Here is a 56,541-nt window from a genome sequence, read left to right as displayed (position 1 = left end):
GGCGCTCATTCGAACACCACCAGGCAGCGGGCCTCGATGCTCTCGCGCAGCGGCGCGTCGGCGGGCGTGTCGGGGTGGTCGAAGGCCGCGTGCGGCGTGTAGCGCGAGACGCCGCCGAGCTGCGAGTCGTACTGCTTGAACACCAGCGCCTCGTGCCGGTCCATCGCGGAAAAGTACGACCAGCGGTGCGAGGGCGAATGCGTCGCGAGGTAGATCTCGCCGGTGCGGCGCGGATAGCGCACCTCGGCGCTGACCAGGTCCTTCGCCATCACCGAACGTGCGTCGCACACGGCCAGCGGCGTGTCGAGCACCGGCCCTTTGATGGAACGCCAGACGTTGACGATGCAGTAGCGCCGTACGGCCGCGGCCTCGTCGGGGTCCGTCAGCACCATGGACAGCCTGCGGCGGCCGGATTCCTCGGTGTAGTCGTTGTGGATGCGGCCGTTGGCGGCGGCCCGGCCGTCGGTCGCGCGGCGGCCGAAGCTCAGGGCGACGCGGTCGGCCTCGCGCCGGCGCACCAGGTGGTCGAACACGTAGGCGCGTGCGCCGCCGGTGACGGCCAGCGCCAGTTCGGCCACCTCGCGGTGGTAGATGGCGGTGACTTCCGCGTCGTCGAGGAAGTCGCGCACGGCCGTGGGCGCGTCGCGCAGCACGAAGCCTTCGCGCTCGATGTCGGGCGGTGTGGCGGCGGCGCGCGCGTCGGCGATCGGCATGGGGCGCAGCTCGTAGCTGCCGCTTTCCCATGGCGTGTCGGGCGGCGGCTGGAAGGTGTAGCTGAAGGGGCGCAGGGCGGAGGGCTGGAGGTAGTTCAGGCCTGCGGTGACGGTGCTCTGGGTGGTCATGCGATGGCTCCTTTGGACGGGTCCATTGGAGCGAAGCGGCGCCTCGGGCTCAAACGACTTGTTGGCGCCTTCACATGAGCATGAGGAATGTGAAAGACGGCGGTAAAGAAGAAAAACAGGGAAACCGGTTTTCCTGTTGTAGGCTGCGAAATACTGTATGAAAATACAGTTAACAGTCATCGCCATGGGCCTTCCTTTCCTCGATTCCTTTTCCGCTGCCGCAGGCCGCGGCGTCTGGCATGCCGACGAACTCGGCCTGGCCGACGCGCAGGTGCTCGCCACCGGCCACGCCGCGCTCGACGCCGAGCTGCCGGGCGGCGGCTGGCCGGTCGGCGCGATGACGGAACTGCTGTTGCCTGCGCCCGAGGCCCATGTCTGGCGGCTGCTGCTGCCGGCGCTGGCGCAGGCGGTGGCCACGCGGGGCGGACCGGTGGTGCTGATCGGCGCGCCCTACGAGCCCTGCGGCGCGTCGCTGGCCGCGCAGGGGCTGCCGGTGGAGGCGCTGATGTGCGTCAGGAGCGAGGCCCCAGCCGCGCGGCTGTGGGCCTGCGAGCAGGCGCTGCGCTGCGCGGACATCGCCGCCGTCGTGGCCTGGCTGCCGCAGGCGCGGGTGGGCGAGTTGCGGCGGCTGCAGCTGGCGGCCGCGCAGCACGAGGTGCTGCTCTTCGTGTGCAGGCCCGAGTCGGTGGCGTTGTCTGCATCGCCCGCGCGGCTGCGCATCCGTGCTGATCGGAGCGGGGCCGACGCGTCGCAGATCGAGCTGGACATCCTCAAGCGCCGCGGCCCGCCGCTGGCTGCGCCGGTGATGCTGCCGGCGCGCAACGAGCGCATGACCGCGCTGCTGGCCGCTGCCCGGCTGCGGCGAAAGCTGCGCCTGCAGCAGCAGGGTTCGGTGCCAGCCGGTGTGACAGCGACATCGGCAACGTCTGCCACGGTGGTGCGCATCGACGCATGGAAAGGAGGCCCGGATGCACTGGATCGCCTTGCGGTGGTTGCCTGAAGCCGGCACGCCCGACGCCCCCCACGCTCCCGATGCCCCGGCGATGCCCACGCCCGAAGCCCTGGGCTGGTGGGCGCTGAAGTACACGCCCCACGTCGCCTGGCTCGATGAAGCGCTGATGCTCGAAGTCTCCGCCTGCGAGCGCCTGTGGGGCGGGCGCATGCAGCTCATGCGCCTGCTGCTGGCCGACAACCCCGTGCCCGACGCGCGCATGCTGGGCACGCAGGGCGCCACCAGCCTGATCGCGCTGGCGCGGCTGCGCCTGTTCGCGCGCGAAGAGAAGCGGCCGCAGGACGTGCCCGCCGGCCTGCCGCTCGACACGCTGAGCGCCGCGCATGAGCATCTCGACCTGCTCGCGCGCCTGGGTTGCCGTACCTGGGGCGAGGTTGCGGCGCTGCCGCGCGGCGGCCTCACGCGGCGCTTCGGCACTGGCCTGCGCGAGGCGCTCGACATCGCATGGGGCCTGCGCCCCGAAAGCCATTCATGGCTCACGCTGCCCGACGTGTTCGAGCAGAAGCTGGAGCTGCCCGCATTGGCCGAGACTGCGCCCGAACTCATGTGGTCGGCCAACCGGCTGCTGACCTCGCTGCAGTTCTGGCTGCGCGCCCGTCAGCGCGGTGCGCGCGCGCTGGAGCTGCAATGGACGCTCGACCTCAGGCGCCTCAACGGCGTGAATCTGCCACCGCATGAACAGCTCACCGTGCGCACGGCCGAGCCCACGCAGGACATGGCGCACCTGCGCCGTCTGCTCTCCGAGAAGCTGGCCCTCGCCACGCTGGCCGCGCCGGCGAGCTGGCTCAGCCTGCGCACGCTCGAAACCGATCCGTGGGCCGGCGCCAGCACCAGCTTCCTGCCGGAGGACAACCGCAAGGGCGACAGGCTGCACGAGATGGTCGAGCGGCTCAGCGTGCGCCTCGGGCCGCAGCAGGTGGTGGTGCCGTCGGCGCAGGCCGATCACCGGCCCGAGCGCAAGCAGGCATGGCGGCCTGCGCTGCAGAAGGAGAAGCCGGTCGCGGACAAGAGCCGGAAGGATGCTGCAGCGGCTTCGCAGCCCGACGCCGTCTATCCGCCATGGCTGCTGCCCGAGCCGCTGCTGCTCGAAATGGACGGCGAACGCCCCTGCTACCGCGGCCCGCTGAGCAGGCTGATCGGCCCGCAGCGTGTGGAGACCGGCTGGTGGGGCGACAAGGAAGAGGGCGGCCAGCCCGCGATGCGCGACTACTACGTCGCGGAAAGCCCCGAGGCCGGGCTGGTGTGGATCTTCCGCGAGCGGCCCGCCGCGCGCTTTTCTTCCGGTGAGGTGCGCTGGTACCTGCAGGGGTTCTATGCCTGAGCTGAGCGGCAAGCAGGAAAGCAGGCGACAGCCCGCCAAGGTGCATGCGCTGCCGGTGCCGCTGCGGGCGCGGCCGGCTTCGGTGCTGCCGGACTACGCCGAGCTGCACTGCCTCACGAACTTCAGCTTCCAGCGTGGTGCCTCGACGCCCGAGGACATCGTGGACCGGGCCTACCAGCTCGGCTACAAGGCGCTGGCCATCACCGACGAGTGCTCGGTGGCCGGCATCGTGCGGGCACATGTGTGCCTGCGCGGCATGGAACACAAGCTCGACGAGTACGAGCGAGAACACCCCGACGAACCGAAGATCCCGCGCAACCCCGCCTTCCGCCTGCTGTTCGGCAGCGAGTTCCAGTTCGAGCGCTTCAGGCTCGTGGTGATCGCGAACGACACCGAGGGCTGGGGCAACCTCTGCGAGTTCATCACCGCCGCGCGCAACACCGAGCTGCCCAAGGGCGAATATCGCGTGAGCTGGGAAGAGAGCGACGTGGCCTCGCTGCAGCGTTGCCAGATTCTCTTCGTGCCGGACCGCGACCCCGGCGGCGCGATGGACACGGCAACGCTGCACGAAGACCTGATGGCCGCCAAGGCGCTGTACGGCGAGAACCTCTGGCTGGCGGTGGAGCTGTTCAACGAACTCGACGACGATCTCTGGCTCGTTACGCTGATGCAGGCGGGCGAGGATGCGGGCGTGCCGCTGGTGGCGGCCGGCGACGTGCACATGCATGCGCGTTCGTGCAAGCCGCTGCACGACGTGCTGACGGCCGTGCGCGAGGGCCGGACCGTGGCCGAGTGCGGCTTTGCATTGCAGTCGAACGCCGAACGGCACCTGCGCCCGCGCATGCGGCTGGCCGAGCTCTATCTGCCGCGGATGCTGAAGAACACGCTGGTGGTGATGGGGCGGTGCCGCTTCGATCCGGAGGTGATCCGGGAGAACTACAAGTACCCGCTGGAGACCGTGGGCAGCCTCGAGACACCGGCGCAGACGCTTGTGCGAAAGACATGGGAAGGGGCACTCAAGAGGTATCCGCTCGAAAGATATGCCTCGGGTATTCCGGAAAGCGTTTGTCGGCAGGTCCAGAAAGAGCTCAACCTGATCCTGGAACTCGAATACGAGATGTTCTTTCTGACGGTCGAGAACGTTGTGAGCTTTGCCAAGTCTCGGGACATCCTTTGCCAAGGACGGGGCTCTTCGGCCAATTCGGCGGTTTGCTACTGCCTGGGCATCACGGCGATCAACCCTGAAAAGGGCCACCTGCTGTTCGAGCGCTTCCTCAGCCGTCATCGCCGCGAGCCACCCGACATCGACGTCGACTTCGAGCACCAGCGGCGCGAAGAAGTCATCCAGTACATCTACAAAAAATACGGTCGCGAGCGCGCCGCCATCGCCGCCGTCGTCATCTGCTATCGCGCGCGCAGCGCATTGCGCGACGTTGGCAAGGCCATCGGCATCGACGAGCGGCTGATCGACGAGTTCGCGAAAGACCACTACTGGTTCGACGACACCGTGCTCGGCGAGCAATTGCGACAGGCTGCCGCGCGTGTCGGTGTCGAGGAGGACGAGCTCAAGCTGACGCACTGGATAGAGATGACGCAGAGGCTCAAGGGCTTTCCGCGCCACCTGAGCCAGCACGTGGGCGGCTTCGTGCTCACGCATACCAAGCTCACGCGGCTGGTGCCGGTGGAGAAGGCTTCGATGAAGGATCGTTCCGTCATCCAGTGGGAGAAGGACGACCTCGAGGCGATGGGCATGCTCAAGGTCGACGTGCTGGCGCTCGGCATGCTCAGTGCGATCCGCCGGGGGCTGGAGCACATGAACCGCTGGCGCGGTTCGACGCTGGCGATGCACCAGATACCGAGCGACGACCCGAATGTGTTCGACATGATCTGCGACGCCGACACCATCGGCGTGTTCCAGATCGAGAGCCGGGCGCAGATGTCGATGCTGCCGCGGCTGAAGCCGCGCACCTACGAAGACCTGGTGATCGAGGTCGCCATCGTGCGGCCGGGGCCCATTCAGGGCGGCATGGTGCATCCGTACCTCAAGCAGCGGGAGCGGGTGCGCAGGAACCTGCCCATCCGCTACGAGAAAGACGAGCTGCGCGTAGCGCTGGAGCGCACGCTGGGCATCCCTATCTTCCAGGAGCAGGTGATGCAGATCGCGATGATCGCGGCCAAGTTCACCGCCGACGAAGCCGACCAGCTGCGCCGCGCCATGGCCGCATGGAAGCGCAAGGGCGGCCTCGGCAAGTTCCACGACAAGCTCGTCAACGGCATGGTCGACAACGGCTACAAGGCCAGCTTCGCCGAAGCCATCTTCAAGCAGGTCATGGGCTTCGGCGACTACGGCTTTCCCGAAAGCCACGCCGCCAGCTTCGCGCTGCTGGTGACGGTGAGCAGCTGGCTCAAGAACTACGAGCCGGCATGTTTTCTCGCCGCGCTGCTCGATTCGCAGCCGATGGGCTTCTACAGCCCATCGCAACTGGTGCAGGACGCCCGCCGCCATGGCGTGGAGGTGCGCCCGGTCGACATCACGCGCAGCGATTTCGACACCACGCTCGAAGCCCGCGAGCCCGATGCGCCGCGCATGCCGCCCGGCACCGACGAGCGCTATGCCGATCGCCTCGGCAACGAGAACCAGCCCGCGGTGCGGCTGGGCCTGAACCGCATCGCGAGCCTCAGTAAGGACGGCGCAGAGCGCTTGCTCGAGGCGCGCGCGCAGGCACCGTTCACGAGCACCGAGGACCTCGCCCTGCGCGCCGAACTCGACGGCAAGGACATGGCGGCGCTGGCCGCGGCCGATGCGCTGATGTCGTTGTCGGGTCATCGGCGCCAGCAGGTGTGGGATGCCACCGCGCAGCGACGGGCACCGGCCCTGCTGCGGGGCGTGCCGATCAACGAGCAGGCGCTGCTGCTGCCGGCCGCGTCAGAGGGCGAGGAGATCGTGGGCGACTATGCGGCGCTGCGACTCACGCTGCGGCGCCATCCGCTCGCGCTGCTGCGCCCGCGCCTGGCGCGCATGAAGCTCATGAGCGCGGCCGAGCTGCGTTCGCTGCCCAGCGGGCAGACCGCGCGCGCCTGCGGCATCGTCAAGGGGCGGCAGCGGCCGCAGACGGCCAACGGCACCATCTTCGTCACGCTGGAGGACGAGACCGGCAACGTCAACGTGATTGTCTGGAACCACGTCATCGAGGCCTGGCGCGAGCCGCTGCTCAAGTCGCACCTGCTCGCGGTGCAGGGCACCTGGCAGCGAGACGACGACAGCGGCGGCAAGGTGCAGCACCTGGTTGCCACCGGCTTCAGGGACCTGACGCCGCTCATGGGCCGGCTCGCGCAGAGCAACACGAGCCGGGACTTTCACTGAAACGGGAAGGGAGAGACCGGATGCAACCGAACGTTCCATGCCTCGCGCCTTCCGCCGCTTTTCGCTAACCTGCTTTCGCCATGTCCGAACCAGCCGTTCTCGACCCCGTCGTCGCCGTGCCCATCGGCCCGCCGCCACCCGCGCCCGACGTGCCGGTGCCCCTGCCTCCGCCACTGCAGCCGCCCATGCCGCCGCCGGAAGGCGATCCGCCACCGGTCGAGCCGCCGGTGACCGACCCCGGATTTCCCCCGCCCGTGCTGGATCCTCCGCCGCCGATGCAGACGGCCGTGCCCTTCGGCAAGCTGCATGCGCGGCGCCTGCGCGAGATCTACCGCTCGGCCGGCTGGCCGTGCTGCGACACCATCGAGGTCGAACTGCTCGCGGGCGGCTACCTGGAGCGCGTGCGCACCGTGCATGGTCACGAGACGCTGCGCGTGACCGACGCCGGCATCGCGCGCATCGCCACCACGCTCACCGTCAACCGCGCCGCGCTGTCGCCGCACGAAGCGCTGGTGGAGCGCGTGGCACGCGAGATGACGCGCGGCGGCCGCATCGCATGGCGCGGCCTGGGCCTGCGGGCCCGCCTGCCGCCGCTGGAAGAGGGCGGAAAGCCGCGCTGGTGTGTGGCGCGGCCCGATGTGTTCTCGATCCGCAATACCAGCGTGGAGGCCTATGCGCACCCCATCGTGCACGAGGTGAAGGTGAGCCGCGCCGACCTGCTGGGCGACCTGCGCAAGCCCGACAAGCGCGCGGCGTATCTGGACCTGGGCGGTGAGTGCTGGTACGTGCTGGGCAACGACGCCAAGGGGCGCTGCATCGCCAAACCCGAGGAGGTGCCGGCCGAATGCGGCGTGATGGTGCTCGAGGGCGAGCGTCTCGTGGTGGCGCGAGCGGCAGTGCATCGCGCCTTCGAGCGCATTCCGTTCGCCGTGTGGCTCGCGCTGGCCAAGGCGCGGCCGGTCGAGGGCTTCGAGGACGAGGCGCAGGACATGCTGATCTGACGAGGCCCTGCCTCGTCGACTGCGCTGTTTCGCGCTGCTTCGATCAGGTGATGTCGTCGTAGCCCCGGTGCGCGATGGCGACGACGTCGCCGGGCAGGAACTGGCTCTGCATCTGCCGCAGGCCTTCCTCGCGGTCTTCCGTGCTGGCTGCAGCATCGAACATCTGGTCGCAATACTCGAGCAGGTCCTTCACGATGCGCTCGTAGCGGTAGTAGGCGAGGGCGACCAGATCGAGATCTCCCGGGCCGTAGCCCTCGTAGAACAGCGCTTCCTCCCGGGGCTGGTTCCAGACGTGGCCCACGCCGCCGCCGATGAACATCAGGTCGCGTTCCTTTGGTGCAAGGATGAGCGTGTCCCAGTCGACGATCGAGAGGCGATCGTCGTCGCCCACGAGCACGTTGCCCGCGTGCAGGTCGGAGTGGCACGGCACCAGCCGCGGCGGTCGTTCGAGCAGGATGGAAGCCAGTTGCTCGCTGCGGTAGACGATGGTGTCGATCTCTTCCGCGTGCTCTTCCCAGAAGGCGAGAAAGCGTTCGACGATGCCGTCGCCCTTCACGCCGTTGATGAAGCGCCGCTGGTAGCGGCGCACGCCTTCGCGCCAGTGATGGTCGTAGCGCTCCTTCGGAAGGCTTGCCGACAGCGCCTCGGGCAGTTCGGCCTCGTGGATCGCGCTCAGGGCCGTGCCGAGCGCGGTCCATTGCGGGTCCGTCAAGGTGCGTTCGAAGCCGTTGCTGCCGTCGAAGAAGGGATAGAGCGCCCAGTCGAAGCCGTGGGCCTGTACGCTCAGCTGCAGGTTCGTCGTGGGCAGCGGTGCCATCACGGCCTCGATGCCTTTGTCGCGATGAAGGAAAGCGGGGACAGTGACGACCGGTTTGTCGAAGTCGCCGCGGCGCAGCTTGAGGAAGTACGCTGTGCCGTCGCTCGCGTCGACGCGGAAGACGGCGGAGTTCACGTCCGCGCCGAGCGGCAGGAATTCGATGCGGATGTCGCGCAGGCCATAGGCATCGGCGAGGCATTGCGCGATGGCTTCGCGCGGCAGGTCGGGGGGCGTCAGCATCCGGGGACTGTAGCGCCGGACGGATGGCCCGCTTCAGTGCAGCGGATAGGAGCCCAGCAGTTCGTGGCGAAACGGCGACGTGAAGTGCGAGCGGACGAGGCGGAATTCGGTTGCGGTCCAGCGGATGGGATTCAGGCGCGTAGGTCTCGCGGCGTGCTCGGCGTTTCGCGCGATGGTGATGTGCGGCGTCCACCCGCGAATGGGTACACGGAGCGAGAGGCCGGCCCTCAGCAACGCGCGGCTGATGTCGCGCTGGAGGTGTCGCAACTTTTCATGCTCCGAAGGCTGAACGACCGAGACGTCGTTGGTCCACGTGCAGGAGCTGTCGAGCGTGAGCTCCAGGGCTCGCACCGACACTTCGGCCAGCGCGTGGCGCAGACGTTGCTCGGCATCGCCGTGCTGATCGTCGAGGTACTGAAGGGTCAGGTGCAGGCGCTCTTCGGGTGGAAAGGAGCAGCCTCTTGGCCACCACCAGTTCTTGCGGTGCGCTGCGATTTCGGCCTGCACTTCGCTGGCCGGGAAAAGTCCGATGAGAAGCTTCCTGCGGGCAGCCATGAAGCACTCCTTCAGGGCCCGTCCGGCCACCAGCTTTCGGCAGTGGTCCGGATGACGCGCGCCGCCTGGGCGCGGATATCGTCCCTGTGCTGCCCGTCGTCGTGGTCCTTGTCGCGGGCCACCTTGAAGGGCCAGGTCGAGATGCGGCCTGTGCGGGTGCGGGGGGGCTGCAACCTGTGCAGCCTGGAGAAGAAAAGAACCTGCGCGGTGGGCGCAGGCGGACTGGCGGTGGTCATTGGCGTCGCCTCGATGTTGTTCTTGGAGACGACGAATTTTAGAGAAATGCTGTATGTATGTACAGTATTTTGAGGAGTCTCGAACCCTTGAGAAAAAGGTTCGTCAGGGCTGCGCGGGCGTGCCGAGCAGGGCGTCCAGATCGATGGACGAGGCCATCGCCCTGTAACCGGCGTCGCCCGGGTGCAGGTGGTCGCCGGAGTCCATCGAAGCCTTCAGCCGCGAGGGTTGCGCCGGGTCGCGCAGCAGGGCGTCGAAGTCGGCCACCGCGTCGAAGGCGCCGCCTTCGCGGATCCAGCGGTTCACTGCCTGGCGCACCTTGTCCTTGGCGGGCGAGTGGTGGCCCTCGAGTGGCGTGCCTTCCAGTGCGCGCTCGTTCGGCGGGATGGTGCCGGCCACGATGCGCACGTTGTGGGCATGGGCCATCTCCGCGAGCTGCCGCAGGCCCTGGATGACAGTCTCGGCACGCATGGCGGGCTCATCGGGCGCGAAGGGGCCGCCGGGCCAGCCGATGTCGTTGGTGCCCAGCAGCACGATCATGGCGCGCACGCCCGGCTGGGTGAACACGTCGCGGCCCGCGCGCTCCAGGCCCGCGCGGCCCATGCCGTCCTTCAGCAGGCGGCCGCCGGAGATGCCGGCGTTCAGCACGGCCACGTTGCGCTTCGCGAGCCGCTCGGCCAGCGCATCGGGCCAGCGGGTGTTGGCGCCGGGCGTGGAGCCGTTGCCGTCGGTGATCGAGTCGCCGAGGGCGACGACGGTGGTTGGCGGCTTCGGTGTTTCGACGATCAGGCCGCTGAAGAAGACGCGGGTGCTCCATTGCGAGGCAGTCGCGGGCAGGCGGGCAGCGCCGGTCAGGTCGCCGTCGGCGACGTAGGCGAGCTGGCGCGCATCGAAGTGGAAGCCCGCGGGCTGGCTGGGCCGCGGCAGGTAGATCGACACCGCAATCTCGCCGAGCGCAGGTACGGCAAGGTCGACCGGATCGCTGACCAGCCGCGCGCCCGGCGGGATGGTGGCATCGGCCTGCCCGCCGAAACGCAGCGCCCGGTCGCTGCCCTCGACCACGGCCGAGCCCTCGCCATGCCGGCCGACGCGCGCTGCGCCGATGTACAGCGGCGCAGTGCCGCCTTCATTGCTGATCACCACGCGCAGCCGCGAGCCGCCGATGCTCAGGCGCGCGACCTGCCGCACGGTCTGGCGGTTGAACTGGAAGGGCAGGCCCACGGGCAACACGAAATCGCCGCCCCAGACGGGCTGCGTGCTGGCCATCCAGCTGGGGCTCCAGTAGGTGGCGGCAGGGCCGGCCGTCGAGCCTGCGGCCGTGGCGGCCAGGGTGAGTGCGAGGGCGCCGTGGCGCAGGATCGAGGCGAATGTGGATGCAGTCATTGGGATGAGTCCTGATGAGAGTTGAAGCAACGGCTCAACTTTCATTCATGCCGCAGAAGATTGGTAGAAGGCAGAATGGCATCCAGACCATTCCATATTTGAATACTCTATGGACACCCTGCGCGCCCTCGAAGCCTTCGTGAACAGCGTGGAACTGGGCAGCCTCTCGGGCGCGGCCCGCGCGCTCGGCACCACGCAGCCGACCGTCAGCAAGCTGGTCGCCGGACTGGAGCGCTCCCTCGGCGTGCGCCTGCTGCGCCGCACCGCCGCCGGCCTGAGCCTGACCGAGGAAGGCCAGCGCTTCCACGAGCGTGCCCGTCGCGTGCTGGAGGAGTACGGCGATGCGGTATCCGACGCGCGCGAAGGCGTACAGCAGCCACGCGGCCTTCTGCGCCTGAGCGCGCCGGTGACGCTGGGCCAGCGGCACCTCAACGCCATGGCGCTGGAGTTCCTGGGCCTTTACCCCGACATCGAACTCGAGCTCGTGCTGGACGACCGCTTCATCGATCCGCTGGAAGGCCGCATCGACGTGTCGCTGCGCGTGGGCGGAACCCTGCCGCCCGATCTGGTCGCCCGTCACCTGGGCTCATGGCCGCGCGTGCTGATCACCTCGCCGGACTACGTCGCGGCACGCGGCAAGCCGCGCAAGCCGCAGGACCTGCTCGGGCACGACTACCTGCGCTATGCGGCCGGTGACGACGGCGTGCTGCTGCAGGGCCCCGAAGGCCCCGTCGCGGTGCCTGTGCGCAGCCGCTACAGGGTGAACAACGCGGTGGCGATGCTCGATGCCGTGCTCGGCGGCGCCGGCATCTCGCTGCAGCCGACCTGGATGGTGGCCGACCTGCTCGCGCAGGGCAGGCTGGTGCGCGTGCTCGGCCGCCACACCGGTCCTGCGCAGGAGATGCACCTGCTGTATGCGCCGCGCCGCCACCAGCCGCAGCGCGTGCGCGTGCTGGTGGACTTCCTGGCCGGGCGGGTGGCGAAGCTGCCGGGCAGCGAAGGGGAGCGGGCGCGGCGCCCGGCGTCAGGCGCTGCGTAGCTGGCGCGTGCCGACCGGCGTCTCGGGGCCGGTGCGCACGTTGCGCTCGATGAACTCGCGCGCGATCGCATCCATGTTCGCCGGCGAGGGCGTGTTGAAGGAAATGCGGTACTTCAGCAGCTTGCCGTTGCGCACCGCAAGGTAGGTGAACGAGTCGTAGGGCGTGCCGTCGCGCGGGCGCACGAGGCGGAACGAGACCGTGCGGAAAGTCAGCCCTTCGATGCGCACGTCCCGCGTGGGACCGACCTTGCCGCTTGCGTACATGCCCTGCGCGATGGCGCGCTGCACCTCAGAAATGGTGCTCCTGAAGTGCTCGTCGAACTGCGGATCGCCGACGCCCGGCTGCCAGTTGCGCTTCATGTCGTAGATGTAGACGTCGACCCAGCCGACGTTGCTTTCGAAGCGATGGCTGATGCCCAGGCCAGGGTTTGTCGCCTCGTAAGACTTGGAATTGATGTAGCGCCACTGGACGCCGGTTGGCGGGGCAGGTGCCGGCTCGGTCGCGGATTCGACGCCTGACGGTGCTCCAGTGGAGCCCGGCGCAGTGCCGGGTGCACTTGCGCAGGCGCAGAGCAGCGCGGAGAGAAACAGGGCGAACAGCAGCTTCATGGACCGGCTCCGGGGAAAGGACGAGAGGTCAGGCGACCCATCTCGCGATGCAACCTGGGCCGGATGCTACGTGATGACGAAGGCCGGATGAACTACAGCCTGCACCGCAATGAGCCGTTGGGTCGCCAGCTATCCGGCGCTGGCGGGAGGCGATCCGTGCAGCACGACGCCTGGCGTGTCGAGCGTGTACGTCAGCACGTTGCCGTGCGTGGAGTCTGTGACGAACAACGTGCGCCGCTCCGGGCCACCGAAAGCGATGTTGGTGGTCGAGGCACCGGCCGGACCGCGCAGCACCATGACAGGTTCCGCGCGCGGGTTGAGCACCCACACGTAGCCGAGGCCCGGATTGGCGACCAGCACCCGTCCCTGGACGTCGACCGCGAGCCCGTCGGGGCCGCTGGGTCCGTAGGACGTGAAGAACTGGCTCACCTTCGCGACGCTCCCATCGGCCAGCAGCGGCACGCGCCAGACGCAATTGCCCCGCGTCACTGCAAGGTAGAGCACCTTGCCATCCGGAGAGAGGGCCACGCCGTTCGGGCTGGGCACGTTGGACAGCAGCAGATCGAGCTGGCCGCTCGGCCGCAGGCGATATAGCCGGCCCGATGGATCGTGAAGGCCGCTCTGCCCCTGGTCGGTGAAGTAGATGTTGCCCTGTGCGTCGAGCACGAGGTCGTTCACGCCCTTGAAGCTCTCGGTGTTGCGCCGCTGCAGGTGCGGCGTGACCTGGCCGGTCTGCACGTCCACCCGCATCAGGCCGTTCCGGTAGTCGGTGACTAGCAGGGTCCGTGAGTCGGTGAACTTCATGCCGTTCGGTTCGCCGTCGTACTCGGCCACCTGCGTCCATGCGCCCGCCGGATCGATGCGGAATATGCGGCCGAAGGGTATGTCGCAGACGTAGAGGTTGCCGGTGTCGTCGAACACGGGCCCTTCGAGGAACGAGTCGGTCGGCTGTCCGCCGCGATTGGCGTCCGCCCAGGTGCTGCGCCGCGGCCGCCGGAACGACTCGGGCATCGTCGTGAAGGTCTGCAGTTCCAGCACCTGGGGCGCTTGCAGAAGGTACATGTCAGTCTCCTGGGCGGACGATGCCGCCGCGGTGGATGTTCACGGCCTCAAGTGGGCGACGAGCTCGCGAACCCGTAGAGCTTCGCGGGGTTGTCGACCAGGATGCGGTCGCGCACGGCGGTGCTGTCGCACCAGGTGGCGAGGACGTCGGCCAGATCGGCATCGTTGACGGTTCCGGGCGCCTCGGTGGTGTGGGGCCAGTCGCTGCCCCATACCAGACGCTGCGGCGCCGCGTTCACCAATGCACGCCCGAGGTCGAAGGCATCGGCGTAGGCGGGCGCTCCGTCGCGCGATCGCATGTAGACGCCCGAGAGTTTCATCCACGCGTTGCCGCTATCGATCAACCGGCGCGCGACCGCATAGGCCTCGCCCCTGACCCCCTCGGCGGGGTCGATGCGGGCCATGTGGTCGATGACCAGCGGTACCGGGAGTCGCGCGAGGATGGGTTCGAGCTCCACCAGCTGCTCCGGATGCACGAAGACCTGGATGTGCCAGCCCAGCCTGGCCACCTTGCGTGCCAGGGTCGTCAGCATCCCGGGCGTGGTGGCGCCCCATGACTGTGGCGTCACGAAGTTCACGCGCAGGCCGCAGACGCGCTGTGCCGCCAGGCGGTCGAGTTCGCCGTCGGCCACGTCGTGGCCGACCACCGCGACGCCGCGCGCGCTTTCGCCAAGCTGCGCGAGCGCGTCGAGCGTGCAGGCGTTGTCCGTGCCGTAGGTCGAAGGATTGACGACCACCGTGCGCGACGTGCCGAGCCGCCGCTGCAAGAGGCGGTACGCCGCCACCTCGGCCCGCGGCGGCTGGCGCTTCCAGTGCGGCGACGCGGCGAAGCGCGGGTCGAAGATGTGCATGTGGCTGTCGCAGGCATCGCGCGGCAGGCCGGTCGCGGGCCGGTTCGTTCCCACCGAATGGGGAACCTGCTGCGTGTCCGAAGGGTGGTTCATGTGCGCGGTGCCTTCAGTCGAGCTTGATGTTGCCCTTGCGGATCACTTCCGCCCACTTCGCATCTTCCTTCTTCAGGAAGTCGGCGAATTCGGATGGCGTCGAGCCGACCGGCTGCACGCCCACGTCCACGAAGCGCCGTTTCACTTCCTCGTTCTTCAGCACCTCGACCACCGCCTTGTGGAGCTTCTCGGCGATGGGGGCCGGCGTGCCGGCCGGCAGGAACAGGCCGTTCCACTCGTAGGCCTCGTAGCCGGGCGCCACGGCTTCGCCGATGGTCGGCACATCGGGCAGGCGCGCCGAGCGCTGCGGCGAAGACACCGCCAGCGCGCGCAGCTTGCCCGAGGACACGAGCGGATACGACGCGGCAATGGTGCTGAACATGAAGTCGACCTGCCCGCCCATGACGTCGGAGATGGCGGGGCCGCCGCTCTTGTAGCCCACATGCACCATGTCGAGTCCGAGCCGCTGGCGCAGCAGCTCCGCCGCGAGCCGCTGCACGGTGCCGCCTCCGCCCGAGGCGAAGTTGAGCTTTCCGGGCTCGGCCTTCGCCCTGTCCACGAGATCCCTGATGCTCTTCACGGGCGACTCGGCGCGGACGATCACGATGTTGGGTGCCAGCGCGACGAGCGCCAGCGGCTGCAGGGCATTGCCGGCGTACGGCATGCGCGCAAAGAGATGCGGATTGATCGAGTAGGGCGTTGCGTCGTAGAGCACGGTGTAGCCATCGGGCGCCGCCTTGGCGGCAAAGCTGGCGCCGATGGTTCCGCTGGCGCCCGGCCTGTTGTCGACGATCACGCTGGTGCCCAGCTTCTCGCCCACGCGCACCGCGAGCACGCGTGCCAGGGCGTCGGCTGATCCACCCGGCGCGTAAGGCACGACGAGGGTGATGGGGCGCTCGGGATAAGCGGAAGGCGCGGCCTGTGCGGCGCGGGTGCCGTATGCGAACACGGTGGCGCACGCGCAAACGGCGAGCATGCCTCGGACGAATTTGTTCATGATGTCTCGATGTGTGGTGACTGCTGCGGGAATGCGCAGCGTGTTCATTCAGTCTTGAGGTCGAGCGAGCGGGCCAGTTCGCCGTACAGCTTGACCTCGCGCGCCAGTTGCGCGCCGAAGGCATCGCCGCATGTGTTCTGCGTCTCCATGCCGAGCGAGCGCAACTTCTCTCGCGTGGCCGGTGCCCGTGCGAACTCGGTGGCGACACGGCGCAGGGCGGTCAACACCTCCGGTGGCGTCTTCGCGGGCGCCAGCAGGCCGTACCACGCGTCGGCCGCGTAGCCCTTGACGCCAACCTCCTCGAAGGTCGGCACGCTCGGCAGCAGGGCGGAGCGCGTGGGTGCCGCCACGGCCAGGGCTGTCAGCTTGCCGGACTGCACCTGGCTGAGCACCGAGCCCAGGGTGGCGAAGGAGCTGTCGACCTGCCCGCCCATGAGGTCGGTCGTCGCCTGTGCCGCTCCCTTGTAGGGAATGTGGTTCATCGAGGTGCCGGTCAGCTGCGTGAAGTGCGCGCTAGCGAAATGCCCGGAACTGCCGGAGCCCGGCGTTGCATACGTGCGCTTGCCGGGTTCGGCCTTGACTGCCTGCATGAACGCGCCGAAGGACTTGACCGGCATGGACGGGCCGACCACCAGCACCGTGGGGCTCACGGCGAGCGAACACACCGGTGCGAACGAGCGCACGGCGTCGAACTTGACCCGCTGGCTGTAGAGCGCGGGAATCATCGTGTGGTTGGTCGCGCCCAGCAGAAGGGTGTAGCCGTCCGCCGGGGCGGCGGCCACGGCCTCGGCCGCGAGGATCGTGTTCGCGCCGGGCTTGTTGTCCACGATGAACGGCTGACCCAGCGCGCGCGATGCGTGGTCGGCAAAGGCGCGCGCCACCACGTCGGTCGGGCCGCCCGCGGAAAAGCCCACGAGCACGCGCACCGGCTTGGAGGGCCATGCCTGCGCCTGTACCTGTGCGTGCGCCTGCACCGCCAGGACCGTCATCAGTCCGAACGCGATCGCCGCAAGGCGGGCGCTTTCGCTTCTCCTCATTCCTGTCTCCTTTTCTTGCGGGCTCCGGCCTGCCCGGGATCGCAGTCGTGTGCGACGCAGGCCGGCGGCCGTGCCTCAGGTGGTCGCAGTCTGGCGCGAGAGCACTTCCAGCAGGTTCCTTGCTGCGCCGACGCCCATGTTCACGTAAGCATCGCTGGTCACGCCGCCGACGTGGGGACTCAGCACGATGTTCTTTTCGCCCTGGAACGGATGCCCCGGCGTCATCGGCTCGACCGCGAAGCTGTCCAGCCCGGCCATGGCGACCTGGCCCGAGCGCACGGCAGCCAGCAGCGCCTCTTCCTCGATCAGGCCGCCTCGTGCTGTGTTGACGACGATCACGCCGCGCCTGCATTGCGCCAGCGTACGTGCGTTGAGCAACCCGCGGTTGTCGTCGGTCAGCGGACAGTGCAGCGATACGGCGTCGGACTCGGCCCAGAGGGTTGCCAGGTCGACCGGCTGCACATGGGCCGGAAGGTTCTTCGCGAAGGGATCGTGGCCCAGCACGCGCATGCCCAGCGCGTCGGCCATGCGCGCGAAGCGCAGTCCGATGGCGCCCAGGCCGACAAGGCCGATGGTGCGCCCGCCGAGCTCCAGGCTCTTGTGCGTGGCCTTGTCCCAGTGGCCGGCGTGCATTCGCGTGTCGAGGGACGTCACCGACTTGGCGCAGGCCAGCAGCAGGGCGAGCGCATGTTCGGCCACCGCCGCCGCATTGGCGCCCACGGCCGCCACGACCTCGATGCCGCGCGCCTGCGCCGCCGCCTTGTCGATCGTGTCGGTTCCGCTGCCGTGCTTGGAGATCACCTTCAGCGAAGGCGCCGCGTCCATCACGGCGGCGCCCACCTTGCCGTAGCGCACGATGATGGCCACGGGGTCGTGCGCGCGGCAAAGGGCGACCAGGTCGTCCTCGGTCGGCGTCTTGCCGGCGTAGACGATCTCATGGCCCTCGAGCAGGGCGAGCGCCTGCGGTGCCAGGTCGGCACCGGTCACGAGGATGGAATTGCCGGGCGTCGTGGTCACAGTGTCTCGCCTTCCTTCAGCACGCCGGCCGCGCGCAGGGCCGCGTCCAGCCACTTGGCCACGGTGTCGCCTTCCTTGATGGCGGCGATGCGCGCGGCTTCGTCGCGGACCTTCTTTGCCGCCAGCGGCAGCAGCGATTCGATCTTCTCGCGCTCGACCACGACCACGCCGTCGCCGTCGCCGATCACGAAGTCGCCGGGATGCACCGTCACGCCGCCGATGGAAACCGGGTGCCCGATGCGACCGCCGATGTTCTTCGTCGGCCCGTTCGGGTTGGTGCCCACGCTGAAGACGGGGAAGTCCATCTCGTCGATCTCGAGGCTGTCGCGGCAGGCCCCGTCCATCACAACGCCGGCGATGCCGAGCTTCTTGCAGGCCGTCATCATGATGGTGCCCATGAGGGCGGCGCCCTGGTCGCCCTTGCCGTCGATCACGAGCACGTCACCGGGCTTTGCCATGGCGATGGCGGCATGGATCATGAGGTTGTCGCCGGGGCGCACTTCCACCGTGATGGCGGTGCCGGCCAGCTTCATTCGGGGGCGCAGGGCCTTGATGCGCCCGTCCAGCGCGCCGCGCCGGCCGGCCACGTCGGCGAGGATGGCCGGCTGGAACCCGGCGGCCTGCGCCACGATGTTCGCGGGCACGCGCTCGAAGTCGCGAATGATGTCGGGAAGGTTCGAAGACATGGAGGTACTTTCAGGAAGAGGATGAATGAAGGGGATGGAATTCAGTCGGGCTTGACGCCAGCGTCCTTGATGACCCTGGCCCACTTGGACAGGTCGGCTTTCTGGGTGTCGGCTAGCTGCTGCGGCGTGCTGCCCACGAGGGTCACGCCGAGCTTGTCGGCCATCGCGACGACATCGGGGTCCTTCAGGTGGCGCACGATTTCGTCGTGCAGGCGCTGCACCACCGGCGCGGGCGTGCCGGCCGGCGCGTAGACGGCCTGCCACTGCTCCACCACGAAGTCCTTGAAGCCCGCCTGCCCCATGGTCGGTACGTCCGGCAAGGCTTTCAGGCGGTCCGCCGACGTGACGGCCAGCGCCCTGAGTTGCCCGCTCCGGATGTGCGGCAGCGCGGCGGCCACGGGGGCGAACATGAAGCTCGCATGGCCTGCCAGCACATCCTGGATGGCCGGCGTGTCGCCCTTGTAGGGAACGTGCGTCATCTTCGCGCCCGTCTGCAACCGCAGGAGTTCGCCCTGCATCTGAAGGACCGTGCCGTTGCCGCCGGATGCGAACGAGAGTTCGCCGGGGCGCGCCTTCGCCTGCGCGACGAGGTCGGCGACCGTCCGGAACGGCTGGCCGGAGCCGACGACCAGCACGTGCGGGATGGTCCCGATGAGCGACACCGGCGCGAAGGCTTTCACCGGGTCGTACTGCATCTTCGGCAGCAGGTTGGGCACGATCGCCTGCGGGCCGATAGACGTGCCCAGCAGCGTGTAGCCGTCGGACGCGGCGCGCGCGACGAAGGCGGAGCCGATGGTGCCGGTGGCGCCTGCCTTGTTGTCGACGATGACCGGGGTGCCCAGCGAATTGCCCAATCGCAGCGCGATGGCCCGGCCGAGGATGTCGGTGGTGCCGCCCGGCGGGTACGGCACCACCCAGGTAACGGGCTTGCCGGTGGGCCACTGGCCCTGGGCGAAAGCGGGGAATGACGCGGCGGCGAGCGCGGCCAGGCCAAGCGCACCGAACCGGCGCCGATGAAAGCGGATCATGAAGTCTCCTGAAGGGTTGCGGGGGGCGCGAAGCCGTAGAGTTCGGCGGGGTTGTCGACCAGCACGCGGCGCAGCGCCTCCGACGTGCCGGTCCAGCCGGCAAGCAGAGCCATCAGCTCTGCGTCGTCCGGCATGGCGTGGTGCCCGGCGCTGGCGGACGCGTGAGGCCAGTCGCTGCCCCAGAGCACGCGATCGGGCGCGGCGTCCAGAAAGCTGCGCGCCAGCGCGCCCACGTCTTCGTAAAGGGGCGCGCCCCGTTCGCTGACGATGTAGGCGCCGGACAGCTTCACCCAGGCGCGGCGCTTCTCGAGCAGCCGCAGGATCAGCGCATGCGAGGGATGCCTGCCGGCCATGGAGGGCGCGAGCCGGCCGAAATGGTCGAACACGACCGGTACAGGCAGCCGGTCCAGCACGTCGGTGAGGTCAATCCACGTGTGAGCGGGTGCGAGCAGCTGCAGATGCCAGCCGAGCGGGGCAACGCGACGTGCAAGCGGCTCGATCTGCGATGCGGAATTGACGACACCCAGCGACAGGTTCAGGCGGATGCCGCGTATCCCGCGGGCGTGCAGTGCTGCCAGCTCGGCATCGCCGACCTGTTCGTCGACAACCGCCACGCCGCGTGCCTTGGGGCCGAAAGCCTCGAGCGCATCGCACAGCGGCCTGTTGTCGGTGCCGTAGGTCGAGGGGGTCACGAACACGACCCGCTGCGTTCCCGTGCGCCGCTGCAGCTGGCGGTAGTCCGCCGCGCCGGCGTCCGGCGGCCTCAGCGTGGCCCCCGCGGCCGCGGGATAGCGTGCGTCGTACAGATGCACGTGGCAATCGCAGGCATCGGGTGGAACGTCGACCGTGGTGCGGCCGCGCCCCGCCGAGAACGGAGCCACGGGCGCATCGGTGCACGAAGCAGTGGGCGCGGCCATGCCGGATCAGTCCATCTTGACGCCGGAGGACTTCACGATCGCGCCCCAGCGCACGCCGTCGGTGCGGATCAGCGACGCGAACTTCTCCGGCGGTCCGGACATCACCTCCGCGCCTTGCGCGGCGAGCTTCTTCTGCACCTCGGGCGTGGCGAGCGCCTTGTTGAAGGCCGTGTTGAGCCTTGCGATCGCGTCCTTCGGCATGGCCGCGGGGCCGGCCACGCCGAACCAGGTGACGGCCTCGAAATCCTTGTAGCCCGACTCGGCCATCGTCGGCACGTCGGGCAGGTCGCGGTTGCGTTGCAGAGACGTCACGGCCAGCGCACGCAGCTGGCCGCTCTTGATCTGCGCGATCAGCGTCGGCACCGACGAGATGTACATCTGGATCTGCCCGCCGACGAGGTCGGTGAGGCCCTGCGAGGCGCCCTTGTAGGGCACGTGCGTGAACCGTACGCCGGCAGCCTGCTGGAACTGCTCCGTGGCGAGGTGGGCCACGGTGCCGTTGCCGGAGCTCGCGTAGTTGAGCGCGGTCGGTTTCGCCTTGGCGGCGGCGACCACGTCCGACAGCTTCTTGTAGGGCGACGCGGCGGACACCACCACGACCAGCGGTGCAGAGGCGACCAGCCCGACGGGTGCGAGGTCCTTCACCGGGTCGTACGGCAGCTTGGCGTAGAGGGACGGGTTGATCGCCAGGTTGCTGGTCTGGCCCAGCACCAGCGTGTAGCCGTCGGGACTGGCCTTCACCGCCGCATCGACGCCGATGTTTCCGCCGGAGCCCGGCTTGTTGTCGATGACGATGGTCCAGCCTTCCGAGGTCGCGACCTTGTTCGCTACTTCGCGGGCAATGATGTCCGTGCCGCCGCCGGGCGGGAAGGGCACCACGAGGCGGATGGGGCGCGAGGGATAGGCCTGCGCCAGTGCCATGCCGCAGGCGAGCATGAGGGCGCCGCCGAGGGCTGCGCGGCGGGAAATGGAGCTGTTGCTCGAGGTACGCATTGGTTTGTCTCCGACTCGTTCGATGAGTGCCTGGCAGCGGTGCTCCAGGGCATGCGGCGACTTTAGGTTCGTGTTCCACTCCATACAATGGAGGTCCATTGAGTGCAACATGGACCACTGGGTGAAACGAAATGACCCTTGCAAGAAGAACCGGAACAGTGAAGCCGAAGCGCCCGGCCGAGGTCGTCGAAGTGCCGCGCGAAGCCGACCTGGAGGCCACCGGCGGCGTCACTGCGGTGACCCGCGCCCTGCAGCTGCTCGACACGTTCGGGATGCAGGACGAACGGCTTTCGCTGGCCGAACTGACGCGGCGCACCGGCATGCACAAGACCACCATCCTTCGCCTGCTCCGCACGCTGGCGTTGGCCGGCTACGTGGTGCAGCGTGACGACGGCGAATGGCGGCTCGGCCCCGCGGCAGGCTGGCTCGGCGCCCGATACCAGGCCAGCTTCGACGCCAACAACGTGGTCGAGCCGATGCTCCTCGCGCTATCGCAGGCCACGGGCGAAAGCGCGGCGTTCTATGTGCGCGAAGGCAATTCGCGCACATGCCTCGCGCGCGTGGAAGGGCCGCAACCGATCCGGCACCACGCGCGCATGGGCGCGATGCTGCCGCTGGAGCTCGGGTCTCCGGGGCGGGTGATCCTGGCCTTCTCCGGCGAGCCCGGAAAGCTGTACGAGGACATCCGCAAGAAGGGCTATCACTTCTCCATCGGAGAGCGCGAGAAGAACGTGGCGACGGTGTCCGCGCCGGTGTTCGGCCTGCGCTGGGCCCTGCTCGGCTCCGTGTGCATTTCAGGGCCTGCGGATCGCCTGCCGAAGGCCAAGCTCATTGGCCATGCGAAGACGATCATGAAAGCGGCGAACGAGCTTTCCTATGCACTCGCCGGTCGTCCTACGGCGCAAACGCCGGCAGTCGTTTCCACGTGGCATCCGTAGAAGGGCCTGGCGGCATTCTCGAAATCGGCGGCCTTGATCGTCGATGCGCCTGAAGGAACGACAGTGCATGCCAGGCAATATCGCATCCACGCACTTGTCGGACAGCCGGCGCTAGACGAGGTGATGCCCGCCATCGATGCGAAGAGTCTCGCCCGCGGTGAATTCGCTCGTCATCAGATAAAGATACGCGGGGCGATGTCGGACGCCGTCGCGATCCCGGTCGGCTCCGGAAGGCTCAATCGGAACAGGCCTCGCAGTCGCGGTTCTTGCCGTCGGCATGGATCCTTTTCAGTTCTGCTCTGCCCAGCGGAGTGATCCGAAGAATGACACCGCCTTGGCCGTCTCCCGTTCCCGGCTCGGGCAACCTCGCCTCCACCAATTGGGCGGCAGCCAGGACTGCGGCGCACTGGATGTCCGCATCGGTCTGGATGGCCAGGGGAAACGAGGCGTCCTCGATGCGCCTCAGGAAATTCATCGGCATTGCCGTCGCTCCTTCCGAATGATCCGCGATCGGACCTTTGGGTTCAGATCAACAGTATCGAAGTCGAGGGTTCTTATCGACAAGAGGGACGCCTGGTGCAGCGCGAAAGACAGGCATCATTCCTACAAGGGAATGCGCACCAATTTCCTATTTCTGACCAAGCCGGCCGCGTCTCGGTCTGATTTCTTCACGTCTCGCGTCTCGACGCGCAAAGCTGCAAGAGAAAAGAGAGCTCGCCTGAGTCAGGATCGATATGCCGCCTCGCGGCCCAGCAGCTCACGCCGCGCGAGCAGGAAGGTCGCGGCATTCCAGCTCTGTCCGGCCATGCCCATGGGCGACAGCGTCCGGCCGTGGAACCACTCGGTGAAGCGCCAGTCGTCGAGCGCGTTGACCTGCGCCAGCCGCACGAGCTCGGACCATGCCATCTCGTGCGCACCCAGCTTGGCCAGCGCCATCACCCAGAAGCCGCCGACGAAAGGCCAGATGCCGCCGTTGTGGTACTGGTGCACGATGTTCTGCTGGTGGCGGCCCATGTAGGCCCGCCACAGCGGGTGCTGGCACGACAGCGGATGCAGCACCACGCGCACGGGGTAGGGCTCGCTGGCGCGCGCCTGGGTGATGGTGTCGACGATGCGGCTTGCCATGGCCGGGTCGGCCAGCCCGCTCTGCATGGCCAGCACGTTGCCGAACACGTCTCCCTCGTCGCCGACCACGGCCAGATTGACGAAGCTGAGGTACAGACCGGGGTCGCGCCGGCCGCGGCGCGCGTAGTGCTGCAGCAGCCGGGCCCGGTGGTATTCGGGCAGGTCGCGCTGGAACGGATTGAACAGGTGATTGAAGTGGTGCTGAGTGGCCTCTGCATGGTCCAGCGCGTAACGGCGCTTGACCTCGTACCAGAGTGCATTGGTGTAGAGCACGTAGCCCGAGCGCGGCATGATGTCGGCCCAGTCGCTGGCTTCGTTCTGCTGCAGCAGCCGGAAGTGCTGGTGCTCCTGCGCCAGCAGCCAGTCCAGCGCGCGGCCGACCTCGGCGCTCCAGCGCGAAGGGCCGACTTGCCCATGACGGCGCACGTGGTCCACGGCAATCAGCCACCACAAGGTGGCGTCGATGCAGCCCAGGTACCAGAAGTCGGCATCGCGGCCTTCGGGGTCGACGTACTTGGGGATCTGCCCGTTGGCAGCCTGCTGTGCCGCGAGCGAGTCGAGGCTCGCCACCGCCCCTTGTTCCAGTGCAGGAACGCCGCTGCCGCACATCGCGATCACGCATATCGCGGCGTCGCGCCCGAAGATGCGCGTGTAGCGCCGCGCCTCGGCGGCTTCGGTCCGGGATGCCGCAAGGATGCCGTGCGGCGTCAGGTTGCGTTCCAGAAGTGCGAGGGAGGCCTGCGAGCAGGTGTCCAGCAATGCGAGCGTGGGAGCATCCAGGTCAGTCATGCGTTCGTATCGTGGCTCGGGGCTCTCTTTTTATCAACCGTGCTGTGCATGCGGAGGGCGCTTGCCAGCCGCGACGCTGTAGGCAAGTTCCTTCCCCAACATACGCAAAAGTCCATCGCCTCTGGAGGCTTCGCGCGCGCTGAATGCTCGAAACAAGAGCACCGCGGATCGAGGGCCGGAGATCACGGCACCCAGAAGGAGACAGGCAACATGGAATTAGGCAACGTGGAATTCGAAGGCATCTACTGTTTCGATACCGCATCGGTGCGATTCGCGATCTATCCCGACGGTCCCGATGGGGCCCGCATCCTGGCGCAGATTTCCGAGAACACCCTGCACGACGAGTTCGGCGTGCGGGAAATGGGCGAGCAATTGACTGCCGCCTGCAGGAAACATTTCGACGCGATCCTGCCCGCCGCCATCGCTCGCTACAGAGCCGACCCGCACCAGCCCGTCACGCTCACCCACGCTGACTTTCGCGTCTCTCCGGCGGCCCCGGCTGCCAGAGCGGGACGCTGAGACGCCGCCGCGGCCCGTCGCCCCGTACGGGTCGGGCGGACGCACGGGCTTCTCTCCGACATGGTGAATCGGCACTGGCCTTAACCGCGGTATCCCGCACGCCAGCAAATTGGATCCGACCAGACGCGAACTCTGACAAGAACCCTGAGAGCCCTCTGAGAACTCTCTGAGAACTCTTCTTCTCAACAGGAGCACCGGTGCCGTCGAATCATCCACGCCATGGCGAGCGAGACGCCTATCTTTTCCGGGAGGGCACTCACTCCCGGCTCTACGAACTGCTCGGATGCCATCCCGTGGAAGAGGGCGGTGCGCGGTTCGCGGTGTGGGCGCCGAACGCCGAGTCCGTCTCGGTGGTCGGCGACTGGAACTACTGGTCCGGCGATGCCGATCCGCTGGCCGCGAGTGCGGACAGCACGGGCATATGGCAGGGACACGTTCCCGACGCCGCGGCCGGACAGGCCTACAAGTACCGCATTCGTTCCCGCCATGGCGGCTACACGGTCGACAAGGCCGATCCCGTCGCCTTCAGCGCGGAGCCGCCACCGGCCACCGCGTCGCGGGTCTGCGAACTTTCCTACGGATGGAACGACGCCGAGTGGATGGCAACGCGCGGTCCGCGCAACGCGCTCGGTGCCCCCATGTCGGTCTACGAGGTGCATCTCGGCTCGTGGCGGCGCCACGACGGCCGGTTTCTCGGCTATCGCGAGATGGCGCATCAGCTGGCCGCCTACGTGAAGGACATGGGCTTCACGCACGTGGAGCTCATGCCCGTGACCGAGCACCCGTTCTACGGCTCGTGGGGCTACCAGACCACCGGCTACTTCGCACCCACCGCACGCTTCGGCTCGCCGCAGGACTTCATGTACCTCGTCGACCATCTGCACCAGCAGGGCATCGGCGTGCTGCTCGACTGGGTGCCTTCGCACTTCCCGACCGACGAGCATGGGCTCGCGTACTTCGACGGCACGCACCTCTATGAGCACGCCGATCCGCGCCAGGGCTTCCATCCGGAGTGGAACTCCAGCATCTTCAACTACGGCCGCTCCGAGGTGCGCAGCTTCCTCGTGTCGTCGGGGCTGTTCTGGCTCGACGTGTACCACCTCGACGGGCTGCGCGTGGACGCCGTCGCGTCGATGCTCTACCTCGACTACGCACGCCGGCACGGCGAATGGGTTCCGAACCGCCACGGCGGACGCGAGAACCTGGAAGCCATCGATTTTCTCCAGACGCTGAACCGCGCCGTCTACCGCGAGCACCCCGACACGGTCACGGTGGCCGAGGAGTCGACCGCGTGGCCGCGCGTGTCCCGGCCCACCGACATGGACGGCCTGGGCTTCGGCGAGAAGTGGAACATGGGCTGGATGCACGACGTGCTGGCCTACATGAAGGAGGACCCGGTCCACCGCCGGTATCACCATCACAAGCTGACCTTCTCGCTGGTGTACGCCTTCCACGAGAACTTCGTGCTGCCGCTCTCGCACGACGAGGTGGTGCACGGCAAGGGCTCGCTGCTCAACAAGATGCCCGGCGACAGCTGGCAGCAGTTCGCCAACCTGCGCGCGCTCTACGGCTTCATGTGGGCGCACCCCGGCAAGAAGCTGCTCTTCATGGGCGGCGAGTTCGGCCAGCGGCGCGAATGGACGCACGACGGCGAACTCGAATGGTGGGTCTGCGGGCTGGAGGGGCATCAGGGCCTGCAGCGCCTCGTGTCGCAGCTCAACCGTGTCTACAGGGACGCACCCGCGCTGCACCAGATGGATTTCTCGTCCTCGGGCTTCGAATGGGTCGCGGCCGACGACGCCGACACCAGCGTGTTCGCCTTCCTGCGCAAGGCTGACGACGGCAGTCCGCCCTTGCTGGCGGTGAGCAACATGACCCCGGTGCCTCGCACCAACTACCTGCTCGGCGTGCCGCTGGGAGGCCGCTGGCGAGAGCTGATCAACACCGATGCGTCGGAATTCGGAGGAGCGGGCTGGGGCAACTTCGGGGGCGTCGAGGCGTCGCCGGTGCGTTCCCATGGCCGCAGGCAATCGGTGTGCATCACCTTGCCGCCGTTGTCCACGCTGATCCTGGAGCACTGTTCCTGATGAAGAACATCTTCTCGGCCAAGACCGTCCCCACGCCGACGGGAACCGAAATAGAGCGCGACAACGGCACGGTCCGCGCGGTCATCGATGCCGTGCTGCCGTGCGTGGATGGCGGTCGCTTCCCGGTGAAGCGCGTGGTCGGGGAGCCGGTGCGGGTCCGCGCCCACTGCTTCACCGACGGGCACGACGTCCTGCGCGTGCAACTGTGCTGGCGCGCGCACGACCAAACCGCCTTTCGCGAAGTGCCGATGAAGCCGCTCGGCAACGACGTGTGGGAGGCCAGGTTCTCGCCCCCGTCGCTCGGACGCTACGTCTACACCGCCGTCGCCTGGGTGGATCCCTTCGAGTCATGGCGCAGCGAGATGACGCGGCGTGTCGATCCCGACGACGTGCGCATTGCCGCGCAGGTCGGGGCGCTGGAGATCGCGGCCGCCGCCGCGCGCGCCGAGGGTGCCGACCGGGTCTCCCTGCAGCGATGGGCCACCGAGCTCGATGCCGTGGCCGCCAATCCCGCGTCCGACATCGTCTCGCTGAAGGCCCTGGCGCTCGACGAGGAGTACGCCGACCTGGCGCGGCGCCATCCCGATCGCCGGCACGCGGTGCGCCATCCGGTAGAGCTGCCGCTGGTGGCCGACCGCGAGCGCGCGGGCTTCAGCACCTGGTACGAACTGTTCCCGCGTTCGGCAGGCCCCGCGCCAAGCGCGCACGGCACTTTCAGGGACGTGGAGGCGCGGCTGCCGGCCATCGCCGCCATGGGCTTCGACGTGCTGTACTTTCCGCCGATCCATCCCATCGGGCGCGAGCAGCGCAAGGGACCCAACAACGCGCTGGAGGCAGGGCCCGGCGACGTGGGGAGTCCGTGGGCCATCGGCGCGGCGGAAGGCGGGCACAAGGCGATCCTGCCGGCGCTGGGCACAGCGGAAGACTTCAGGCACCTGCTCGAGCGCGCCGCGGCGCACGGCCTGGAGATCGCGCTCGACATCGCCTTCCAGTGCGCGCCCGACCACCCCTACGTGAAGTCGCACCCCGACTGGTTCCGCTGGCGCCCCGACGGGAGCGTGCAGTACGCGGAGAACCCGCCCAAGAAGTACCAGGACATCTATCCCTTCAACTTCGAGTGCGAAGACTGGCGCGGCCTCTGGGCCGAGCTCAAGAGCGTGCTCGACCACTGGATCGGGGAGGGCGTGCGCATCTTCCGGGTGGACAACCCGCACACCAAGGCCTTTCCGTTCTGGGAGTGGGCCATCGGCGAGGTGAAGCGCGTGCATCCCGAGGCGATCTTCCTGGCCGAAGCCTTCACGCGGCCGAAGGTGATGCACCGGCTCGCCAAGCTCGGGTTCTCGCAGTCGTACACCTACTTCACCTGGCGCAACACGAAGAAGGAGCTGGAGGACTATTTCACCGAGCTTTCGAGCGGCCCCGGCATCGACTACTTCCGTCCCAACGCCTGGCCCAACACACCCGACATCCTGCACGAGCAGCTGCAGTCGGGGGAGCCCGCCGTGTTCATGTCGCGACTGGTGCTGGCCGCGACGCTCGCCGCCAACTACGGCATCTACGGACCGGCGTACGAGCTGTGCGAGCACCTGCCGCGCGGACCCGGCAGCGAGGAATACCTCGACTCCGAGAAGTACCAGCTGCGCCACTGGAATCACGACGATCCCGCCAGCCTCGCGCCCTTCATCGCGCGGGTGAACCGCATCCGCCACGAGAACCCGGCGCTGCACCAGGACAGGAGCCTGCGCTTCCTGCACATCGACAATGACCAGCTGCTGGCCTACGCCAAGGAGTCGCCCGATGGCTGCAACGTGATCGTCACCGTGGTCAACCTCGATCCGCACAACACGCAGTCGGGCTGGCTCGGGCTGGAGCCCGGCAGCGTGGGTGTCGCGGGCGGGGGCAGCTTCCAGATGCACGACCTGCTCAGCGGCCAGCGGTTCATCTGGCAGGGCGACTGGCACTACATCCGGCTCGATCCCCACAGCGTGCCCGCGCACATCTTCGTGGTCCGCCGCCGCCATGGCGACGAACGCGACTTCGATTACTTCCTCTGAGGTCGTCCGCCCATGAACGCACCCGTCTCCCACATCGCGCTCGAAACAGTCGAGATCGACACCAGCGACGATCCGCTGTGGTATCGCGACGCGGTGATCTACCAGCTCAACGTCAAGGCCTTCTTCGACTCCAACAACGACGGCATGGGCGACTTCAAGGGCGTCACCGCCAAGCTCGACTACGTGAAGGAACTGGGCGTCAACACCATCTGGCTGATGCCGTTCTATCCCTCGCCGTTGCGCGACGACGGCTACGACATCTCCGAATACGAGAACGTGCATCCGCAGTACGGCACCCTCGACGACTTCCGCGAGATGCTGGCCGAGGCGCACAAGCGCGGCCTGCGGGTGATCACCGAACTGGTCATCAACCACACCTCCAGCGAGCACCCGTGGTTCAAGGCTGCGCGGCTCGCGCCGCCGGGCTCGCCGGAGCGCAACTTCTACGTGTGGAGCGACACCGACCAGATCTACCAGGGCACGCGGATCATCTTCACCGATACAGAGGCCTCCAACTGGACCTGGGACCCGATCGCCAAGCAGTACTTCTGGCACCGCTTCTTCAGCCACCAGCCCGACCTGAACTTCGACAACCCGGCGGTGCTGGAGGCCATCTTCAGGACGATGCGCTTCTGGCTCGACATGGGCGTGGACGGCTTCCGGCTCGACGCCATTCCCTACCTGGTGGAGCGCGACGGCACCAGCAACGAGAACCTGCCCGAGACCCACGCGGTGATCAAGCAGCTGCGCGCGGCCATCGACGCCGAGTACAAGAACCGCTTCCTGCTGGCCGAAGCCAACATGTGGCCGGAGGACGTGCGCGAGTATTTCGGCGACGGGGACGAGTGCCACATGGCCTACCACTTCCCGCTGATGCCGCGCATGTACATGGCCATCGCACAGGAAGACCGGCACCCGATCGTCGAGATCATGGCGCAGACGCCCGACATTCCCGAGGGCTGCCAGTGGGCCATCTTCCTGCGCAACCACGACGAGCTCACGCTCGAGATGGTGACCAGCAAGGAGCGCGACTACATGTACACCATGTACGCGGCCGACACGCGAGCGCGGATCAACCTGGGCATCCGCCGGCGCCTGGCGCCGCTGATGGAGAACGACCTGGACCGCGTGAAGCTCATGAACGGCATGCTGCTGTCGATGCCGGGCTCGCCCATCATCTACTACGGCGACGAGATCGGCATGGGCGACAACGTGTTCGTGGGCGACCGCAACGGCGTGCGCACGCCCATGCAATGGAGCCCGGATCGCAACGCCGGCTTCTCGCGCGCCGACCCGCAGCGCCTGTACCTGCAGCCGATCATGGACCCGTTGTTCGGCTACGAGGCGCTCAATGTCGAGACGCAGGCGCGCGACGCGAGTTCGCTGCTCAACTGGACCAAGCGCATGCTCGCCGTGCGCAAGACCAGCCACGCCTTCGGCCGCGGCAGGCGGCGCTTCCTGAAGCCGGGCAACCGCAAGATCCTGGCCTACCTGAGCGAGTACGACGGCGACGTGATCCTCACGGTGTTCAACCTCTCGCGCGCCGCGCAGCCGGTGGAGCTCGATCTTTCCGAGTTCAAGGGCTTCGTGCCGATCGAGATGCTGGGCCGCGCGCCGTTCCCGCCCATCGGCGAGCTGCCGTACCTGCTCACACTGGCCTCGTACGGCTTCTACTGGTTCAGGCTCACTGCCGAGGCCAATGCGCCGAGCTGGCACCAGGAGGGCGTGGCACTGCAGGAGCGGCCCACGTTGGTGCTCTTCGACGGCTGGACCAGCTTCTTCCGCGATCGCGTGATGCCATGGCGCATCGGCATGTCCGAGCGCATGCGCAACCAGTTCGAGCTGGAGACGCTGCCGCGGCACATCGAGATCCAGCGCTGGTACGCCTCCAAGGGAACCGTCATCCAGCGCGCACGGCTGGCCGACCATGCCGTTTGGGAGGTGGACGGCCTGAGCTGGATGCTCTCCCTGCTCGACCTCGAAGGCCCGGCGGGAGGCGCCACCTACTTCATGCCGCTCGCGCTGGCCTGGGAGGAACGCGACGAGGAGCGCATGGCCGGCGTGGGGCAGGCCGCGCTCGCCAAGGTGCGGCAGCAGGCGCAGGTCGGCCTGATGGGCGACGCCTTCTACGACGAGGCTTTCTGCCGCGCGCTGGTGCGCACCATCGCCAAGGGCGCCGAGCTGTCCACGCTGGGCGGCAAGCTGGTCTTCCGGCCGACCGCCGCCTTCGCGGAGATCGCGGTCGACATCGACGCGCTGCCCGTCGGCCGCCCGAGCGGCGCGAGCAGCAACACCGCGCTCACGCTGGACGAGACCCTGTTCCTCAAGGGCTACCGCCATGTGCGCGAGGGCATCAACCCCGAGCTCGAGATGGGGCGCTTCCTGACCGAGGTGGCGCGCTACCCGCATTGCGTGCCGGTGCTCGGCGCGCTCGAGTACATGACCAACGACGGCCGCACGATGACGCTCGCGATGGTGCAGAGCTACATGGCCAACCAGGGCGACGGCTGGGACTACACGCTCGGCTACCTGGAGCGCTTCCTGCGCGACGTGCTCACCACCGATGGCGCCACGCCCGCCACGCCCGGCGAGCCCGACGTGTCCTCGGTGCATGGCGGCTTCCTAGCCCTCATGGCCACGCTGGGCCGGCGTACCGCCGAACTGCACCGCGCGCTTGCCGCGCGCACCGGATCGGCCGCCTTCGACCCCGAGCCGCTGGCTGCCGCCGACTTCGCCGGCTTCAAGACGCATGCGGCGAACGATGCCGCCGCCACGCTCGCGCTGCTGCACGAGCGCCTCGAACTGTTGCCGCCCGCCGCGCAGCCCGACGCGCGCAGCCTGCTCGAGGCGGCCGATGCGCTGCGCGCCGCCATCGAGGCGCGCCATCCGGTGGAGGGCGGCGGCATCAAGAGCCGCTACCACGGCGACTTCCACCTGGGCCAGGTGCTGGTGAAGGACAACGACTTCGTCATCATCGACTTCGAGGGCGAGCCCGCCCGCAGCTTCGAGGAGCGCCGCACCAAGAGCTCGCCGCTGCGCGACGTGGCGGGCATGCTGCGTTCGTTCAACTATGCCCGATGGTCGGCGTTGCGCCGCGTGGCCCAGAGCCCCGACGAGGCCGAGCGGCTGGCGCCGCCCGCCATCGCCTGGGAGCGGGCGACGCGAGACGCCTTCCTGGGCGGCTACGGCGCCGCCCTGGCAGGGCCCGACGGCGCTCCTCTCGATGCCGAGCTGCTTGCGCTCTTCGAGCTGGACAAGGCCCTCTACGAGCTGCGCTACGAGCTCGAAAACCGCATCGAATGGGCGCAGGTTCCGCTGCATGGCGTGCTTGCGCTGATCCAGCCACCCCGCGCCTGACACCGCCGAGGCCGCCTTCAACGGAAGACAGATCATGGAAAACTTCGGCATTCACCTGGAGCCTCTGCGCGCCATCCTCTACCAGGTCGGCGCCTTCATACCGCGCCTGCTGATCGCGCTGGTGGTGGTCCTCGTCGGCTGGCTGGTCGCCAAGGCGGCCCGCTTCACGGTGACCAAGGCGCTGCGCGCGATCAACTTCAACGTGCTGACCGAGCGCGCGGGGCTCGACAACTTCCTGCGCCAGGGCGGACTGGCGGGCGACACCAGCAGCCTGTTCGGCATCCTGACCTACTGGCTGGTGATCCTGGCCTCGCTGCTCATCGCCTTCAACGGCATGGGGTTGAGCTACATCGCCGACCTGCTGGGGCGCATCGTCTGGTTCGTGCCCAACGTGTTCGTGGCGCTGCTGGTGCTGGCCTTCGGCTCCTACTTCGCGCGCTTCGTGGGCGAGGCGGTGAGCAGCTATTTCCGAAGCGTGAAGATGCAGGACGCCGTGCTCTTCGGCAAGGTCGCGCAGTACGCGGTGATGGCCTTCGTGATCCTGATCGCCCTCGACCAGATCAAGGTCGGCGGCGACATCGTGCGCGAGAGCTTCCTCGTGATCCTGGCTGGCGTGGTGTTCGCGCTGGCCCTGGCCTTCGGGCTGGCCGGCAAGGATTGGGCGAAGGCCCAGATCGAGCGCTGGTGGCCGCGGCAGATCGGGAGCCCCCCCAAGCCGCCGCCAAGCGTGACCACCGTCGGCGACGGGCGCCCCGCGCACTTCGGCAACGACCGGCCCCCGCGCTGAAACGCACCGGATGATGCGAAAGACCAATCCGGCGATCAGCGCCGTCTGGCCCGGGCGCCCCTATCCGCGCGGCGCCACCTGGGACGGGGAGGGCGTCAACTTCGCCCTGTTCTCGCAGCATGCGGACAAGGTCGAACTCTGTCTGTTCGACGAGCAGGGCCGCCATGAGCTCCAGCGCATCCCGGTGCACGAACGCACGGATGGCGTCTGGCACTGCTACCTGCCCGAGGCGCGCCCCGGTCAGGCCTATGGCTATCGCGTGCACGGGCCCTACAAGCCCGAGGAGGGGCATCGCTTCAACGCCCACAAGCTGCTGATCGACCCGTACGCCAGGGACCTGGTGGGCGAGCTGCGCTGGGGCGACGCGCTCTACGGCTACACCGTCGGAAGCAAGCGCGAAGACCTCTCCTTCGACCGCCGCGACAGCGCGCCGCTGATGCCCAAGGGACGCGTGCTCGAGACCGCCTTCACCTGGGGAGACGACCGCCGCCCCTCGGTGCCGTGGCAGGACATGGTGATCTACGAGATGCACGTGCGCGGCTTCACCATGACGCACCCCGACGTGCCGGCCGGGCTGCGCGGCACCTACGCCGGACTCGGCTGCGCGCCGGTGGTCGACTATCTCAAGCGGCTGGGCGTGACCACGGTCGAGCTGTTGCCCGTGCACGGTTTCCTCAACGACCGCCACCTGGCCGAGCGCGGCCTGCGCAACTACTGGGGCTACAACACGCTGGCCTTCTTCGCGCCCGAGATGCGCTACAGCGCCTCGGGCAAGGTCAAGGAGTTCAAGACCATGGTGAAGACGCTGCACTCGGCGGGCATCGAGGTGATCCTCGACGTCGTCTACAACCACACCTGCGAGGGCAACCAGCTCGGTCCCACGCTGTCGCTGCGCGGCGTGGACAACGCCTCGTACTACATCGCCAATGCAGAAAACCGCCGCTACTACGACGACTTCACCGGCTGCGGCAACACCGTCAATCTCGAGCATCCGCATGCGCTGCAACTGGTGATGGACTCGCTGCGCTACTGGGCCGAGGAGATGCACGTCGACGGCTTCCGCTTCGACCTGGCCTCGGCCCTGGCGCGCGAATCGGGTAAGGTGGAAAACCTCGGCGGCTTCTTCGATGCGATCCGCCAGGACCCCACGCTCAACCGGGTGAAGCTGATCGCCGAACCCTGGGACCTGGGCCACGGTGGCTACCAGGTCGGCAATTTTCCGCTCGGCTGGGCCGAATGGAACGACCAGTACAGGGACGGCCTGCGCGGCTTCTGGAAGGGCGACGGCGGGCTCCTCGGCGAGGTGGCCAGGCGCATCAGCGGCTCCGAGGACCTCTACGGCTGGTCGGGCAAACGACCCACCGCCAGCATCAATTTCGTCACCGCGCACGACGGCTTCACCCTGCATGACCTGGTCTCCTACAACGACAAGCACAACGAGGCCAACGGCGAGGACAACCGGGACGGCAACAGCCACAACATCTCGTGGAACTGCGGCGTCGAGGGGCCTACCGAAGACCCCGAGGTGGCGGCCCTGCGCGAGCGCCAGAAGCGCAACCTGCTGGCGATGCTGCTGCTGTCGCAGGGCGTGCCCATGCTGCTGGCGGGCGACGAGCGCGGCCATACGCAGCAGGGCAACAACAACGTCTACTGCCAGGACAACGAACTCGGCTGGATCGACTGGACTTCCACGCCCGAGCGGCTGACGCTCGTGGCCTTCGTCGAACGCATGGTGGCGCTGCGCCGCGCGCACCCCTCGTTCCGGCGCCGCAGCTTCTTCGCGGGACAGCCTTCCGAAGGCGAGACCGTGACCGACGTCCATTGGCTGAAGCCCGACGGCGGGGAAATGCGGCCAGAAGACTGGAACGACGCCAGCGCGCGCTGCATCGCGATGTACATCCCCGGCGGCGGCATCGCCGACCGCGGGTTGCGTGGCGAAGTGCAACACGACGACGACTTCCTGGTGCTGCTAAACGCCCACCATGACGAGATCGCCTTCACGCTGCCGCCGATGCCGCACGGCGCCTGGCGGCTGCTGGTCGACACCGCGAACAACTCGCCGCCCGTCATCGCCGAGGATGCCGCCGCGCTGGCGCCGGTCTGGCCGGAGCCCCGCTATCCCCTGCAATGCCGCTCGCTCGTGGTGCTGAGCCGGCCGGATGTGCGGCCATGAAGGCTCGCACGAACACGAAAACGCACGCGCATCGCATGCAGTTCGGTGCCACGGTGCTTGCCGACGGCACGGACTTCGCGCTCTGGGCCCCTTCCGCGGAGATCGTCGTGCTCGAACATCACCCGCTGGGCGGCGAGCTCTCGTCGCATCCGATGCCGCGCGACGGTCGCGGCTGGCATCGCCTGAGCGTGCCAGGGGCGGGGCACGGCGACAGCTACCGCTACCGCCTGCCCGACGGTACGCGTGTGCCCGATCCGGCGTCGCGCTTCAACCCCGGGGACGTGCACGGCTCGAGCGTGGTCATGAACCCGCAGCGCTTCGGGTGGACGGACGGCGCATGGCGCGGCCGTCCCTGGGAAGAGGCGGTGGTCTACGAGCTGCATGTGGGCACCTTCACCGAGGAGGGGAGTTTTCGCGCGGCGCGCGAGCGGCTGGCCGAGCTTGCCGAACTCGGCATCACCGCCATCGAGCTCATGCCGCTCGCGGACTTTCCGGGGCGGCGCAACTGGGGCTACGACGGCGTGCTGCCGTTCGCGCCCGATGCTTCGTACGGCACGCCCGACGAACTGAAGGCGCTGATCGACGCGGCGCATTCGCTGGGCCTGATGGTGCTGATCGACGTGGTCTACAACCACTTCGGGCCGGAAGGCAACTACCTGCATGCGTACTGCCCCGAGTTCTTCAATTCCGGGCGGCAGACGCCGTGGGGCGCGGCGATCAACTTCGACGGGCCGGACTCGCGCACGGTACGCGATTTCTTCATCCACAACGCGCTCTACTGGGTGGAGGAGTTCCGCTTCGACGGGCTGCGCCTGGATGCCGTCCATGCCATCCACGACGAGACGCGGCTGCACATCGTGCGCGAGATCCGCGAGGCGCTGGATGCCGGGCCGGCGCGCGGGCGCTACGTGCATCTGGTGCTGGAGAACGAGGACAACCGGGCTTCGATGCTGATGCGCGACAGCCGGGGCATGCCCCTGATCGGCACGGCGCAGTGGAACGACGACCTGCACCATGCGGTGCATGTGCTGGCCGCCGGCGAGCGCGACGGCTACTACGCCGACTACGCGGACGACCCGGTGCGTCGCTTCGCCTGCGCGCTGGCGGAGGGCTTCATCTACCAGGGGCAGCCGTCGGTGTTCCGGCAGGGGCAGCGGCGCGGCGAGCCGAGCGTACGGTTACCGGCGCAGGCCTTCGTCTCCTTCCTGCAGACGCACGATCAGGTCGGCAACCGCGCCTTCGGCGAGCGCATCCACGCGCTCGGCGATCCGGTGCTGGTGCGTGCGGCGCTGGCCTGCCTGCTGCTGTCGCCGCATGTGCCGATGCTCTTCATGGGCGACGAGTTCGCGGCTTCTTCGCCGTTTCTGTATTTCTGCGATTTCGGACCGGATCTGGCAGCGGCGGTGTCCGAAGGCCGGCGCGCGGAGTTCGGCGGCTTTGCGGCGTTCGCGGACGAAGCCGTTCGGGCGCGCATTCCGGACCCGAATGCCGAAGAAACCTTCCTTGCCTCGAAGTTGCGCTGGCGCGAGCGCGGGGCACGTCCGCATTTCTCGCGGCTCAGCGAGGTGCAGCTGCTGCTGGACTTGCGCCATCGTCTGATCGTGCCGAGGCTCGGTGGTACGAAGGGTGCTGGCATCTACCGGTGCGAGAACGACATGCTCCAGGTGCAGTGGGACCTGGCGCCGGTCAAGGCCGGCGGCACCTCGGTGCGCTTGCACATGCAGGCCCATTTCGGAGCGCAGCCCGTGGAGGCTGTCGTGACGCCACCCGGCGAGGTGATCTACAGCGATGGGGTGATCGATCGCGAGGGCGCCCTGTGCCTTGCGCGCGGCGCGGTGCACGTGACACTGGAAGCACTGCATGACGGATGAGGCACGCAGCGGCCCTGTTGCCGATGATCTCGGAAGGCTGTGCGCGCACTTCGGTATTGCAACCGGCTACTTCGATGCCTTCGGCGCGTGGCGCGAGGCGCCCGCCGAAAGCCTCGTCGCACTGCTGGCCGAGCTCGGCGTGCAACTCGATGGCCCGGGTTCGGCGGGCAGGGCGCTCGAGGCCGCCCGCCGTGCGCGTTGGGCAGAGGCCTTGCCGCCGGTGCGGGCCGTGCAGGCCGGGCGCCCTGCTTGGTCGGTGCAGTTGCGCCTGCCGGTGTCCATGCGCCGGATCCGATGGCAGCTCGACGACGAACAGGGGCGGGAACTGCAGGGCGAAGCCGATGCGGAAGTCTTTCCCGAGATCGACCGCATCGACATCGACGGTGCTTGCCTGTGCGAGAGAGTTCTGCAGATGCCGGTCGCTCTCGAGGCGGGCTACCACCGGCTGCGCATCGAGGGCCTGCGCGGCGAGACCCTGGTGCTTGCATCGCCCGGCCGTTGCTACCGGCCACCCGCCGTGCGCGATGGCGGGCGCGTCTGGGGCGTGACGGTGCAGCTCTATGGTTTGCGCTCGCCGCGGAACTGGGGCATCGGCGACTTCAGCGATCTCGAGGACCTGGCTGTGCGCATGTCGGATCAAGGCGCCGACATCATCGGCTTGAACCCGTTGCATGCGCTGTTCGCGAGCACGCCATCGGATGCGAGCCCGTACAGTCCCTCGTCGCGCCAGCACCTCAACGTGCTCTACATCGACGTGGAAGCGGTGGACGGCTTCGCAGATTGCGAACCGGCCCGCGACAGGGTGCGTTCGCCCGGCTTCCAGGCGCGGATTGCCGCGTTGCGCGCCGCGCCGCTGGTCGACTACCCAGGCGTGGCCGCTGCAAAGCTCGAAGTGCTCGAATTGCTCTACGGCGACTTCTGCGAGCGGCACCTGCCGCCGGAAGGCGCACCCGACGAGATGGGCAGGGAGTTCCTGGCCTTCGTCGCGGAGCGCGGCGAGGCGCTGCGGCAGCACGCCATCTTCGAGACGCTGCAGGCGCACTTTCTTGCTGCCGGAGGCGACGCACGGGACTGGCATGCGTGGCCGGCCGCCTACCGCGATCCGGACTCGGCCGAAGTCACCGCCTTTGCGATAGCCCATGCCCGGCATGTGCAGTTCCATCGGTACCTCCAGTGGCTGGCCAACCGGCAGCTCGCGCGCGTATCCGCGCGCTGCGACGCGCTCGGCATGGGCGTCGGCCTGTACGCGGACCTCGCGGTGTCGGTCGATCGCGCCGGCTCGGACGCGTGGGGCGCGCAGCAGGTGCTTGCGCAGGGCGCCAGCGTCGGCGCACCGCCGGACGAGTTCAACCCCGCCGGGCAGGGCTGGGGGCTGCCGCCGCTGCGCCCCGACCGCCTGCGCGCCGATGGCTACCGCTTCTTCATCGACACGCTGCGCGCCGGCATGCGCGGCGCGGGTGCGTTGCGCATCGATCACGTGATGGGCCTGATGCGCCTGTTCTGGATTCCGCGAAGCCTGAGCGCGCGCGAGGGAGCGTACGTCGGCTATGAGCTCGATGAAATGCTGGCCATCGTGGCGATCGAGAGTCAGCGTCACCGCTGCATGGTCGTGGGCGAGGACCTGGGAACGGTCGAAGAGGCGATGCGCGATGCGCTGACGCAGGCCGACGTGCTGTCATACCGGTTGCTGTACTTCGAGAGGCAAGGCGACGGCGGTTTCACGCGGCCCGACGCCTATCCGCCGGCTGCCCTCGTCGCACTCAGCACGCACGACCTCGCGACCTTCGCTGGCTGGTGGACGGCCACCGACCTGCGGGAGCGGCTCGCGCTGGGCCTGTTTCCCGATCTGGCGATCTTCGACAGGCAGCTGATGGACCGGGCGCGCGAGCGCATCGCGCTGATGCAGGCCTTGCGGCAGGCGGGTCTTCTGTCGCGCGAAGAGGTGGCGCAGGCGGCCGGGCTCGCGATGCCGTCCGCGCGCATCATCGAAGCGGCGCATGCATTCCTCGCCGGCGCACCGTCGGCGCTGATGATGGTGCAGCTAGAGGACGTGGCAGGTCTGGTGGCGCAGGCCAACATGCCGGGCACGGTGGACGAGCATCCGAACTGGCGGCGCAAGCTGCCCGAGCCCGTTGCGGCGCTGGCCGGTGGCGAACGCATGCGCGGATTGAGCGAAGCCTTGCGCGCCGTCCGGCCGCGCCGGACTGAATCGAGCGCGCGAGGCGCATCGCCGGGGCTGCAGACCCGCGTGCCTCGCGCCACCTACCGGCTGCAGTTCCACAAGGATTTCGGTTTCGACGATGCGATCCGCGTGCTGCCGTATCTCGCGGAGCTCGGCGTGAGCCACGTGTACTGCTCGCCGATCCAGCGCGCCCGCGCCGGCAGCATGCACGGCTACGACGTGGTCGCGCATGGAGAGATCAACCCCGAACTCGGCGGCGAGGAAGGCTTCGCGCGCTTCACCGAGGCGCTGAAGGCCAACGGCCTCGGCCAGCTGCTGGACATGGTGCCCAACCACATGGGCGTGTTCGGCGCCGACAACGCCTGGTGGATGGACGTGCTGGAGAACGGGCCTGCGTCGCTGTTCGCGCAGCACTTCGACATCGACTGGCAGCCGCTCAACGTCGAGCTGACCGGCAAGGTGCTGTTGCCCGTGCTGGGCGCGCACTACGGCGAGGCGCTGGAGAACGGCGAGCTGGTCCTGCGCTTCGAGGAGGCGACGGGCAGCTTCGCCATCGGCTATTACGACCACCGGTTTCCGCTGGCGCCAGAGAGCTATCCCGTGGTGCTCGAGCGGGCGCTGGCGCGGATCGACGACGCAGCCGCATCGGGAGAGCTTGCGAGCCTGTCGACGGCCTTCGGCCATCTGCCGCGGCGCGATGCGATTTCCGCGCAGGGGCAGGCGGAACGCGTGCGCGACAAGGAACTGCTCAAGCTCCGGCTGGCGCGGCTTGCCCGGCGCCATGCCCCGGTGGCGCAGGCGCTCGCGGCGTCGGTGGCGGAGCTGAACCTCGCCGTGCCGGAAGCTCGCGACGCATTGCATCGGCTGATCGAGCTGCAGGCCTACCGGCTCGCTCACTGGCGGGTAGCGGCGGACGAGATCAACTACCGGCGCTTCTTCGACATCAACGATCTCGCGGCCGTGCGCATGGAGCGCGACGAGGTGTTCGAGGCCACGCAGTCGTTCGCGCTGGACCTTGCCGCGTCCGGCGTGGTGGACGGTTTGCGCATCGATCACCCCGACGGGCTCTACGACCCGGCCGACTACTTCCGCAAGCTGCAGGAAGGCTATGCACGGCGCGCCGGACTGGTGCTGCCCGCGCGCGACGCCCAGGGGCGACCCGTGCGGCCCCTGTACGTGGTGGCCGAGAAGATCGCCGGGGCCCACGAGGAAGTGCCCGAGCGCTGGCATGTGCACGGCACCACCGGCTACCGCTTCGCGAATGTGGCCAACGGCGTGCTGGTCGATACAGCTGCCGAGGCGAGCGTCGTGCACACGTGGCAGCGCTTCACCGGCGATGCGGCGGATTTCGCCTCGGTATCGCGCGCCGGACGTCGCGAGGTGATGCGCAACGCACTCGCATCGGAGTTGAACCTGCTGTCGACCGAGCTGCGGCGCATCGCCGGCGCCGACCGCGGCACGCGCGACTACACGCTCAATGCGCTGCGCCACGCGCTGGCCGATGTGGCCGCGTGCATGCCGGTCTACCGTACCTACATCGTCGAAGGGCCGTCGGAACAGGACGGGCGCTTCATCGACGCAGCCGTCGACGAGGCGGCCCGGCAGAGCAGCGATGTCGACCGGTCGATCTTCGACTTCGTGCGGAGCGCGCTGCGCGCAGAAGCCGTGGCTTCGGCGCCGCCGGCGCTGCGCGATCGGGTGCGGCGCTTCGCGCTGCGCTTCCAGCAGTTCAGTGCCCCCGTCGCGGCGAAGGGCGTGGAGGACACGGCTTTCTACCGCTACTTTCCGCTTGGCTCGCTCAACGAGGTGGGCGGCGAGCCGGACCTGTTCGGCATCGGGGTCGAGGCCTTTCACGCGGCGAGTGTCGACCGCGCACGGCGTTGGCCTCACACCATGCTGGCGACCTCGACGCACGACAACAAGCGCTCGGAGGACGTGCGCAACCGGATCGACGTGCTGTCGGAGATGCCCAACGAGTGGATGCTGGCGCTCACGCGCTGGCACGGCCTTTGTCGCGGTACGCGCAGGAAGCTGGCGGGCGGCGAGGCGCCGTCGCGCACGGACGAGTACCTGCTGTACCAGACCTTGCTCGGCACCCTGCCTCTCGGCGGGCTCGAGGCTCGCGCGGCACCTGGGTACAGCGACCGCATCTGGCAGTACATGCAGAAGGCCGCCCGGGAAGCCAAGCTGCGCACGCGATGGTCGCAGCCCGATGCTGAATACGAAGCCGCCCTCGAGCGTTTCGTGCGCGACCTGCTGGCCGATTCGAAGGAGGGCACGTGCCTGGCGGACATCCAGCAACTGGCCGACAAGCTGGCATGGTTCGGCGCCTGGAACAGCCTCACGCTCACGCTGCTGAAATACGGTTCGCCCGGGGTGCCCGATCTCTACCAGGGCAGCGAATTCATCGAACTGAGCCTGGTCGACCCCGACAACCGGCGCCCGGTGGACTACGCGCTGCGACAACAGCGGCTTGCTGAGCTGCGAGCGATAGCGGGGCAGGAGGGCTTGGCGCGGCAGGTGCGCTCGATGGCCGAGGCGCCGCACGATGGCCGCGCCAAGCTCTGGTTCATCTGGCGGATGCTGTCGTTGCGGCAGACGCATCCTGCGCTGTTTCGCGAAGGCAGCTACGAGCCGCTGGCGGTCGACGGGCCGCTGTCGAGGCACGTCGTTGCTTTTGCTCGCAGGCATGAAGGCCGGATGCTGGTGGTCGTGGTGGGCCGATTGTTCGTGGGTCTCGCGCGCCCCGATGCGGACGACGATGGCGTCGTTCCGGCATTGCCCGACGCCAGGAAGTGGAGCGGCACGACCGTGCGCCTTCCCGCCGATGTCCGCGCTGTGGTGTTCGAGAATTTGCTGACTGGCGAGCCTCTGGCGATGGAGGAGGGGCGCATGCGCCTGGACGACGCATTGCGATGGATGCCCTGGGCTGTTCTCTTTTGGGATGGGAAGCTCCCTGCTGCCTGACGGGCGACATCAGCCCTTCAGGCAATTACCCGGTCTCCATGGACGAGCATCACGAATAGCCCCCATGCCTCCGCCCGAGAAAGTCCCGCATCAACGCCACGACTTCGTCGAGGTGCGTCTCCAGCAGCCAATGCCCGCCGTCGAGAAAGTGGAGTTCGGCATCGGGCAGGTCCCGAAGGTATGCGCGCCCTGATTCCTCGGGCATGTAGTGATCCTGCGGGCCCCACACGATCAACGTTGGGGGACGGTGCGTGGCGAGGTACTTCCGGTGCTCGGGAAACCAGGCGCGGTTCTCTTTCAGCCCTGCGATCAGGTCGACTGCGATCTCCTTGCGCCGTGGCGTGACCAGCGACCAGTGCAGCTTCCACAGGTCGGGCGGAATGCATTCGGCGAGTTCGGGCCTCACCGCGTTGAGAAACTCCTCCTTGAAGATGTTCTCGGTGATCGCTTCGGCCAGTTGGGCGCGCATCTGCTCGGCGGGCAGCGTCCAGGTCCGCTCGATCTCGGCGTACTTCGGTCCTAGTGCATCTTCGTACGGGATATCGCCGTTCTGGATGATGAGTGCCGTCACACGCTCGGGCGCGCCGATTGCCAGACGTGCACCGATCGGCGAGCCGAAATCGTGCAGATAGAGTGCGAAGCGCCGGATGCCAAGCGTCTTCACGAAGCGGTCGAGAAAGGCCGCATAGCCGTCGAAGCTGTAGTCGAAGTCTTCCGGGGTGGCGCTGTAGCCGCAGCCCGGGTAGTCGGGCGCGACCAGTCGCCAGCGATCGACCAGCCTCGGCATGAGCTCGCGAAACTCGTAGGACGAGCACGGGTAGCCGTGCGGCAGCAGCACGACTGGTGCGTCGACCGGGCCGGCTTCACGATAGAAAGTGTCGACTTCGCCCACCTGGATGCGGCGATTTCGCACGCGGGTGTCCATGAGCTCGATGTTCATGTGTCATCTCCTTGCTTTCCCGCAGGCTAGGAAGCCTCGAGCGCCTGCTGGGTCGGCGAGCCCGGACGCATGTTGTAGGCCGATGCTGCTTGCCGCGCAGTTCATCCGTCCTGATCATCGCGTGCCTGAGTGCACGTCGACTCAGCCGGCCTTGCGAATCGCTTCTGCGCGACCGGGGCCGTCTTGCCAGATGGCTCTGCTCCGATCGGTCAGGCGTCGAAGCAACTAACCATGCGCTGAACGTGCAACATCGGACGGACTGAAGCCCAGGCGGCGTCGGAACATCGTCGAGAACGCACCGGGACTGTCATAGCCGAGGTCGAGCGCCACGGCGGTGACCGCCTGGCCTTCGGCCAGCCTGGAGAGCGCCGATATCAGGCAGGCATGCTGGCGCCATTCGCCGAAGGCCATGCCTGTCTGGGCACGGAAGAATCGTATGAACGTGCGTTCGCTCCGGTGCAGAGTCGCCGCCCAATCGCCAGCGGTTGCGCGGATGTTGGGTGCGTAGAGGAACTCCACGCACAAGGCATGAAGCGTGCTGTCGCTGGGAAGGGGCGCGAAGATGGGGAGCGTGGCGGCACGCGCGATCTCCGCGAGCGCGAGGCGCATGACCAACCCGTCCCTGCCTCGCACGTCGTAGAGCATCTGTACGTCCGTTGCCTCCAGCAGCAACTGGCGGAGCAGGGGAGAGACGAGCAGTACTTCGCAACGCGGCCCATCGCGCGGTGCAGCGCGCGGCTCGATGTAGAGGCTGCGCGTGCTGACGCCGACCATGCGCACGCGATGCGGCTTGCTCGCCGGTATCCAGACCCCGCAATGCGGTGGCACGACCCATGCGCCGTCGTCGGTGCCCACCTCCATGAGGCCCGTTGCGCCGTAGAGGAACTGCGCTCGCCGATGCTGGTGCATCTCCAGCAACGTGCCACGCGCGTAGTCGGTGCCGATGGCCAGCACATCGCGTTCAGTGGCGTCGACGCTGTCCAGCGGCACGTTTCTCATCGGCATTTCTCTGTTGGCGGAAATGCGAACATTTTTGTCCGGATTCCGAATGCAGGACAAGACGAGGAGCCATAACCTTGCCGCTCTGGAAGGACGGATTTCGATGGAACTCTATATATGGCTCGCCGCCTGCGGCGTGCTCGCGGGCGTGACCACGGTGCTCTTCGGCTTCGGCGGTGGCTTTGTCGTGGTCCCTTTGCTCTACCAGGCGCTGACGCACATGCGCGCAACAGGATCGCCAGTTGGATCCCACGCGATGCAGATCGCGGTCGCGACATCGACGTGCGTGATGATCTTCGGGTCGGCCATGGCGACGGCGAAGCACCAGCGCGCGGGCTCGCTGGACTGGGCGGTCATCAAGCCGCTGGTCGTCTCCATCGCCATCGGAAGCGCGCTCGGCGCGGCTACCGCGGCGGCGGTGCAGGGCAGTTGGTTGCGCTGGGCTTTCATCGCCTATGTCAGCCTGACCGTCGTGGACTGCTGGCTTCGGCCCGGCTTTCTGTTGCAGCCGACGCAGGAGGCTCAGCCCGCCCGGGCGCAGACGGCGCTGATCGGGATCGTGATCGGCTGGATCGCTGCCTTGCTGGGTGTGGGCGGCAGCGTGATGACGGTTCCCCTTCTTCGCCGCAGAGGGGTGAGCATGACCGGCGCGACGGCGATGGCCAGCCCGCTGTCGCTGCCCGTCGCGTTGGTGGGGACTGCGACCTATGCGGTGCTTTCCTGGGGAGGGATGGCGTCGTTGGGTAGCGGGTATGTGGGCTACGTGGATCTGCGTGCGTTTCTCGCCCTGGTCGTTGGCTCGTATGCGGGGATCCGGGGGGCGTCGCCGTTCATAGGGCGGATTCCCGATCGCGTGCATGCGAGGGTTTACGTCGGGCTGCTGATTGCAGTTGTGGTGTCGATGTTGGTCGGCTAGGCGAGTTCGCCAGCGGAGACATCCGACACTTGGTGAGCCTTGTCTTCCCTGTCCAGGGCTGAGGGCTTCACTGCCAGTGAATTTGGAGCGGGTGAAGGGAATCGAACCCTCGTATGAAGCTTGGGAAGCTGCCGTTCTACCATTGAACTACACCCGCATTTCGCAACTCGTTGATTTCTAACGAGTTGTCGACCTAAGTGCCTGATTCTACAGAGGAAAGAAGGCTTTTTTGACTCCGACCGTGTTCCCGAACTCACCCGGCCACACCCCTGTCCACTTGGCACCTTGGCGTAGTTTTCTTGATAGAAACTACACCCGAAACCACCCGTCGTCCGCATGCCTGCGAGCGACGGAAGCCGGGAGTATAGGGGCATGTTCTTCGACGTTCCTGGGAGCACTGCTTGCGCTGATCATCGCAAAACACGCCGGGGCGTCTACGGAGCTCTCGATTTCGTTGCGGGAGCTTTACAGCATGTCGAGCGTCGTCGCTGTTGTGGAGGTGCTTGAAGGCCGGGTCGTGACTGCTGGCGGAGAAGGCTGCGGCGCTAGATACAAGGGGCGAGTGATCGAGGGCACAAAGAATGCAACTGTTGGCCAGTTCATTGAGTTTGGGTTCGTGCCCTCCCTAAAGATCGGTTCGAACTACTTCGTGCTCCTCGACGAATACAAGAACGTTCCACTAGAGCGACTTCCAGATTTTCAGTCGCGCTGCAGGAACGTGCTCCCCTACTTGGCTTTGGTCGGCATATGGCGAGGGGCCATGGAAGTGACCTCAAGCGCTGACGCCCCCGAACGCAGAGATGCCTGGACGGTCCGCCCCGTCCGTCGTGTCCAGTACCCTATTGGCACAAGAGGCCAGATGGTCGAGGGAGAGCGACAGCTGGTTTTCTCGGATATGGTGAACAGGATGAAGCAGGGGAGCCCAGATCTCCGCTGAATTGGGGTGTCAGCGTGTGTTGGGTAGGCGTATTCCCAAGAGAGGGGGAGGCGCCAATCGGATGCGCAGAGTGCCAGCATCGAGAAGTCGCGAGACCCGTGCTCTGAGCGGGAGATCTCTGACTTCCTGGATCTCCGAGAGCACGGCTTCGAGTTCTACTATCTTCCCAACGGCTGAGCCCGCTCATTCGAAATCTACTTCTGCCTCCTCGTAGTTGCCCTCATCATCGAACCGGATCACGACGGTCGAGGCACCATAGAAGGCCTGGGTCGCATCGCGGCACTCAAGGTATCCGCCTTCGGGAAAGCCGATACAGAGTACCTGCGCTTCCATCGCTGCGGCCGCGGCCTCGGCTTCGCTTGCATACCGGCGACGGTCTTCCTCGCTCGCCTCGGATCCCGCAGCTTCCGCTATCTCTTCCGCGGCCTGTCGTCTGAGTTCTGCTTCGTTCTTCAGCACCTTGGGCAGCAGCGCCTTGGCGTAGGCGATTGATTCGATCTGGCGTTCGCGGGAATGATCTTCGTCATCTAGGTCGATGAGCAGGCGAACCCGGTGTGGACCGAATTCGATGTTGCCCACCCATTCGGAAGTTCTCCAGGAAAGTTCGCCGAGTACAGGGTCGCGGTTCTGGGTCAGAAGTTCTTCGGTACGCGCCATTTTCAAGTACTCGTCTGATTGCTATCGAGGCGCCGGTTCGTCTTGCCTGTGCCCGGCCGACGGATGTTGCCACACGGGTGCGCGACCGGTTCGCGCTGCGGGACGAACGAAGCAGCGGCGATTCGTCGGCAGATCGCTAGTCCTCGGCAAAGATCTCGCCAAACCCCTGGAAGACCCAACGGTCATCTACCAGTCTTGCGTGACCCTTGGCGCCGGTGCTACGCGCGGGGCGCTGCAGCAACTCGTCGTGGCCGTGGATGCCCCAGACATCGAGGGGCAGATCGACGACCTGGCTGCCGCCGTGGGCGGCACGCTGATTCCGTACGCCAAGCCTTTCACGGTGATCAAGAACATCCAGATCACGCTGCAGTCAGGCGCCAGCACAGCAACCATCGCGGAGCCGACGAAGCCCGTCGAAGTGGGCTCGCTGTTACGCAACGCTACCAGGCAGGGCATCCGTAGCCACTCAGTAGCGCTCCGGGCGCTGCCTTTGTGGCTCGTTGCGAATGCCTTGCTTGCGATAGTTGTAGTCACGAATACAGGCGGCGTGCCGTTCTTGTGCGGGGATCAGGCGATTGTTGTGACAGTCCACTTGGTCCTCGCGGGTGCGCTCCCTGGGGCAGTTTTCCTTGTAGTAAAAAAAGCGATCCCGATAGCTGCCGCAGGCTCGATCAGCTTCATCCGCGAGGGCTTGCGCTGCCCCGGCAAGGAGCGCAGTGGCAAGAAGGATTCGTGTGGCGTTCATATCCTCGTCTCCATGTTTGTGGCGTGCCAGCCTATTGCGGAGCGGAAAAGTCAGCCTCCCCAAAATGAAGGAGGCGACCTCCTGAATTCGAGGGAGCCACGCGAGCGTCCGGGATGGTCATGAGCCCTGGTCAGTGCACGTAGTCAGCGCACTGGGCTGGCGACAGCACGAAATTTTGTGGGTAGGTGTAGTTGTTCTCTCTTCAGTGGATGGAGAGCGTCTCGGTCATCTGTTGGTAGAGGGCGGTCGCGGCCAGCACCCACGAAAAAGCCGCCTCGAGGGCGGCTTTGGGAATGTGGTCGTGAACTCTTACGCGGTCCACGCTACGGCAAATTCTTTTGCATGAAGTCAATATTGTTTTTCTCGTCGTAGTGACTTCGACGCGCTGGCATGAGATTCAGCTTGCCTGGCCAGGCACTGCTCAGGAGTTCTGAGCGCGGCGTAATTGTAGCAGGCACGAAGTGTGCTGGATCTCGATTGGCCAGAATGGCGTTGTAGATGGTTTAGCCAGATTTCTGGGAGCTACCCACTGGGCTATTCGTGCGTCACCATCGAGCTGACACGGCTCAATCGAGACGTTTTTTGAGGACGGCAGATTGCGAGTCTAGGCAGAGGCATTCAACGAATTGGGCGCTTGGGCAAGAGGTCGACCCGCACCTGGTCATCGACAAAGATCTCCCCGAACCCTTGAAAGACCCAGCGATCGTCACTGTGCGCGTAGACAGCCGTGAACTCGTTGTTGATGCGACGAGACCAGAAGTGCAGGCCGAGTCGCCCGCGAAGCAGGATGATCTGCGCGAGATCGGCATCGATCTCACCGAGCCCAGCGACCATCTCGTCGATCAGTGGCAGCACCGCTTCCAGTGTCGGAATGATCTCTCGTTGAAGATCCTGCTGATCGACGGCATACACCTGGATCGTGACCTCGTCCGGTATTCCGCGGTACAGGTCGCTGTCGAACTGCACGCGACCCTCAGGATCCGGTTGGTCGTCCGCCTGGTGGAAGCCTTGGCGTCGTAGTTCGGCGAGGTGGTCCATCGGCGGAGGCGTAGGTCGTGTGGGAAGGGATCGTTGGGCGCAATCCCACGTGTCCCTGCTCGGAGGATGTCCAGGGCTTGATGCGGCATCGTGCGTCGATGCGAGCCGAAGGGGCTCGTCCGAGAACGACTACAGCGAAGCCGCAGAGCCCTGGCCCACAACGTTCGAAACGTCCGGAATGCTCGCGTGGAGCAACTGCACGTCGAGCGGATCGCAGCGGCTGCTGATCTGCTTCCCATCGAACTTCACCCGAAGCAACGGCCCGCTTGCCCCGACTATGGTGCCGGGTCTTCCCTCGCACAGCACGCGGCTTCCTCTTTCGAGCGCGAGTCCGTGCCGTGCGCCAATTTCCCTGATAGTCATCGTGTTGCCCGCGGGTGTGAGTGATCGGCAGATTCTTGCCGGCGGGCGGTTAAAACACTCTTCCGAAATTCGCTCAGGCATGTAGGACAGGCGTGGCGGTTCGCGTCAAGAGAAAGCCCGCGGGGCAGGATTTTCGGGCCCGCGTATCCGTTCCACGGCCGGAAGTGATACCCCTTCGGATGTGCTCCCTGGCCCGGCGGCCTCCCACAAAAGCAGGATTGCGCGCAGCGGGCCGCGGGGATTTACTGGCGCTTCAGATTGTCCAGAGGAACATCCATGGCCAAGGCCACTCATCGCAAAGCTACGGTGACTTTGAAGCTGCCGTTCGACATTCCGTCCGACGCGGAACTGACCGCTCTCCGGGATGCCGGAATTCCGGTCAACGATCTGGGCGTTGCGGCTTCCGGGTTCCTGTACATGAGGACAACCAGCGACTACCGCTCCCACATTTTTCGCTGGTTCGCCAATAGCGGCTCGATGGATGGTTCGGATGGCGAGATGGCATCGATGCGATGACGATGCGGTCGCCAATGGAAAGAGGGCGGAGCCGGCAGATGATGCGGCTCAAGGCAATCCTGGGCGTCCCGGCGGAGGTGTGAAGGGTTCTTCGGGCTCGTTGCCAGGCACTTCATAGGTGAGCGTCGCGTACGCCACCGCGGCCGCATCGCGCGGGTCGTGGTCCATGTGGACTTGGTAGAGCGTCGCAGTCAGGCCGTCGAGCCACTCTTCGTCGATCTCGCCGGCGAACAGTTCGTGGAACGCATCCTTGAATTCGTACCACCAGGCTTCCTGATCCGTCAGGGCGGTCCCGGCGACGATGATGGGTTGAGCGGGCTTCCACATGGCGGCATGCTACTTCCGAGCCGGCATGCCGTCAGAATAGGTCGGCGGCAAGGTGCGGGCTTCGGCGAAACTGAAGCGTTTTCACCGGATCTCCGGTAGCACCTGCATCGCCGCGCAAGCCGACCGACTCCAAACCGTGCCGAGCATGAAAGCCAAGTTCATCCGACTCATCCTTCCCGTCTTCCTTGCTTCCGCGGCAGCCGGGGCTGCCGTCGCCGGAACGATCTCCTGCGTTCCGGCCCCGGGCAATGCGGGGGGCGCTCCCTGGATCCGCCGCATCGCCATCGACGAACACGCTCGCACCGTCAACATGGACGTCGTCCGCCACAGAACGAAGGACGCCGACACCATGGGCAAGATGCGGGCCGAGCTGCTGAGCATGGACGAGACCCAGGGCGGCGAGCCTGTCTACGTGTTCAATGCCGTTCCCGCGGCGGGCAGCGAGGTCACGAGCCTCTTCAAGCTGTTCAAGAGCGGCGAGTGGCGCCTGATCAGTGCCGGGGTGGCCTTCGTGGGCAAGGTGCCGGTGCTGCGCGGCGTCGAGCCGGGCATCGTCTTCGACTGCAAGCGTTCGGACCTGGGGTAGCGCCGCAACATCGATTTCTTCAAGAGAAGAAAATTTTTTCAGCGCTGCCTCTTTCGCGGGCATTGCGTTGCAGGCCACGCCAGGCAAGGCTTCCGAGCGATGCGCACACGGTTTTCCACAGCATTGTCCCCATCGGAACGGGAAAACCTGTCACGGCTTTGTGGTAAGGGCGGGTCAATAGGAAAAAGGGTAGCCCGAGGGTAGGCGTGTTCCGACAGACTTGGCGGCGCTCGCGGAGGAACATGGCTTGCACCGCAGTTCGTTGCGGCAAGGAGCCTGAAATGACGTTCGACTTCCTGTTTCGCCCGAATCACACCGCGTACCTCCGGCGCGCGGCGGCCCTCCTTGAAGAGGCTCAGATGGCGCGCATCGAGCATCAGGCCGCGGCAGAGCATCACAGCGCGCTTGCCCGCATGTACGCCGAACGCGTCAGGCGTCTTGAGAACGAGCTCTATCGCCAGCCGCAGGGCGCGGCGGCGCACGGGGTTGTGGCGGAAGGCACCGCGGACGACCGGCCCCAGCTGTATTCGCTGGACGGAAGCCGCAAGCCGGGCCTGACTTCGGCAAGCTGAAGGCGGCCGGCCCGGGCGCAAGTCCGGGCCGCGTTGCGATCCGGCAAAAAATACCCGCCGAAGCGGGTTTCGAGTTGCCCTGGTGGGCAGGCTCCAATCACTGACGGAGAGCTCTTCTTTTATGCGGCCCTGTTGCGTGACAGCGTCGCTATGGTCGGTGGTCGCCTGGGAAGCCGATGTCAGCCGGAAACAGGTAGTCGCCGTAGGACACTTATTAAAACGTGAACTATTTGGCAGTTTTTGCCGGGTCGCCGTGGCTGTACGAGAGGGCCGCGAGCAACGTCGATCCGAAGTGTCGGTCCCGTCCGACAAGACGGCGGCGCATGAAGCCCTAGATTTTGTGTGCTCGCTTTGAAGTGCGAGTTCTCTGTGCGTGACAGCACTCAAGAGGTTCAACCCAGCCTTGCGCTGGGTTTTTTTTGCGTCGCTCCAGGCGCTCTTCGTTGGAAGAGCTCAGAAGAGCTCGAACCGGAAGGTGGTGCTGTGCGGCTGGCTCAGGAGCGGAGTCGCGATCCCGCTCGCATGCTCCCAGGCTTCGCGCCAGAGCCTGGCGTTGGCGATCTGCGTGTCGCTCATCGATTCGATGCCGGATTCGAGCTGGTTCATCCACGCCCGATGGCACTTCACCAGTCTTGACGAAGTGCCGATGCGCTCCTCGAGCAGCCGCAGGAAGGTGAAGCGCACCTCCATCAGGTCCCGTATCGAAAGGCTGGCGCCCTCCAGTCGGACGGTGTAGAGCTGCTCGCGGTTGGCTTTGTGATCGAACATCGGACGCGCATGCAACAAGGCTGCGAGCCGACTTGCCAGGAGCGCGAAGGCGCTTGTCCGAAGGTCTCAGGCCTTGTCTCTCTGTTTAGAAAGAATGTGTAACCGCAAATATTAGCCAAGCACCTGTTGTGCGAAATGGAATCAGCGTTCCGGTTTGTCGCGTTGCTGCCCCCGTGCCCACCAAGGCGACGCGTGCACGGGGAGGGCGATGGTCAGCGCAGGAACACGTGCTGCATGAACTGCCTGATCGGGTACTGGATCACCGTCTGCACCTTCGCCGGCAACTCGAGGGGGCGCATCAGCATCTTGAGCGTGGTGCCGGCGCTCAGGTTGGTCCGGATGGTGCTGTTCATGTCGGCACTCAGTTGCTGCACGTAGGCCGTGTCGCTGGCGCGATCAGGCGAGCGGGTCTGCACCACGTGGCGGATCGCGCAGTCGGCGTCCTCGCTCTTGAGCTCGAGCGTGCGCCGGCCGATCGTGCCCATCACGCGCAGGCGACCCAGCTTCTCCTGCTCGCGGTAGCGTCGGTAGTAGCGGTAGAAGTGCTTGTAGTGGTTGACCTCGTCGGTCGCGATGCGGGTCGCCAGGTCTTGAAGCACCGGCTCGTTGGTGCTGCGGGCCATGGCGCGGTAGTAGGTTGCGGTGCCGGTCTCGACTACGCAGCGGGCAGTCATTTCGAGGCCGCGGGTCGGGGCGAGCAGTTCGACCTTGCAGTAGGTCGCGTATTCCTTGAGGAAGTTCTGGTAGGCGGTATCCCAGTCGAACTCCGGCCATACGTGGCGAACGTAGGCACGCAGGGCCCTGCCGTGCTGGAGTTCTTCGAGTTCCCAGTGCTGCGAGAGCCATTCGGTGACCTCGTCGTCGCCCTGGAAGAAGTTCACCAGGTTGTGCGTGTAGAGGTCCGAGCCGCTCTCGATGAAGGAGGCCGAGGTCACCAGGTAGAAGAGGTTCTCGTCGGGGCGAACCTTGTCGAGCGCGATGCGCGAGAAATCCAGGTCTTCGATCGTCCAGTGCCGTTCGGCATCTTGGCTTGCCATGCGAACTCCTTGATTTTTTTGTCCGTACAAGTACGGATGGCGCAGACCGTGTTTGGTTCTCGTTTTTTGCGCCAGGACACATATTAGCCGTGGAGTCCGGATCGTGTCGTCTTCCGGGAGGCCCCGGCCGGCGCGGGCGGCATGGCCAAACCTATAATCGTTTGTTCAAGCAAATCAAGCAGTTAGGCCGGTTCGCCGCAGTGGGTTCGACATGAGGGTCGCCATCGCCGCGCCGCCCTCGACGGCAGAAGACGAATCCAAAGATGAGCCAGCCCACATTCACGGTCGCGGACATCCGCAAGACCTTTATCGATTTCTTCGCTTCCAAGGGCCACACGGCAGTGGCGTCGAGCCCGCTCGTGCCGGGCAACGACCCGACGCTGATGTTCACCAATTCGGGCATGGTGCAGTTCAAGGACGTGTTCCTGGGCACCGACAAGCGTCCCTACAAGCGCGCGGCCTCCGTCCAGGCCTGCCTGCGCGCCGGCGGCAAGCACAACGACCTCGAGAACGTGGGCTATACAGCCCGCCACCACACCTTCTTCGAGATGCTGGGCAACTGGAGCTTCGGCGACTACTTCAAGCGCGAATCGCTGAAGTGGGGCTGGGAGCTGCTGACCGAGGTCTACAAGCTACCGGCTGAGAAGCTGCTGGCCACCGTCTACCACGAGGACGACGAGGCCTACGACATCTGGACCAAGGAAATCGGCCTGCCTCCCGAGCGCGTGATCCGCATCGGCGACAACAAGGGCGGCAAGTACAAGTCCGACAACTTCTGGATGATGGCCGACACCGGCCCGTGCGGCCCGTGCTCCGAGATCTTCTACGACCACGGCCCGCACATCCCCGGCGGCCCCCCGGGCAGCCCCGAGGAAGACGGCGACCGCTTCATCGAGATCTGGAACCATGTGTTCATGCAGTTCGACATGCAGCCCGACGGCAGCGTGGTCAAGCTGCCCGCGCCCTGCGTCGACACCGGCATGGGCCTGGAGCGCCTGGCTGCCATCCTGCAGCACGTGCACAGCAATTACGAGATCGACATTTTCGACGCGCTCATCAAGGCTGCCGGCCGCGAGACGGGCACGCAGGACCTGTCGAACAACTCGCTCAAGGTGATCGCCGACCACATCCGCGCCACCTCGTTCCTAGTGGCCGACGGCGTGATCCCGTCGAACGAAGGCCGCGGCTACGTGCAGCGCCGCATCATCCGTCGCGCCATCCGCCACGGCTACAAGCTGGGACAGAAGAAGCCCTTCTTCCACAAGCTGGTGCCCGATCTCGTGAAGCTCATGGGCGAGGCCTACCCCAAGCTCGTGGCCGACGAGAAGCGCATCACCGACACGCTGAAGGCCGAAGAAGAGCGCTTCTTCGAGACGCTGGCCAACGGCATGGAAATCCTCGACGCGGCCCTGGCTGGCGACGCCAAGGTGCTGCCGGGCGACGTGGCCTTCAAGCTGCACGACACCTACGGCTTCCCGCTCGACCTGTCGGCCGACGTTTGCCGCGAGCGCGGCGTGAGCGTCGACGAGGCCGGCTTCAACGCCGCCATGGAAAAGCAGAAGGCCGCGGGCCGTGCAGCCGGCAAGTTCAAGATGGACCGCAACGTCGAATACGCCGGCGCGGGCAACACCTTCACCGGCTACGACCACCTCGAGGAAAGCGCCAAGGTCGTCGCGCTGTACTTCGAAGGTGCCGCCGTGCAGGAACTCAAGGAAGGCCAGCCGGGCATCGTCGTGCTAGACACCACGCCCTTCTATTCGGAAAGCGGCGGCCAGGTCGGCGACCAGGGCGTGCTCGTGGCCGAGGGCGTGCAGTTCGGAGTGGAAGACACGCAGAAGATCAAGGCCGACGTGTTCGGCCACCACGGCACCCAGACCCAGGGCACGCTGAAGGTCGGCGATTCGGTCAAGGCCGCGGTCGACACCGCGCGCCGCGCCGCCACCATGCGCAACCACTCGGTCACCCACCTGATGCACAAGGCCTTGCGCGAAGTATTGGGCGGCCACGTGCAGCAGAAGGGCTCGCTGGTCGATGCCGACAAGACGCGCTTCGACTTCGCGCACAACGCACCCGTCACGCACGAGCAGATCCTCGAGATCGAAAAGCGCGTGAACGCCGAGATCCTCGCCAACACCGAGACGCACGCCCGCGTGATGGACATGGAGTCGGCCCAGAAGACCGGCGCGATGATGCTGTTCGGCGAGAAGTACGGCGAGACCGTGCGCGTGCTCGACATCGGCACCAGCCGCGAACTGTGCGGCGGCACCCACGTGGGCCGCACGGGCGACATCGGCCTCTTCAAGATCGTCAGCGAAGGCGGCGTGGCCGCCGGCGTGCGCCGTGTCGAAGCCGTCACCGGCGCCAACGCGCTGTCGTACCTGCAGGACCTCGAATCGACCGTGCAGAGCGCGGCCGCCACGCTCAAGTCGCCGGCGGCTGAGTTGCAGAGCCGGCTCTCGCAGGTGCTGGAGCAGGTGAGGGCGCTCGAACGCGAAGTAGGCGCGCTCAAGGGCAAGCTCGCTTCGTCGCAGGGCGACGAGCTCGTGTCGCAGGCCGTGGACGTCAAGGGCATCAAGGTGCTGGCGGCCAAGCTCGACGGCGCCGATGCCAAGACGCTGCGCGAGACCATGGACAAGCTCAAGGACAAGCTCAAGACCGCCGCCATCGTGCTGGCAGCCGTCGACGGCGAAAAGGTGCAGATCGCTGCCGGCGTCACGGCCGACAGCACGGGCAAGGTCAAGGCCGGCGAGCTGGTCAACTTCGTGGCCCAGCAGGTCGGCGGCAAGGGCGGCGGCAAGGCCGACATGGCCATGGCCGGCGGCACCAATGCGGCGGGCCTCCCGGCCGCGCTGCAGTCGGTCCAGGCCTGGGTCGCGGACCGCGCCTGACAGGCAGGCATACACCCGGAACAAGCACTTCACTCATGCCAGAAGCAATCCCCGGTGAAGTGCTCGTGATGGGGGCGGGCACCATCGGCTGCTTCATCGGCGGAAGCCTCGCGGCCGCCGGCGTGCCCGTCACCTTCGTCGGCCGTCCGCGCGTGCTCGAGAAGCTCGCGAAGCATGGCCTGACGCTCACCGACATCGACGGCGCCACGCGCAGCCTTCCTGCCGACAGGCTGCGGCTCAGCGGACAGGTTCCCGTCGGCGCCAGGCCCTCGCTGGTGCTGCTGTGCGTGAAGAGCGGCGCCACCGCCGAGGCGGCGGGCGAGCTGGCCTTCGCGCTGCCGGCAGGTACCGCGGTGATCTCGTTGCAGAACGGCATCTCCAACTGCGCCGCTGCCGCCCAGACCGGCCCTTCGCTGAACGTGCTGGCGGGCATGGTGCCCTACAACGTGGCCGAGATCGGCCCGGGCGCCTTCCATCGCGGCACTCCCGGCCGGCTGGCCGCCGAGGACGACGCGGCGCTGCGCCCCTGGCTTCCCGTCTTCGAGCGTGCCGGCGTGCCGCTCGACCTGCATGCCGACCTGCTGCCGGTGCAGTGGGGCAAGCTGATGCTCAACCTCAACAACCCCGTCAACGCGCTTTCGGGCCTGCCCCTGCGCGAGGAGCTGATGCAGCGCGGCTACCGCCGCTGCTTCGCGTCGCTGATCGACGAGGCGCTGGGCATCCTCAACGTGGCCGGCATCGCGCCGGCGCAGGTGGCGGCTGTGCCCGCGCATCGGCTGGTGAGCCTGCTGCGGCTGCCCGACTGGATCTTCCGCATCGTCGCCGCGCGCATGCTGCGCATCGACGCCAAGGCTCGCTCCAGCATGGCCGACGACCTTGCGCTCGGCCGCCGCACCGAGATCGACGCGCTCAGCGGCGAGGTGGTACGCCTCGCGCAGGAGCACGGCCTGAGCGCACCGCGCAATGCGCGCATGGTCGCGCTGCTCGAGGCCTGGCCGCAACAGCCGAAGCGCTGGACGGCACGGCAATTGCAGGACGCGCTGGGCCTGTAGCGTCCGGCTGAGAGCCTTGCCAGCGCACAGGGGCTGGTGGCACGATGCATCGATTGCTCTCTCGGGGTGCGAATGTCGTTGATGCGTCCGCTCTTCCTGCTTGCACTGTCTGGCTTGGCCATTTACCTGGTCGAGTTCTACAGCTTTGCCCTTGCTCATTCGGCGGCCGGCATTCTTGTCGTGCTGGTTTGTCCCGGCATCTTGGTCATTGTTTCCAACTGGTTGACTGGCGTACCGGGATGGGCTGCTGCCG

General features: G+C 67.0%; 48 protein-coding genes and 1 tRNA gene (2 of these 49 only partly in view). 23 read left to right on the top strand and 26 right to left on the bottom strand.

Annotated elements, in window-relative coordinates; translation table 11 throughout:
• Positions 1–9 carry the start of a 2-hydroxychromene-2-carboxylate isomerase gene (locus tag BMY35_RS15945; RefSeq protein WP_093200743.1) on the bottom strand. Its footprint begins 600 nt before the window's first position, so 9 of the gene's 609 nt are visible here — the first part of the coding sequence; its start codon is at positions 7–9; the stop codon falls past the left edge of the window.
• On the bottom strand, positions 6–842 hold the full coding sequence (locus tag BMY35_RS15940; protein WP_093200741.1) for a CmcJ/NvfI family oxidoreductase: 837 nt from the start codon (positions 840–842) through the stop codon (positions 6–8). The genes BMY35_RS15945 and BMY35_RS15940 overlap by 4 nt, the downstream gene beginning before the upstream one ends.
• A 184-nt stretch (positions 843–1,026) precedes the next feature.
• On the opposite strand from BMY35_RS15940, the gene imuA reads away from it, so the two are divergent.
• From imuA to BMY35_RS15920, 4 genes are all read left to right on the top strand, one after another.
• A complete protein-coding gene (gene imuA / locus BMY35_RS15935) occupies positions 1,027–1,842 on the top strand; it encodes a translesion DNA synthesis-associated protein ImuA (RefSeq protein ID WP_093200738.1) in 816 nt (271 codons plus the stop codon).
• Positions 1,811–3,175: a Y-family DNA polymerase gene (locus BMY35_RS15930; protein WP_093200735.1), complete on the top strand. Its 1,365-nt coding sequence runs from the start codon at positions 1,811–1,813 to the stop codon at positions 3,173–3,175. The genes imuA and BMY35_RS15930 overlap by 32 nt, the downstream gene beginning before the upstream one ends.
• Complete coding sequence (locus BMY35_RS15925) at positions 3,168–6,539, top strand: error-prone DNA polymerase (RefSeq protein ID WP_093200733.1); 3,372 nt, start codon at positions 3,168–3,170, stop codon at positions 6,537–6,539. Before BMY35_RS15930 ends, BMY35_RS15925 begins: the two co-directional genes overlap by 8 nt.
• Positions 6,540–6,619: 80 nt before the next feature.
• Positions 6,620–7,540, top strand: a complete 921-nt coding sequence (locus BMY35_RS15920; protein ID WP_093200730.1) for a hypothetical protein — start codon at positions 6,620–6,622, stop codon at positions 7,538–7,540.
• A 43-nt stretch (positions 7,541–7,583) separates the two neighbouring features.
• Here the strand turns inward: BMY35_RS15920 and BMY35_RS15915 are convergent, their stop codons facing one another.
• The 4 genes from BMY35_RS15915 to BMY35_RS15900 all read right to left on the bottom strand — a co-directional run bounded on the left by BMY35_RS15915 (position 7,584) and on the right by BMY35_RS15900 (position 10,769).
• Positions 7,584–8,597, bottom strand: a complete 1,014-nt coding sequence (locus BMY35_RS15915) for a phosphotransferase enzyme family protein (RefSeq protein ID WP_093200727.1) — start codon at positions 8,595–8,597, stop codon at positions 7,584–7,586.
• 33 nt (positions 8,598–8,630) lie between these two features.
• Complete coding sequence (locus tag BMY35_RS15910; RefSeq protein ID WP_093200724.1) at positions 8,631–9,152, bottom strand: 2'-5' RNA ligase family protein; 522 nt, start codon at positions 9,150–9,152, stop codon at positions 8,631–8,633.
• An 11-nt stretch (positions 9,153–9,163) separates the two neighbouring features.
• A complete protein-coding gene (locus BMY35_RS15905) occupies positions 9,164–9,388 on the bottom strand; it encodes a hypothetical protein (protein WP_093200722.1) in 225 nt (74 codons plus the stop codon).
• Between the two features lie 103 nt (positions 9,389–9,491).
• Positions 9,492–10,769: an SGNH/GDSL hydrolase family protein gene (locus BMY35_RS15900; RefSeq protein ID WP_093200719.1), complete on the bottom strand. Its 1,278-nt coding sequence runs from the start codon at positions 10,767–10,769 to the stop codon at positions 9,492–9,494.
• Positions 10,770–10,878: 109 nt separating this feature from the next.
• Between BMY35_RS15900 and BMY35_RS15895 the strand changes: the two genes are divergently transcribed.
• Entirely contained in the window at positions 10,879–11,808 is a 930-nt protein-coding gene (locus tag BMY35_RS15895) for a LysR family transcriptional regulator (protein WP_093200714.1), read from the top strand.
• On the opposite strand, the gene BMY35_RS15890 is transcribed toward BMY35_RS15895, so the two are convergent.
• The 10 genes from BMY35_RS15890 to BMY35_RS15845 all read right to left on the bottom strand — a co-directional run bounded on the left by BMY35_RS15890 (position 11,794) and on the right by BMY35_RS15845 (position 21,098).
• Positions 11,794–12,417 carry a hypothetical protein gene (locus BMY35_RS15890; RefSeq protein ID WP_093200712.1) on the bottom strand — a complete coding sequence of 208 codons (624 nt, stop codon included), beginning with the start codon at positions 12,415–12,417 and terminating at the stop codon, positions 11,794–11,796. The two genes, BMY35_RS15895 and BMY35_RS15890, sit on opposite strands and share 15 nt — an antisense overlap.
• Before the next feature lie 129 nt (positions 12,418–12,546).
• Positions 12,547–13,479, bottom strand: coding sequence for an SMP-30/gluconolactonase/LRE family protein (locus tag BMY35_RS15885; protein WP_093200709.1), 933 nt, complete (start codon positions 13,477–13,479; stop codon positions 12,547–12,549).
• 47 nt (positions 13,480–13,526) lie between these two features.
• On the bottom strand, positions 13,527–14,423 hold the full coding sequence (locus tag BMY35_RS15880; protein WP_093200706.1) for an amidohydrolase family protein: 897 nt from the start codon (positions 14,421–14,423) through the stop codon (positions 13,527–13,529).
• A gap of 13 nt (positions 14,424–14,436) precedes the next feature.
• Positions 14,437–15,420 carry a Bug family tripartite tricarboxylate transporter substrate binding protein gene (locus tag BMY35_RS15875; RefSeq protein WP_093201343.1) on the bottom strand — a complete coding sequence of 328 codons (984 nt, stop codon included), beginning with the start codon at positions 15,418–15,420 and terminating at the stop codon, positions 14,437–14,439.
• A gap of 44 nt (positions 15,421–15,464) precedes the next feature.
• Positions 15,465–16,457: a Bug family tripartite tricarboxylate transporter substrate binding protein gene (locus BMY35_RS15870; RefSeq protein ID WP_093200704.1), complete on the bottom strand. Its 993-nt coding sequence runs from the start codon at positions 16,455–16,457 to the stop codon at positions 15,465–15,467.
• 75 nt (positions 16,458–16,532) lie between these two features.
• Positions 16,533–17,474, bottom strand: a complete 942-nt coding sequence (locus tag BMY35_RS15865; RefSeq protein ID WP_093200702.1) for an NAD(P)-dependent oxidoreductase — start codon at positions 17,472–17,474, stop codon at positions 16,533–16,535.
• The gene (locus BMY35_RS15860) at positions 17,471–18,160 is read right to left on the bottom strand and encodes an RraA family protein (RefSeq protein WP_093200700.1); all 690 of its coding nucleotides are present in this window, start codon (positions 18,158–18,160) and stop codon (positions 17,471–17,473) included. Before BMY35_RS15860 ends, BMY35_RS15865 begins: the two co-directional genes overlap by 4 nt.
• 41 nt (positions 18,161–18,201) lie before the next feature.
• A complete protein-coding gene (locus BMY35_RS15855) occupies positions 18,202–19,188 on the bottom strand; it encodes a Bug family tripartite tricarboxylate transporter substrate binding protein (RefSeq protein ID WP_093200697.1) in 987 nt (328 codons plus the stop codon).
• Positions 19,185–20,105 carry an amidohydrolase family protein gene (locus BMY35_RS15850; protein WP_093200694.1) on the bottom strand — a complete coding sequence of 307 codons (921 nt, stop codon included), beginning with the start codon at positions 20,103–20,105 and terminating at the stop codon, positions 19,185–19,187. Before BMY35_RS15850 ends, BMY35_RS15855 begins: the two co-directional genes overlap by 4 nt.
• Before the next feature lie 6 nt (positions 20,106–20,111).
• The gene (locus tag BMY35_RS15845; protein ID WP_093200691.1) at positions 20,112–21,098 is read right to left on the bottom strand and encodes a Bug family tripartite tricarboxylate transporter substrate binding protein; all 987 of its coding nucleotides are present in this window, start codon (positions 21,096–21,098) and stop codon (positions 20,112–20,114) included.
• A 158-nt stretch (positions 21,099–21,256) separates the two neighbouring features.
• On the opposite strand from BMY35_RS15845, the gene BMY35_RS15840 reads away from it, so the two are divergent.
• Positions 21,257–22,036 (top strand): IclR family transcriptional regulator, encoded by a 780-nt coding sequence (locus BMY35_RS15840; protein ID WP_371287173.1) that lies wholly within the window; start codon positions 21,257–21,259, stop codon positions 22,034–22,036.
• Positions 22,037–22,271: 235 nt separating this feature from the next.
• On the opposite strand, the gene BMY35_RS15835 is transcribed toward BMY35_RS15840, so the two are convergent.
• Both BMY35_RS15835 and BMY35_RS15830 read right to left on the bottom strand, forming a co-directional pair.
• A complete protein-coding gene (locus BMY35_RS15835) occupies positions 22,272–22,517 on the bottom strand; it encodes a hypothetical protein (RefSeq protein WP_093200688.1) in 246 nt (81 codons plus the stop codon).
• Positions 22,518–22,759: 242 nt separating this feature from the next.
• The gene (locus BMY35_RS15830; protein ID WP_093200686.1) at positions 22,760–23,950 is read right to left on the bottom strand and encodes an amylo-alpha-1,6-glucosidase; all 1,191 of its coding nucleotides are present in this window, start codon (positions 23,948–23,950) and stop codon (positions 22,760–22,762) included.
• A gap of 210 nt (positions 23,951–24,160) precedes the next feature.
• Between BMY35_RS15830 and BMY35_RS15825 the strand changes: the two genes are divergently transcribed.
• From BMY35_RS15825 to BMY35_RS15790, 8 genes are all read left to right on the top strand, one after another.
• Positions 24,161–24,469 carry a hypothetical protein gene (locus BMY35_RS15825; RefSeq protein ID WP_256228544.1) on the top strand — a complete coding sequence of 103 codons (309 nt, stop codon included), beginning with the start codon at positions 24,161–24,163 and terminating at the stop codon, positions 24,467–24,469.
• Positions 24,470–24,666: 197 nt separating this feature from the next.
• A complete protein-coding gene (gene glgB, locus BMY35_RS15820; RefSeq protein ID WP_093200683.1) occupies positions 24,667–26,556 on the top strand; it encodes a 1,4-alpha-glucan branching protein GlgB in 1,890 nt (629 codons plus the stop codon).
• Positions 26,556–28,610: an alpha-1,4-glucan--maltose-1-phosphate maltosyltransferase gene (locus BMY35_RS15815; RefSeq protein ID WP_093200681.1), complete on the top strand. Its 2,055-nt coding sequence runs from the start codon at positions 26,556–26,558 to the stop codon at positions 28,608–28,610. The genes glgB and BMY35_RS15815 overlap by 1 nt, the downstream gene beginning before the upstream one ends.
• 12 nt (positions 28,611–28,622) lie before the next feature.
• Positions 28,623–31,967, top strand: a complete 3,345-nt coding sequence (gene treS / locus BMY35_RS15810) for a maltose alpha-D-glucosyltransferase (protein ID WP_093200678.1) — start codon at positions 28,623–28,625, stop codon at positions 31,965–31,967.
• 34 nt (positions 31,968–32,001) lie between these two features.
• On the top strand, positions 32,002–32,754 hold the full coding sequence (locus tag BMY35_RS15805; RefSeq protein ID WP_093200676.1) for a mechanosensitive ion channel family protein: 753 nt from the start codon (positions 32,002–32,004) through the stop codon (positions 32,752–32,754).
• A gap of 10 nt (positions 32,755–32,764) precedes the next feature.
• Complete coding sequence (glgX, locus tag BMY35_RS15800; RefSeq protein WP_093200669.1) at positions 32,765–34,927, top strand: glycogen debranching protein GlgX; 2,163 nt, start codon at positions 32,765–32,767, stop codon at positions 34,925–34,927.
• Positions 34,924–36,798 carry a malto-oligosyltrehalose trehalohydrolase gene (gene treZ, locus BMY35_RS15795; RefSeq protein WP_093200666.1) on the top strand — a complete coding sequence of 625 codons (1,875 nt, stop codon included), beginning with the start codon at positions 34,924–34,926 and terminating at the stop codon, positions 36,796–36,798. The genes glgX and treZ overlap by 4 nt, the downstream gene beginning before the upstream one ends.
• A complete protein-coding gene (locus tag BMY35_RS15790) occupies positions 36,788–41,947 on the top strand; it encodes a malto-oligosyltrehalose synthase (RefSeq protein ID WP_093200664.1) in 5,160 nt (1,719 codons plus the stop codon). Before treZ ends, BMY35_RS15790 begins: the two co-directional genes overlap by 11 nt.
• A 49-nt stretch (positions 41,948–41,996) precedes the next feature.
• Here BMY35_RS15790 and BMY35_RS15785 read toward each other — a convergent pair whose 3' ends face one another.
• Together BMY35_RS15785 and BMY35_RS15780 are read right to left on the bottom strand one after the other, a co-directional pair.
• Positions 41,997–42,872, bottom strand: coding sequence for an alpha/beta fold hydrolase (locus tag BMY35_RS15785; RefSeq protein WP_093201332.1), 876 nt, complete (start codon positions 42,870–42,872; stop codon positions 41,997–41,999).
• Positions 42,873–43,112: 240 nt separating this feature from the next.
• Positions 43,113–43,886 carry an AraC family transcriptional regulator gene (locus BMY35_RS15780; protein WP_093200661.1) on the bottom strand — a complete coding sequence of 258 codons (774 nt, stop codon included), beginning with the start codon at positions 43,884–43,886 and terminating at the stop codon, positions 43,113–43,115.
• A 103-nt stretch (positions 43,887–43,989) separates the two neighbouring features.
• Between BMY35_RS15780 and BMY35_RS15775 the strand changes: the two genes are divergently transcribed.
• Positions 43,990–44,802 carry a sulfite exporter TauE/SafE family protein gene (locus tag BMY35_RS15775; RefSeq protein ID WP_093200659.1) on the top strand — a complete coding sequence of 271 codons (813 nt, stop codon included), beginning with the start codon at positions 43,990–43,992 and terminating at the stop codon, positions 44,800–44,802.
• Between the two features lie 83 nt (positions 44,803–44,885).
• Here the strand turns inward: BMY35_RS15775 and BMY35_RS15770 are convergent.
• Positions 44,886–44,959: transfer RNA gene (locus BMY35_RS15770), tRNA-Gly, on the bottom strand.
• A gap of 315 nt (positions 44,960–45,274) precedes the next feature.
• On the opposite strand from BMY35_RS15770, the gene BMY35_RS15765 reads away from it, so the two are divergent.
• Positions 45,275–45,739, top strand: coding sequence for a hypothetical protein (locus BMY35_RS15765; RefSeq protein WP_143080692.1), 465 nt, complete (start codon positions 45,275–45,277; stop codon positions 45,737–45,739).
• Positions 45,740–45,922: 183 nt separating this feature from the next.
• On the opposite strand, the gene BMY35_RS15760 is transcribed toward BMY35_RS15765, so the two are convergent.
• Positions 45,923–46,396, bottom strand: coding sequence for a hypothetical protein (locus BMY35_RS15760; RefSeq protein WP_093200654.1), 474 nt, complete (start codon positions 46,394–46,396; stop codon positions 45,923–45,925).
• 199 nt (positions 46,397–46,595) lie between these two features.
• Here BMY35_RS15760 and BMY35_RS15755 point away from each other — a divergent pair, with 199 nt between their 5' ends.
• Positions 46,596–47,264, top strand: a complete 669-nt coding sequence (locus BMY35_RS15755; protein WP_093200651.1) for a hypothetical protein — start codon at positions 46,596–46,598, stop codon at positions 47,262–47,264.
• Between the two features lie 495 nt (positions 47,265–47,759).
• On the opposite strand, the gene BMY35_RS15750 is transcribed toward BMY35_RS15755, so the two are convergent.
• Positions 47,760–48,179, bottom strand: a complete 420-nt coding sequence (locus BMY35_RS15750; RefSeq protein ID WP_093200649.1) for a hypothetical protein — start codon at positions 48,177–48,179, stop codon at positions 47,760–47,762.
• A gap of 639 nt (positions 48,180–48,818) precedes the next feature.
• Here BMY35_RS15750 and BMY35_RS15745 point away from each other — a divergent pair.
• Positions 48,819–49,058, top strand: a complete 240-nt coding sequence (locus BMY35_RS15745) for a hypothetical protein (protein WP_093200647.1) — start codon at positions 48,819–48,821, stop codon at positions 49,056–49,058.
• 48 nt (positions 49,059–49,106) lie between these two features.
• Here the strand turns inward: BMY35_RS15745 and BMY35_RS15740 are convergent, their stop codons facing one another.
• On the bottom strand, positions 49,107–49,385 hold the full coding sequence (locus BMY35_RS15740; protein WP_093200644.1) for a hypothetical protein: 279 nt from the start codon (positions 49,383–49,385) through the stop codon (positions 49,107–49,109).
• 145 nt (positions 49,386–49,530) lie between these two features.
• Between BMY35_RS15740 and BMY35_RS15735 the strand changes: the two genes are divergently transcribed.
• Positions 49,531–49,971 carry a hypothetical protein gene (locus tag BMY35_RS15735; protein WP_093200642.1) on the top strand — a complete coding sequence of 147 codons (441 nt, stop codon included), beginning with the start codon at positions 49,531–49,533 and terminating at the stop codon, positions 49,969–49,971.
• A gap of 281 nt (positions 49,972–50,252) precedes the next feature.
• The gene (locus tag BMY35_RS15730; protein ID WP_093200639.1) at positions 50,253–50,543 is read left to right on the top strand and encodes a hypothetical protein; all 291 of its coding nucleotides are present in this window, start codon (positions 50,253–50,255) and stop codon (positions 50,541–50,543) included.
• Between the two features lie 453 nt (positions 50,544–50,996).
• Here the strand turns inward: BMY35_RS15730 and BMY35_RS15725 are convergent, their stop codons facing one another.
• Both BMY35_RS15725 and BMY35_RS15720 read right to left on the bottom strand, forming a co-directional pair.
• Entirely contained in the window at positions 50,997–51,311 is a 315-nt protein-coding gene (locus BMY35_RS15725; protein ID WP_093200636.1) for a hypothetical protein, read from the bottom strand.
• 212 nt (positions 51,312–51,523) lie between these two features.
• Positions 51,524–52,348, bottom strand: coding sequence for a ferritin-like domain-containing protein (locus BMY35_RS15720; protein WP_093200634.1), 825 nt, complete (start codon positions 52,346–52,348; stop codon positions 51,524–51,526).
• 263 nt (positions 52,349–52,611) lie between these two features.
• Here BMY35_RS15720 and alaS point away from each other — a divergent pair, with 263 nt between their 5' ends.
• From alaS to BMY35_RS15705, 3 genes are all read left to right on the top strand, one after another.
• Complete coding sequence (gene alaS, locus BMY35_RS15715; protein WP_093200631.1) at positions 52,612–55,236, top strand: alanine--tRNA ligase; 2,625 nt, start codon at positions 52,612–52,614, stop codon at positions 55,234–55,236.
• Between the two features lie 35 nt (positions 55,237–55,271).
• On the top strand, positions 55,272–56,288 hold the full coding sequence (locus BMY35_RS15710) for a 2-dehydropantoate 2-reductase (protein WP_093200629.1): 1,017 nt from the start codon (positions 55,272–55,274) through the stop codon (positions 56,286–56,288).
• A gap of 81 nt (positions 56,289–56,369) precedes the next feature.
• Positions 56,370–56,541, top strand: the 5' portion of a protein-coding gene (locus BMY35_RS15705; RefSeq protein WP_143080691.1) for a hypothetical protein. It continues 104 nt past the right edge of the window; 172 of the gene's 276 nt are visible here — the first part of the coding sequence; the start codon lies at positions 56,370–56,372; the stop codon falls past the right edge of the window.

Origin of the sequence: Variovorax sp. YR750 (assembly GCF_900109805.1) — a bacterium.
Taxonomy (GTDB): Bacteria; Pseudomonadota; Gammaproteobacteria; order Burkholderiales; family Burkholderiaceae_C; genus Variovorax; species Variovorax gossypii.
The sequence above is the reverse complement of the archived record's forward strand: the minus strand, read 5'-3'. Positions and strand labels throughout refer to the sequence as shown.

Excerpts from the sequence above, each read along its gene's own strand:
- BMY35_RS15745 (WP_093200647.1), top strand. The coding sequence starts at position 48,819 with ATGGCCAAGGCCACTCATCGCAAAGCTACGGTGACTTTGAAGCTGCCG.
- BMY35_RS15785 (WP_093201332.1), bottom strand. The coding sequence starts at position 42,872 with ATGGACACCCGCGTGCGAAATCGCCGCATCCAGGTGGGCGAAGTCGAC.
- BMY35_RS15735 (WP_093200642.1), top strand. The coding sequence starts at position 49,531 with ATGAAAGCCAAGTTCATCCGACTCATCCTTCCCGTCTTCCTTGCTTCC.
- BMY35_RS15885 (WP_093200709.1), bottom strand. The coding sequence starts at position 13,479 with ATGTACCTTCTGCAAGCGCCCCAGGTGCTGGAACTGCAGACCTTCACG.
- BMY35_RS15910 (WP_093200724.1), bottom strand. The coding sequence starts at position 9,152 with ATGGCTGCCCGCAGGAAGCTTCTCATCGGACTTTTCCCGGCCAGCGAA.
- BMY35_RS15920 (WP_093200730.1), top strand. The coding sequence starts at position 6,620 with ATGTCCGAACCAGCCGTTCTCGACCCCGTCGTCGCCGTGCCCATCGGC.
- BMY35_RS15775 (WP_093200659.1), top strand. The coding sequence starts at position 43,990 with ATGGAACTCTATATATGGCTCGCCGCCTGCGGCGTGCTCGCGGGCGTG.
- alaS (WP_093200631.1), top strand. The coding sequence starts at position 52,612 with ATGAGCCAGCCCACATTCACGGTCGCGGACATCCGCAAGACCTTTATC.
- BMY35_RS15710 (WP_093200629.1), top strand. The coding sequence starts at position 55,272 with ATGCCAGAAGCAATCCCCGGTGAAGTGCTCGTGATGGGGGCGGGCACC.
- BMY35_RS15815 (WP_093200681.1), top strand. The coding sequence starts at position 26,556 with ATGAAGAACATCTTCTCGGCCAAGACCGTCCCCACGCCGACGGGAACC.
- BMY35_RS15925 (WP_093200733.1), top strand. The coding sequence starts at position 3,168 with ATGCCTGAGCTGAGCGGCAAGCAGGAAAGCAGGCGACAGCCCGCCAAG.
- BMY35_RS15845 (WP_093200691.1), bottom strand. The coding sequence starts at position 21,098 with ATGCGTACCTCGAGCAACAGCTCCATTTCCCGCCGCGCAGCCCTCGGC.
- BMY35_RS15825 (WP_256228544.1), top strand. The coding sequence starts at position 24,161 with ATGGAATTAGGCAACGTGGAATTCGAAGGCATCTACTGTTTCGATACC.
- BMY35_RS15760 (WP_093200654.1), bottom strand. The coding sequence starts at position 46,396 with ATGGCGCGTACCGAAGAACTTCTGACCCAGAACCGCGACCCTGTACTC.
- BMY35_RS15870 (WP_093200704.1), bottom strand. The coding sequence starts at position 16,457 with ATGAGGAGAAGCGAAAGCGCCCGCCTTGCGGCGATCGCGTTCGGACTG.
- BMY35_RS15780 (WP_093200661.1), bottom strand. The coding sequence starts at position 43,886 with ATGAGAAACGTGCCGCTGGACAGCGTCGACGCCACTGAACGCGATGTG.
- BMY35_RS15905 (WP_093200722.1), bottom strand. The coding sequence starts at position 9,388 with ATGACCACCGCCAGTCCGCCTGCGCCCACCGCGCAGGTTCTTTTCTTC.
- BMY35_RS15895 (WP_093200714.1), top strand. The coding sequence starts at position 10,879 with ATGGACACCCTGCGCGCCCTCGAAGCCTTCGTGAACAGCGTGGAACTG.
- treZ (WP_093200666.1), top strand. The coding sequence starts at position 34,924 with ATGAAGGCTCGCACGAACACGAAAACGCACGCGCATCGCATGCAGTTC.
- BMY35_RS15720 (WP_093200634.1), bottom strand. The coding sequence starts at position 52,348 with ATGGCAAGCCAAGATGCCGAACGGCACTGGACGATCGAAGACCTGGAT.
- BMY35_RS15790 (WP_093200664.1), top strand. The coding sequence starts at position 36,788 with ATGACGGATGAGGCACGCAGCGGCCCTGTTGCCGATGATCTCGGAAGG.
- BMY35_RS15850 (WP_093200694.1), bottom strand. The coding sequence starts at position 20,105 with ATGGCCGCGCCCACTGCTTCGTGCACCGATGCGCCCGTGGCTCCGTTC.
- BMY35_RS15940 (WP_093200741.1), bottom strand. The coding sequence starts at position 842 with ATGACCACCCAGAGCACCGTCACCGCAGGCCTGAACTACCTCCAGCCC.
- BMY35_RS15830 (WP_093200686.1), bottom strand. The coding sequence starts at position 23,950 with ATGACTGACCTGGATGCTCCCACGCTCGCATTGCTGGACACCTGCTCG.
- BMY35_RS15890 (WP_093200712.1), bottom strand. The coding sequence starts at position 12,417 with ATGAAGCTGCTGTTCGCCCTGTTTCTCTCCGCGCTGCTCTGCGCCTGC.
- BMY35_RS15900 (WP_093200719.1), bottom strand. The coding sequence starts at position 10,769 with ATGACTGCATCCACATTCGCCTCGATCCTGCGCCACGGCGCCCTCGCA.
- treS (WP_093200678.1), top strand. The coding sequence starts at position 28,623 with ATGAACGCACCCGTCTCCCACATCGCGCTCGAAACAGTCGAGATCGAC.
- BMY35_RS15740 (WP_093200644.1), bottom strand. The coding sequence starts at position 49,385 with ATGTGGAAGCCCGCTCAACCCATCATCGTCGCCGGGACCGCCCTGACG.
- BMY35_RS15765 (WP_143080692.1), top strand. The coding sequence starts at position 45,275 with ATGTCGAGCGTCGTCGCTGTTGTGGAGGTGCTTGAAGGCCGGGTCGTG.
- imuA (WP_093200738.1), top strand. The coding sequence starts at position 1,027 with ATGGGCCTTCCTTTCCTCGATTCCTTTTCCGCTGCCGCAGGCCGCGGC.
- BMY35_RS15725 (WP_093200636.1), bottom strand. The coding sequence starts at position 51,311 with ATGTTCGATCACAAAGCCAACCGCGAGCAGCTCTACACCGTCCGACTG.
- BMY35_RS15730 (WP_093200639.1), top strand. The coding sequence starts at position 50,253 with ATGACGTTCGACTTCCTGTTTCGCCCGAATCACACCGCGTACCTCCGG.
- BMY35_RS15750 (WP_093200649.1), bottom strand. The coding sequence starts at position 48,179 with ATGGACCACCTCGCCGAACTACGACGCCAAGGCTTCCACCAGGCGGAC.
- BMY35_RS15805 (WP_093200676.1), top strand. The coding sequence starts at position 32,002 with ATGGAAAACTTCGGCATTCACCTGGAGCCTCTGCGCGCCATCCTCTAC.
- BMY35_RS15930 (WP_093200735.1), top strand. The coding sequence starts at position 1,811 with ATGCACTGGATCGCCTTGCGGTGGTTGCCTGAAGCCGGCACGCCCGAC.
- BMY35_RS15855 (WP_093200697.1), bottom strand. The coding sequence starts at position 19,188 with ATGATCCGCTTTCATCGGCGCCGGTTCGGTGCGCTTGGCCTGGCCGCG.
- BMY35_RS15875 (WP_093201343.1), bottom strand. The coding sequence starts at position 15,420 with ATGAACAAATTCGTCCGAGGCATGCTCGCCGTTTGCGCGTGCGCCACC.
- BMY35_RS15880 (WP_093200706.1), bottom strand. The coding sequence starts at position 14,423 with ATGAACCACCCTTCGGACACGCAGCAGGTTCCCCATTCGGTGGGAACG.
- BMY35_RS15860 (WP_093200700.1), bottom strand. The coding sequence starts at position 18,160 with ATGTCTTCGAACCTTCCCGACATCATTCGCGACTTCGAGCGCGTGCCC.
- glgX (WP_093200669.1), top strand. The coding sequence starts at position 32,765 with ATGATGCGAAAGACCAATCCGGCGATCAGCGCCGTCTGGCCCGGGCGC.
- BMY35_RS15835 (WP_093200688.1), bottom strand. The coding sequence starts at position 22,517 with ATGCCGATGAATTTCCTGAGGCGCATCGAGGACGCCTCGTTTCCCCTG.
- BMY35_RS15915 (WP_093200727.1), bottom strand. The coding sequence starts at position 8,597 with ATGCTGACGCCCCCCGACCTGCCGCGCGAAGCCATCGCGCAATGCCTC.